The organism is Aestuarium sp. (assembly GCF_023253315.1).
Lineage (GTDB): Bacteria > Pseudomonadota > Alphaproteobacteria > Rhodobacterales > Rhodobacteraceae > Marivivens > Marivivens donghaensis.
Map to the genome: position 1 here is coordinate 1 of NZ_JALRGW010000018.1, position 56,755 is coordinate 56,755.

At 58.7% G+C, this 56,755-nt stretch carries 50 protein-coding genes; 28 read left to right on the forward strand and 22 right to left on the reverse strand.

Going from position 1 to position 56,755, the window contains the following annotated elements; all coding sequences use genetic code 11:
- Both AC1QQ2_RS09950 and rsgA read left to right on the forward strand, forming a co-directional pair.
- Window positions 1-2,236: aldehyde dehydrogenase family protein (locus AC1QQ2_RS09950; RefSeq protein ID WP_479713000.1), on the forward strand; the 2,236-nt coding region annotated here is incomplete at its 5' end.
- A gap of 78 nt (window positions 2,237-2,314) precedes the next feature.
- The gene (gene rsgA, locus AC1QQ2_RS09955) at window positions 2,315-3,349 is read left to right on the forward strand and encodes a ribosome small subunit-dependent GTPase A (protein ID WP_479713001.1); all 1,035 of its coding nucleotides are present in this window, start codon (window positions 2,315-2,317) and stop codon (window positions 3,347-3,349) included.
- A 62-nt stretch (window positions 3,350-3,411) separates the two neighbouring features.
- On the opposite strand, the gene AC1QQ2_RS09960 is transcribed toward rsgA, so the two are convergent.
- Window positions 3,412-5,694: an adenosylcobalamin-dependent ribonucleoside-diphosphate reductase gene (locus AC1QQ2_RS09960; protein WP_249947040.1), complete on the reverse strand. Its 2,283-nt coding sequence runs from the start codon at window positions 5,692-5,694 to the stop codon at window positions 3,412-3,414.
- 137 nt (window positions 5,695-5,831) lie between these two features.
- Between AC1QQ2_RS09960 and AC1QQ2_RS09965 the strand changes: the two genes are divergently transcribed.
- Window positions 5,832-6,263 carry a DUF1489 family protein gene (locus tag AC1QQ2_RS09965; RefSeq protein WP_105234358.1) on the forward strand — a complete coding sequence of 144 codons (432 nt, stop codon included), beginning with the start codon at window positions 5,832-5,834 and terminating at the stop codon, window positions 6,261-6,263.
- Between the two features lie 6 nt (window positions 6,264-6,269).
- Here the strand turns inward: AC1QQ2_RS09965 and hisG are convergent, their stop codons facing one another.
- Genes hisG through hisS form a run of 3 tightly spaced genes read right to left on the reverse strand, consistent with a single transcriptional unit; the run spans window position 6,270 to window position 9,537 of the window.
- On the reverse strand, window positions 6,270-6,962 hold the full coding sequence (gene hisG / locus AC1QQ2_RS09970) for an ATP phosphoribosyltransferase (RefSeq protein WP_249947039.1): 693 nt from the start codon (window positions 6,960-6,962) through the stop codon (window positions 6,270-6,272).
- Window positions 6,959-8,044: an ATP phosphoribosyltransferase regulatory subunit gene (locus AC1QQ2_RS09975; protein WP_479713002.1), complete on the reverse strand. Its 1,086-nt coding sequence runs from the start codon at window positions 8,042-8,044 to the stop codon at window positions 6,959-6,961. Before AC1QQ2_RS09975 ends, hisG begins: the two co-directional genes overlap by 4 nt.
- Complete coding sequence (gene hisS / locus AC1QQ2_RS09980) at window positions 8,041-9,537, reverse strand: histidine--tRNA ligase (RefSeq protein ID WP_479713003.1); 1,497 nt, start codon at window positions 9,535-9,537, stop codon at window positions 8,041-8,043. Before hisS ends, AC1QQ2_RS09975 begins: the two co-directional genes overlap by 4 nt.
- Window positions 9,538-9,651: 114 nt before the next feature.
- Here hisS and AC1QQ2_RS09985 point away from each other — a divergent pair, with 114 nt between their 5' ends.
- On the forward strand, window positions 9,652-9,855 hold the full coding sequence (locus AC1QQ2_RS09985; protein WP_105234354.1) for a SlyX family protein: 204 nt from the start codon (window positions 9,652-9,654) through the stop codon (window positions 9,853-9,855).
- Here the strand turns inward: AC1QQ2_RS09985 and AC1QQ2_RS09990 are convergent, their stop codons facing one another.
- Together AC1QQ2_RS09990 and dnaE are read right to left on the reverse strand one after the other, a co-directional pair.
- Entirely contained in the window at window positions 9,856-10,710 is an 855-nt protein-coding gene (locus tag AC1QQ2_RS09990) for a hypothetical protein (RefSeq protein ID WP_479713004.1), read from the reverse strand.
- Between the two features lie 85 nt (window positions 10,711-10,795).
- Window positions 10,796-14,296 carry a DNA polymerase III subunit alpha gene (gene dnaE, locus AC1QQ2_RS09995; RefSeq protein WP_479713005.1) on the reverse strand — a complete coding sequence of 1,167 codons (3,501 nt, stop codon included), beginning with the start codon at window positions 14,294-14,296 and terminating at the stop codon, window positions 10,796-10,798.
- A 229-nt stretch (window positions 14,297-14,525) separates the two neighbouring features.
- Between dnaE and xdhA the strand changes: the two genes are divergently transcribed.
- The 8 genes from xdhA to AC1QQ2_RS10035 all read left to right on the forward strand — a co-directional run bounded on the left by xdhA (window position 14,526) and on the right by AC1QQ2_RS10035 (window position 24,938).
- Complete coding sequence (gene xdhA / locus AC1QQ2_RS10000) at window positions 14,526-15,884, forward strand: xanthine dehydrogenase small subunit (protein ID WP_479713038.1); 1,359 nt, start codon at window positions 14,526-14,528, stop codon at window positions 15,882-15,884.
- Entirely contained in the window at window positions 15,881-18,217 is a 2,337-nt protein-coding gene (gene xdhB / locus AC1QQ2_RS10005) for a xanthine dehydrogenase molybdopterin binding subunit (protein ID WP_479713006.1), read from the forward strand. Before xdhA ends, xdhB begins: the two co-directional genes overlap by 4 nt.
- The gene (xdhC, locus tag AC1QQ2_RS10010) at window positions 18,214-19,140 is read left to right on the forward strand and encodes a xanthine dehydrogenase accessory protein XdhC (protein ID WP_479713007.1); all 927 of its coding nucleotides are present in this window, start codon (window positions 18,214-18,216) and stop codon (window positions 19,138-19,140) included. Before xdhB ends, xdhC begins: the two co-directional genes overlap by 4 nt.
- Complete coding sequence (locus AC1QQ2_RS10015) at window positions 19,137-20,654, forward strand: ABC transporter ATP-binding protein (RefSeq protein WP_479713008.1); 1,518 nt, start codon at window positions 19,137-19,139, stop codon at window positions 20,652-20,654. Before xdhC ends, AC1QQ2_RS10015 begins: the two co-directional genes overlap by 4 nt.
- Window positions 20,641-21,726 (forward strand): ABC transporter permease, encoded by a 1,086-nt coding sequence (locus AC1QQ2_RS10020; protein WP_479713009.1) that lies wholly within the window; start codon window positions 20,641-20,643, stop codon window positions 21,724-21,726. The genes AC1QQ2_RS10015 and AC1QQ2_RS10020 overlap by 14 nt, the downstream gene beginning before the upstream one ends.
- Window positions 21,726-22,631: an ABC transporter permease gene (locus AC1QQ2_RS10025; protein WP_105234347.1), complete on the forward strand. Its 906-nt coding sequence runs from the start codon at window positions 21,726-21,728 to the stop codon at window positions 22,629-22,631. The genes AC1QQ2_RS10020 and AC1QQ2_RS10025 overlap by 1 nt, the downstream gene beginning before the upstream one ends.
- Window positions 22,632-22,686: 55 nt before the next feature.
- Entirely contained in the window at window positions 22,687-23,769 is a 1,083-nt protein-coding gene (locus tag AC1QQ2_RS10030; protein ID WP_479713010.1) for a BMP family ABC transporter substrate-binding protein, read from the forward strand.
- Window positions 23,770-23,867: 98 nt separating this feature from the next.
- Window positions 23,868-24,938, forward strand: a complete 1,071-nt coding sequence (locus AC1QQ2_RS10035) for an NAD(P)/FAD-dependent oxidoreductase (RefSeq protein WP_479713011.1) — start codon at window positions 23,868-23,870, stop codon at window positions 24,936-24,938.
- 57 nt (window positions 24,939-24,995) lie between these two features.
- Here the strand turns inward: AC1QQ2_RS10035 and AC1QQ2_RS10040 are convergent, their stop codons facing one another.
- Entirely contained in the window at window positions 24,996-27,500 is a 2,505-nt protein-coding gene (locus AC1QQ2_RS10040) for a GcvT family protein (protein WP_479713012.1), read from the reverse strand.
- 158 nt (window positions 27,501-27,658) lie between these two features.
- Complete coding sequence (locus AC1QQ2_RS10045) at window positions 27,659-28,111, reverse strand: EF-hand domain-containing protein (RefSeq protein ID WP_479713013.1); 453 nt, start codon at window positions 28,109-28,111, stop codon at window positions 27,659-27,661.
- Window positions 28,112-28,312: 201 nt separating this feature from the next.
- On the opposite strand from AC1QQ2_RS10045, the gene panC reads away from it, so the two are divergent.
- Window positions 28,313-29,170, forward strand: coding sequence for a pantoate--beta-alanine ligase (gene panC, locus AC1QQ2_RS10050; RefSeq protein WP_479713014.1), 858 nt, complete (start codon window positions 28,313-28,315; stop codon window positions 29,168-29,170).
- Window positions 29,167-29,979, forward strand: a complete 813-nt coding sequence (panB, locus tag AC1QQ2_RS10055; protein ID WP_479713015.1) for a 3-methyl-2-oxobutanoate hydroxymethyltransferase — start codon at window positions 29,167-29,169, stop codon at window positions 29,977-29,979. The genes panC and panB overlap by 4 nt, the downstream gene beginning before the upstream one ends.
- Here panB and AC1QQ2_RS10060 read toward each other — a convergent pair.
- Window positions 29,976-30,437, reverse strand: coding sequence for a pyridoxamine 5'-phosphate oxidase family protein (locus tag AC1QQ2_RS10060; protein ID WP_479713016.1), 462 nt, complete (start codon window positions 30,435-30,437; stop codon window positions 29,976-29,978). The genes panB and AC1QQ2_RS10060 overlap by 4 nt on opposite strands.
- Window positions 30,438-30,504: 67 nt before the next feature.
- Window positions 30,505-31,491: a 2-hydroxyacid dehydrogenase gene (locus AC1QQ2_RS10065; RefSeq protein WP_479713017.1), complete on the reverse strand. Its 987-nt coding sequence runs from the start codon at window positions 31,489-31,491 to the stop codon at window positions 30,505-30,507.
- Window positions 31,492-31,607: 116 nt separating this feature from the next.
- Between AC1QQ2_RS10065 and AC1QQ2_RS10070 the strand changes: the two genes are divergently transcribed.
- Both AC1QQ2_RS10070 and AC1QQ2_RS10075 read left to right on the forward strand, forming a co-directional pair.
- The gene (locus tag AC1QQ2_RS10070) at window positions 31,608-32,141 is read left to right on the forward strand and encodes an SH3 domain-containing protein (RefSeq protein ID WP_479713018.1); all 534 of its coding nucleotides are present in this window, start codon (window positions 31,608-31,610) and stop codon (window positions 32,139-32,141) included.
- A gap of 29 nt (window positions 32,142-32,170) precedes the next feature.
- Window positions 32,171-33,079: a cation diffusion facilitator family transporter gene (locus AC1QQ2_RS10075; RefSeq protein ID WP_479713019.1), complete on the forward strand. Its 909-nt coding sequence runs from the start codon at window positions 32,171-32,173 to the stop codon at window positions 33,077-33,079.
- Here AC1QQ2_RS10075 and AC1QQ2_RS10080 read toward each other — a convergent pair.
- The 7 genes from AC1QQ2_RS10080 to AC1QQ2_RS10110 form a co-directional block, all read right to left on the reverse strand.
- Window positions 33,076-34,170, reverse strand: a complete 1,095-nt coding sequence (locus AC1QQ2_RS10080; RefSeq protein ID WP_479713020.1) for an alpha/beta hydrolase — start codon at window positions 34,168-34,170, stop codon at window positions 33,076-33,078. The two genes, AC1QQ2_RS10075 and AC1QQ2_RS10080, sit on opposite strands and share 4 nt — an antisense overlap.
- Window positions 34,170-36,191 carry a M3 family metallopeptidase gene (locus tag AC1QQ2_RS10085; RefSeq protein ID WP_479713021.1) on the reverse strand — a complete coding sequence of 674 codons (2,022 nt, stop codon included), beginning with the start codon at window positions 36,189-36,191 and terminating at the stop codon, window positions 34,170-34,172. The genes AC1QQ2_RS10080 and AC1QQ2_RS10085 overlap by 1 nt, the downstream gene beginning before the upstream one ends.
- Window positions 36,192-36,257: 66 nt before the next feature.
- On the reverse strand, window positions 36,258-37,304 hold the full coding sequence (locus tag AC1QQ2_RS10090; RefSeq protein ID WP_479713022.1) for a HesA/MoeB/ThiF family protein: 1,047 nt from the start codon (window positions 37,302-37,304) through the stop codon (window positions 36,258-36,260).
- A complete protein-coding gene (gene dut / locus AC1QQ2_RS10095; RefSeq protein WP_479713039.1) occupies window positions 37,301-37,762 on the reverse strand; it encodes a dUTP diphosphatase in 462 nt (153 codons plus the stop codon). The genes AC1QQ2_RS10090 and dut overlap by 4 nt, the downstream gene beginning before the upstream one ends.
- A gap of 5 nt (window positions 37,763-37,767) precedes the next feature.
- A complete protein-coding gene (gene coaBC / locus AC1QQ2_RS10100) occupies window positions 37,768-38,958 on the reverse strand; it encodes a bifunctional phosphopantothenoylcysteine decarboxylase/phosphopantothenate--cysteine ligase CoaBC (protein ID WP_479713023.1) in 1,191 nt (396 codons plus the stop codon).
- A gap of 56 nt (window positions 38,959-39,014) precedes the next feature.
- Window positions 39,015-39,734: a ChaN family lipoprotein gene (locus tag AC1QQ2_RS10105; protein ID WP_479713024.1), complete on the reverse strand. Its 720-nt coding sequence runs from the start codon at window positions 39,732-39,734 to the stop codon at window positions 39,015-39,017.
- A 26-nt stretch (window positions 39,735-39,760) separates the two neighbouring features.
- A complete protein-coding gene (locus AC1QQ2_RS10110; protein WP_105234331.1) occupies window positions 39,761-40,639 on the reverse strand; it encodes an RNA polymerase factor sigma-32 in 879 nt (292 codons plus the stop codon).
- An 83-nt stretch (window positions 40,640-40,722) separates the two neighbouring features.
- Between AC1QQ2_RS10110 and cobU the strand changes: the two genes are divergently transcribed.
- Genes cobU through AC1QQ2_RS10130 form a run of 4 tightly spaced genes read left to right on the forward strand, consistent with a single transcriptional unit; the run spans window position 40,723 to window position 44,104 of the window.
- Window positions 40,723-41,247 (forward strand): bifunctional adenosylcobinamide kinase/adenosylcobinamide-phosphate guanylyltransferase, encoded by a 525-nt coding sequence (cobU, locus tag AC1QQ2_RS10115; protein WP_249947014.1) that lies wholly within the window; start codon window positions 40,723-40,725, stop codon window positions 41,245-41,247.
- Entirely contained in the window at window positions 41,244-41,795 is a 552-nt protein-coding gene (locus tag AC1QQ2_RS10120; protein WP_479713025.1) for a histidine phosphatase family protein, read from the forward strand. The genes cobU and AC1QQ2_RS10120 overlap by 4 nt, the downstream gene beginning before the upstream one ends.
- Before the next feature lie 58 nt (window positions 41,796-41,853).
- Window positions 41,854-42,534 carry a glutathione S-transferase gene (locus tag AC1QQ2_RS10125; RefSeq protein ID WP_479713026.1) on the forward strand — a complete coding sequence of 227 codons (681 nt, stop codon included), beginning with the start codon at window positions 41,854-41,856 and terminating at the stop codon, window positions 42,532-42,534.
- A 55-nt stretch (window positions 42,535-42,589) separates the two neighbouring features.
- On the forward strand, window positions 42,590-44,104 hold the full coding sequence (locus tag AC1QQ2_RS10130; protein WP_479713040.1) for a YifB family Mg chelatase-like AAA ATPase: 1,515 nt from the start codon (window positions 42,590-42,592) through the stop codon (window positions 44,102-44,104).
- Here the strand turns inward: AC1QQ2_RS10130 and AC1QQ2_RS10135 are convergent.
- The 4 genes from AC1QQ2_RS10135 to rsmI are packed head-to-tail and all read right to left on the reverse strand — an operon-like array spanning window position 44,074 to window position 47,226.
- Entirely contained in the window at window positions 44,074-44,982 is a 909-nt protein-coding gene (locus tag AC1QQ2_RS10135) for an alpha/beta hydrolase (RefSeq protein WP_479713027.1), read from the reverse strand. The genes AC1QQ2_RS10130 and AC1QQ2_RS10135 overlap by 31 nt on opposite strands.
- Window position 44,983: 1 nt before the next feature.
- Complete coding sequence (gene gshB, locus AC1QQ2_RS10140) at window positions 44,984-45,925, reverse strand: glutathione synthase (protein ID WP_479713028.1); 942 nt, start codon at window positions 45,923-45,925, stop codon at window positions 44,984-44,986.
- A gap of 60 nt (window positions 45,926-45,985) precedes the next feature.
- On the reverse strand, window positions 45,986-46,366 hold the full coding sequence (locus AC1QQ2_RS10145; protein WP_105234324.1) for a YraN family protein: 381 nt from the start codon (window positions 46,364-46,366) through the stop codon (window positions 45,986-45,988).
- Window positions 46,366-47,226 carry a 16S rRNA (cytidine(1402)-2'-O)-methyltransferase gene (rsmI, locus tag AC1QQ2_RS10150; RefSeq protein ID WP_479713029.1) on the reverse strand — a complete coding sequence of 287 codons (861 nt, stop codon included), beginning with the start codon at window positions 47,224-47,226 and terminating at the stop codon, window positions 46,366-46,368. The genes AC1QQ2_RS10145 and rsmI overlap by 1 nt, the downstream gene beginning before the upstream one ends.
- A 100-nt stretch (window positions 47,227-47,326) precedes the next feature.
- On the opposite strand from rsmI, the gene AC1QQ2_RS10155 reads away from it, so the two are divergent.
- From AC1QQ2_RS10155 to murJ, 4 genes are all read left to right on the forward strand, one after another.
- Complete coding sequence (locus AC1QQ2_RS10155; protein ID WP_479713030.1) at window positions 47,327-48,511, forward strand: penicillin-binding protein activator; 1,185 nt, start codon at window positions 47,327-47,329, stop codon at window positions 48,509-48,511.
- Window positions 48,471-51,296: a [protein-PII] uridylyltransferase gene (locus AC1QQ2_RS10160; protein WP_479713031.1), complete on the forward strand. Its 2,826-nt coding sequence runs from the start codon at window positions 48,471-48,473 to the stop codon at window positions 51,294-51,296. The genes AC1QQ2_RS10155 and AC1QQ2_RS10160 overlap by 41 nt, the downstream gene beginning before the upstream one ends.
- Window positions 51,296-51,826: a hypothetical protein gene (locus tag AC1QQ2_RS10165; RefSeq protein WP_479713032.1), complete on the forward strand. Its 531-nt coding sequence runs from the start codon at window positions 51,296-51,298 to the stop codon at window positions 51,824-51,826. Before AC1QQ2_RS10160 ends, AC1QQ2_RS10165 begins: the two co-directional genes overlap by 1 nt.
- Window positions 51,827-51,892: 66 nt before the next feature.
- Window positions 51,893-53,434 (forward strand): murein biosynthesis integral membrane protein MurJ, encoded by a 1,542-nt coding sequence (gene murJ, locus AC1QQ2_RS10170; protein ID WP_479713033.1) that lies wholly within the window; start codon window positions 51,893-51,895, stop codon window positions 53,432-53,434.
- On the opposite strand, the gene AC1QQ2_RS10175 is transcribed toward murJ, so the two are convergent.
- On the reverse strand, window positions 53,431-54,156 hold the full coding sequence (locus tag AC1QQ2_RS10175; protein ID WP_479713034.1) for a rhomboid family intramembrane serine protease: 726 nt from the start codon (window positions 54,154-54,156) through the stop codon (window positions 53,431-53,433). The two genes, murJ and AC1QQ2_RS10175, sit on opposite strands and share 4 nt — an antisense overlap.
- A gap of 103 nt (window positions 54,157-54,259) precedes the next feature.
- Here AC1QQ2_RS10175 and trpS point away from each other — a divergent pair, with 103 nt between their 5' ends.
- From trpS to AC1QQ2_RS10195, 4 genes are all read left to right on the forward strand, one after another.
- Window positions 54,260-55,282 (forward strand): tryptophan--tRNA ligase, encoded by a 1,023-nt coding sequence (gene trpS / locus AC1QQ2_RS10180; RefSeq protein WP_479713035.1) that lies wholly within the window; start codon window positions 54,260-54,262, stop codon window positions 55,280-55,282.
- 249 nt (window positions 55,283-55,531) lie between these two features.
- Window positions 55,532-55,987, forward strand: coding sequence for a universal stress protein (locus tag AC1QQ2_RS10185; protein WP_479713036.1), 456 nt, complete (start codon window positions 55,532-55,534; stop codon window positions 55,985-55,987).
- A gap of 166 nt (window positions 55,988-56,153) precedes the next feature.
- Window positions 56,154-56,498, forward strand: coding sequence for a hypothetical protein (locus AC1QQ2_RS10190; RefSeq protein ID WP_479713037.1), 345 nt, complete (start codon window positions 56,154-56,156; stop codon window positions 56,496-56,498).
- Between the two features lie 142 nt (window positions 56,499-56,640).
- Window positions 56,641-56,755, forward strand: a 115-nt coding sequence (locus tag AC1QQ2_RS10195) for a NifU N-terminal domain-containing protein (protein WP_479713041.1), incomplete at its 3' end; no start/stop codon positions are given.

The window sequence follows — 56,755 nt, forward strand, 5'->3', positions numbered from 1 at the left end:
GTTTACGCCCGCAGGTGAAACCTTTGCCGTGACCGACCCCGCAACGGGCGATGTCATTGCCCACGTGACCCAAGGCACGACCGCCGACGTGGGCAAAGCCGTTGCCGCCGCGAACAAGGCCCAACCAAAGTGGGCGAAACTGTCGGGCCATGAACGCGCCAAACACCTTTACGCCTTGGCACGTCACATCCAGCAACACGCACGGTTCCTCTCCGTCTTGGAAACCATCGACAACGGCAAACCGATCCGCGAAAGCCGCGATATCGACATCCCGCTGGTCGCTCGTCACTTCTACCACCATGCGGGCTGGGCTGAAATTCTGGCAGACGAATTCCCGAACATGGATGCCGTTGGCGTTTGCGGTCAGGTGATCCCGTGGAACTTCCCACTGCTGATGCTCGCATGGAAAATCGCGCCCGCCTTGGCTGCGGGTAACACCGTCGTTCTAAAACCCGCTGAATACACACCGCTGACCGCGCTAGCCTTTGCCCAAATCGCGGCGGAGTGTGGCCTGCCCAAAGGCGTGCTGAACATCGTGACAGGTGATGGCGCAACAGGTGCTGCCATTGTCGGCCATAAGGATATCCAAAAGGTCGCCTTTACGGGATCGACCGAAGTTGGCCGCATCATACGTGACCAGATCGCTGGATCGGGCAAGGCGCTGACACTCGAGCTTGGCGGCAAATCCCCGTTTATCGTCTTTGCCGATGCCGACCTTGATGCTGCCGTCGAAGGCGTCGTCGATGCCATCTGGTTTAACCAAGGTCAGGTCTGCTGTGCAGGCTCCCGCATCCTCGTGGCAGAGGCCGTTGCCCCGCGCTTTACGGCCCTTTTGAAAACCCGCATGGCAAAGCTGCGCGTTGGTGATCCGCTCGACAAAAACACGGATGTCGGCGCGATTGTGCACCCCGTTCAGGCCGACCGCATTCGCGATCTAGTCCAAAAGGGTCAAGACGCAGGTGCTGTTCTACACCAGATCGCCGCACCGCAGGGCTGTTTCTACCCCCCGACCCTCGCGACCGATGTCGAACCCGCGTCGATCCTGTGGGAGGAAGAAATCTTTGGCCCCGTGGTCACGCTCACCACCTTCCGCACGGTGGATGATGCCATAGCACTAGCGAACAACACGCGCTACGGCCTCGCGGCGTCGATCTGGTCAGAGAATATCAACCTTTGCCTCGACATCGCGTCGAAGGTCAAAGCGGGTGTTGTCTGGATCAATGCGACAAACATCTTTGACGCGGCAGCTGGCTTTGGTGGCTACCGAGAAAGCGGGTTTGGTCGCGAAGGTGGGCGCGAGGGGATGCTGTCATACCTCAAACCCACATCCGTCAAATCAGGCAAAGCGGAACCCGCCCCCTCCGCATTGGACGCAGCCGTTGGCCTATCAACGACAGCCGAAGTCGACCGCACAGCCAAGCTCTACATCGGTGGAAAACAAGCACGCCCGGACAGCGGCTATTCCTACACCGTGTCTGGTCCGAAAGGCCCCGTCGGCCTCGCCCCTCTTGGCAGCCGCAAGGACATCCGCAACGCCGTTGAAGCTGCCGCCAAGGCCTCTGGCTGGGGCAAAGCGACAGGCCACAACCGTGCGCAGGTCCTCTATTACATCGGTGAAAACCTCTCGGCCCGCGCGGGTGAATTTGCGGAACGCCTCCAGTCCTTCGGTGCCAACAAAGGCACCGCACAGGCAGAGGTCGAGGCCGCAATTCGCCGTTGTTTCTGGTATGCGGCTCAGGCCGATAAATTCGACGGCGCAGTCCATTCCACCCAGTCGCGCATGGTGACACTCGCTATGAACGAGTCCTTGGGTGTCATCGGGATCGCTTGCCCCGACCGTCATCCACTGCTCGGTTTCATCTCAACCGTGCTGCCAGCTATCGCAACTGGCAACGCCGTGGTCGCCGTGCCATCGCAGACGCACCCACTCGCCGCGACGGATTTCTACCAGATCCTCGAAACCTCTGACGTACCCGCTGGCGTCGTCAACATCGTCACTGGCCCGCGTGAGGAACTCTCCAAAACGCTCGCCCAACACGATGAAGTCGCCGCGATGTGGTATTTCGGAACGGCCGACGGCTGCGCCATGGTCGAAAAAGCCTCGACCGGCAACCTCAAACAAACGTGGACCGAAGTCGCAGGCACCCGTGATTTCGCATCCCCTGCAGGGCAAGGACGCGAATTCCTTGCCCGTGCGACCCAAGTCAAAAACATCTGGGTGCCCTACGGCGAATAATCCCTCAGGTGCAGTCCTTTGATCAGAGGGCTGCACCAAACACTTGCAACACTCGGCAATTCTAGCCATGCAGTGCCTGTGACTATTGCATCTGAATCCCAGTCTGATCGTTTGACCGCCCTTGGGTGGACCTCGTTCTATGTCGACCAAGTGTCCGACGACGAGGCTGGCCTCGTGCCAATGCGCGTCGCGACCGTCCACCGCAGCCGAATGACCGCTACGACAGGGCGGGATTCCACACGTCTGGTTCTGGGCCACAATGTCCGAACGACTGATTTCGCGGTCGGCGATTGGGTCTTGGTCGAACCTGATACCTCGCTTTTGGTGCGCCGCCTTGACCGTCATTCTCTGCTTCAACGCCGCACCGAAGGGGGCCGAGATCACCAGTTGATCGCCGCAAACGTGGATACGCTCTTTATCGTCACTTCCTGCAATGACGATTTTAACCCAGCGCGGTTAGAGCGCTATCTGGCCCTTTCGAACGAAGCAGGTACAACCCCCGTCATCGTTCTGACAAAGGCCGACCAAACCACCGAACTCGACCGATACAAGACCGAGGCCGCAGCCATCCAACGCGACCTGACCGTCGTCACCGTCAACGGTAAATCCCCTGACGCAGCCAAAGTCCTCGCGCCGTGGTGCGGTGCGGGCCAAACAGTTGCCCTGATCGGATCATCTGGCGTTGGCAAATCGACGCTCTTGAACACCCTCGCCGACAAAGCTCCCGATCAGGCCCAAGCCACCGGCGGCATCCGCGAATCCGATGCCAAGGGACGCCATACAACGACCTCGCGGTCGCTCCATTCCATTGAGGGCGGCGGCTGGGTGATCGACACCCCGGGCATGCGCACCCTGCATGTCAGCGATCTGTCTGTCGGCCTCGACGTGCTCTTTGCCGAAATCGTAGAGCAAGCCGACAATTGCCGCTTCCGCAATTGCACCCACGTCCACGAACCAGGTTGCGCCGTCCAAGCCGCCGTCGCACGTGGCGACATCGACGCCGCCCGTTTAGAGCGCTGGCACAAACTCCAAGACGAAAACCGCGCCAACACACCTGTTCAAACGGGTCCGCGCGGGAAGAAGGTCACCAAACCGTCAGGGCGTCGGCGGTAGACAGCACAACGAAAAAGGGCGGCCCGTACAGCCGCCCTTTCGTTATTTCTACATAGCGCAGATCAGCCGCACTTGGAATATCCGCACGACGTGCACGAGGCGCAGCCGCTTTCCATTTTCATGCCGTATTCACCGCAGGATGGGCAGGGTTTACCGCGCGGGGCTTCGCCGACGACCATAACTTCGGCTTGGGGATCGACCTTGAGGTGCTTGCCTTCGCCCTCGATAAAGCCAATCGCCACCATGTGCTGCTCCAGCACACCACCGATCGCCGCAAGGATCGACGGGACGTATTTGCCCTTCATCCATGCCCCACCACGCGGGTCGAACACTGCTTTCAGCTCTTCGACCACAAAGGACACATCACCACCGCGACGGAACACAGCCGACACCATGCGGGTCAGTGCAACGGTCCACGCAAAGTGCTCCATGTTTTTGGAGTTGATGAAGACCTCGAACGGACGGCGGTGGCCTGCGATCACAACGTCATTGACGGTGATATAGATCGCATGCTCGCTATCCGGCCATTTGACCTTGTAGGTGTTACCTTCCAGCGCAGCAGGACGGTCCAGCGGCTCGGACATGTAGATGACTTCCGCATCGGTCGAAGTGGTCTCTGGCGCCTCGGACGGGGTTTTGTCCGACGATTCAGACACCGACAGAACCGAACCCGTCACGTCGTTTGGACGGTAGGTGGTGCAGCCCTTACAGCCGGTCTCGTAAGCTTCCATGTAGACTTCTTTGAACGAGTCAAAGTCGATGTCTTCGGGGCAGTTGATGGTTTTCGAAATCGACGAGTCGATCCATTTCTGCGCAGCCGCCTGCATCCGCACGTGTGCCAGAGGCGCGAGCGTCTGAGCGTTCACAAAGTAGCTCGGCAGTTCTGCGTCTGCGCCGAATTTATCGCGGTAGAGTTTGACCGCGTAATCGACGACTTCTTCTTCGGTGCGCGATCCGTCTTTTTGCAGAACCTTGCGAGTGTAAGCGTAAGCAAACACAGGTTCGATGCCCGACGATACGTTACCAGCATAGAGCGAAATGGTGCCTGTCGGCGCGATTGAGGTCAGCAGCGCGTTGCGGATACCATGCTCTGCGATGGCGTCTTTCACGTCCTGATCCATGATCTTGAGCGAACCAGACGCGAGGTATTTGTCTTTGTCAAAGAGCGGGAACGCACCCTTCTCTTTGGCCAGTTCAACAGATGCGAGGTAGGACGCACGAGCGATCTGTTTCATCCATGCTTCGGTTTGCGCGGCGGCTTCTTCGGTGCCGTATTCCAGACCGACCATCAGCAGCGCGTCAGCCAGACCCGTTACGCCCAGACCGATACGACGCTTTGCCGCCGCTTCTTGGGCCTGCGCCTCAAGTGGGAAGCGCGACGCATCCACAACGTTGTCCATCATGCGCACAGCGGTCGCCACAAGGTCGTCGAGCTGCTCAACATTCAAACGAGCGTCTTTTTCGAACGCGTTCTCAACCAGACGCGCCATGTTGATCGAACCGAGCAGACATGCGCCATACGGCGGCAGCGGCTGTTCACCACAGGGGTTCGTCGCTGCGATGGTTTCGCAGTAGGATAGGTTATTCATCTCATTGATGCGGTCGATAAAGATCACGCCGGGTTCAGCGTAATCGTAGGTCGACTGCATGATGGTGTTCCACAGATCACGCGCGTTGACGGTCTTGTAGACCTTACCGTCGTAGATCAGTTCCCACGATTTATCCGCCTTCACCGCTTCCATGAACGGATCGGTGACGAGCACCGACATGTTGAACATGCGCAGACGTGCAGGGTCGGATTTCGCAGTGATGAACTGTTCGATATCGGGGTGGTCACAGCGCATCGTCGCCATCATCGCACCGCGGCGCGAGCCAGCGGACATGATGGTGCGGCACATCGCATCCCAAACATCCATGAACGACAGCGGGCCAGACGCGTCTGCCGCCACACCTTTGACCAGCGCGCCTTTGGGACGAATCGTCGAGAAGTCGTAGCCGATGCCGCCGCCCTGCTGCATGGTCAGCGCAGCTTCTTTGAGCATGTCAAAAATGCCGCCCATCGAATCTGGCACAGTGCCCATAACAAAGCAGTTGAACAGAGTGACCGAGCGCGCGGTGCCTGCACCAGCGGTGATGCGGCCAGCAGGGAGGTATTTGAAATCTTCCAGAGCGCCGTAGAACTTATCTTCCCATTTTTTGGGGTCTTTTTCGACAGCCGCCAAAGCACGCGCAATTCGACGCCACGAATCCTCAACGGTACCATCCAAAGGTTTGCCGTCGGCATCCTTAAAACGGTACTTCATATCCCAGATTTGTTCGGCAATTGGGGCGGCGAAACGAGTCATTCGGTCAATCCTCTGTCGGCATTCATATGTGGCTGGACCGCATAGATATTGTGATGACACCCGTGAGGCAACACAAAATATTGCCTTGCCCACAGGTTTATTTGCTCTATCTAACTATGCTTCGGAGACCATAAGTTATGACCAAATTTACCCACTTAATCAAGTTATCGGTCGGCACAGAAGGCGTTTCAGACCTTGCTGATTGGCAGAAAACCGTTGCTGCACGGACCTCTGACGGATTGCCGCGCCATGTGACTCGCATGTGGCCGAAACGTGAGGACGAGGTTCTGAACGGCGGATCGATCTATTGGGTGATTAAAGGGGTGATCCTCTGCCGCCAAACGATTCTGCGTTTGGATGAGGTCACTGGGCACGACGGCATCCGCCGCTGCGCGATCGTGCTTGATCCCGAACTGGTCCGCGTTGAACCCACCCAGAAACGTGCGTTCCAAGGCTGGCGCTATCTAAAACCCGAGGACGCCCCCGCCGATCTGGGCCGCGCCAAAGAGGGCGAGGCCGATCTGCCCCCGTCCCTCTCTGCCGCACTGGCCGAAATTGGTGTTCGGTAGGACCGCTTAGATACCCAGTAGGTCTTCGAGCTGCGAAAGAACCAAGCGATCTTCATTCGACCAATCCGCAGAGCGCGATTTGAACAAAGTCGCCTGTGACGAGTGAACTAGCGAATCCGACAGGATCTTTAGGTTATTCGCCCGCAGCGTTTCACCCGTCGACGTGATGTCCGCCACGGCTTCGGCGGTTTCATTGCGAACGGTGCCTTCGGTCGCGCCTTGGCTGTCGACCAACTGATAATCGGCAACGCCGTGTTCACGCAGGAATTCCCGCACGAGGCGGTGATATTTGGTCGCGATCCGCAAACGATACCCATGGGTCCGACGGAACTGAGCCGCCGCAGCATCGAGATCGTCGAGCGTCTCTACATCGACCCACGAGGTCGGAACCGCGATGATCAGATCAGCGCCACCGAATCCCATGCCCGCCAGTTCCGTGACACGGGTTTCCCAGCTCGGCACTTTTTCCCGAACGAGGTCCGATCCTGTGACGCCCAAGTGGATACGCCCAGCGGTCAATTCACGCGGAATTTCGCCCGCTGACAAGAGCACCAGCTCAACGCCGTCGATGCCCTCGACCGCACCAGAATATTCACGTTCCGACCCTGTTTTCTTGAGCGTCAGTCCACGCTCTTCGAACCAGTCAAAGGTCTTATCCATCAACCGCCCTTTGGACGGCACACCGAGCTTGATCGTCATAGCGTATCCCTCAGCGCGAGAACGAGTTCAGGACGGATCACCCCGCCGACCGCAGGCACGGCACGGCCACGACCCAAAACATGGGTCAGCGCATCATACCGCCCACCCGACGCCACAGGTGGCAGATCAGGGCGTTTATCCGCATAAAAGCCAAACACGAACCCGTCGTAATATTCGAGAGTGGTCCGACCAAAGTTGCCTTCGAAATCGAGGGCATCAACGTCGATCCCTGCCTTCGACAGCGCCTCGAGCCGTTGGCTAAACCGCTGAACCGCAGCGCCAATCGACGGCATATCGACCGCGATATCGCGCAGGTGGCTCAGCACATTCGGGGATGTTTCCCGCAGGCTCAGGATTTCGTCCAGCAGAGCAATCTGTTCCGACGCAATCGGAGCCGCCGCCGCATCTTCGCGGAGCGCATCAATGCGGGATTCAACCTCGGCACGGGTCCGAACGCCGTGGCTGGTGTCGATCCCTTTGAACGGATCATCGCTCGCCAACAGCGCAGTGCGCGACGCAGGCACGGGGGTTTTCCCACCAAACCGATCCAATAGCGCACGGAACCGACGCGGACGCCAGATATGACGCAAAAGAGCAGCCTTGCGGGCATCCGTCGTCGAAAGCCCACGCACCGCAGCCATCAAAATTCCCAAATCGCCTGTCGCAGCGCGGACCGGCAAACCTTCAAGAGCTTTGGAAATCAGGGTAAAGACCTCGGCATCCGCATGATTGGGCGCCTTGCCGTCAAAGACCTCATAGCCAACCTGAACATATTCGTTTGGCCGCGACGTGTCGTCTTCCTGCATACGGAACACTTTGCCCGAATAGGTATAACGGGCAGGTTCTGCGTTGGTTTCCATGTGCCACTGCACCACAGGAACCGTAAAGTCAGGGCGCAGCATCATCTCACCGCGCAACCCGTCGTAAGTCACATAGGCGCGGGCACGGATGTCTTCGCCGTAGAGGTCCAACAGCGTCTCAGCGGGCTGGAGGATATCCGTCTCAACGACCTGTGCGCCCTGCGCCTCAAACAGCGCACGAATACGGCGCGCCTCGGCGTTTGCTTGGATCAAGCCTGTCATTTCTTCTGGCTTTCCAAAATCTCACGCACCTTCGCCACCAGATCACCCCGCGGCACTTCGTACTGGCTGGGGCGTTCTTTCCATTCGTCGAGCGTTGCGTTCTGCGCAATCTGCGCACCAAGGATCAGGTCCTTGATCTGCACAACGCCGTTCTCTTTTTCAGAACCACCCTCAATCACAGCGATCGGAGAATTGCGTTTGTCCGCGTATTTCAGCTGGTTGCCAAAGTTCTTGGGGTTGCCCAGATAAACTTCAGACCGAATACCCGCGTTGCGCAGTTCCGCGACCATCGCCTGATAGTCCGCCATGCGGTCCTTATCCATCACGGTCACAACAACGGGACCGATGGCCTCATTGCTCATCCGCCCTTTGGCGCGCAGCGCTGCCAGCAAACGGTCAACACCAATGGAGACACCGGTTGCAGGGACTTCTTGACCCGTGAACCGTTTCACGAGGTCATCGTAACGACCACCGCCAGATACGGACCCGAACTGACGCGGACGCCCTTTTTCGTCGAGGATTTCAAAGGTCAGCTCAGCCTCGAAAACGGGACCAGTGTAGTAGCCAAGGCCACGCACCACCGACGGGTCGATCAGGATACGATCCGATCCATAGCCCTGCGCATCCAAAAGCTCTGCCATATACTCAAGCTCGTTCACACCGTCGTTGCCGACGACGGACGCGCCAACCAACTCGCGCAGACGCGCAGCCGTAGCCGCCCCGCTTTCGCGACGTGCATTCATAAATCCCATGACGATATCGGCCTGTTCGTCCGACAGACCAGCACCCTTGGTAAAGTCGCCAGAGTCGTCCATTCGGCCTTTGCCGATCAGAAGGCGCACGCCCTCCTCGCCGAATTTGTCGAACTTATCGATGGCGCGTAAAACGATGCCACGTTCATCAACGAACTTATCGGGATCGGTCGGGTCCAAAACGCCAGCAACTTCCATCACGCCGTTCAGCACTTTGCGGTTGTTCACGCGCACGATGTAATCACCACGCGGAATACCCACGGTTTCCAGCGTGTCGGACAGCATCGCGCAAATCTCTGCGTCTGCGGCAACGGTCGGCGATCCAACGGTATCCGCATCGCACTGATAAAACTGACGGAACCGACCCGGACCCGGCTTTTCATTGCGCCAAACGGGACCCATCGCATAGCGACGATAAGGCGACGGCAGATCGTTGCGATATTGCGCGGCCACACGCGCCAACGGTGCGGTCAGGTCATAGCGCAGCGCGACCCAGTCCTTTTCATCCTCTTGCCAAGCGAACACACCCTCGTTTGGGCGATCCACGTCAGGCAGGAATTTACCAAGCGCCTCAACGGTCTCAACAGCCGAGGTTTCCAGCGCCTCAAACCCGTAGCGATGATACACTTCGGCAATCTGACCGAGCATATGGCTCCGCTCGGTGACTTCTGCACCGAAGTAATCACGGAAACCTTTGGGCGTTTCTGCCTTGGGGCGGGGCTGTTTCTTTACCTTGGCCATCTTATTCCTCGAGGGTCGGCTATCGGGTCTGCGTTTAACCCGCCAATGGCCTAAGGGCAACGCGAAGGTTGCAGGTTACTGGCGGGGTCACATCAGACGTGCTATCTCGGCGATATGACAAATATTACCGACCTCGAAGAAAAAATCGCTCACCTGACCCGCACCGTCGACGATCTGTCGGATGTTGTGGCCCGTCAGGAACGCGAACTCGCTCTCGTGATGCGCCGCGTTGGCCTGCTGATGGAGCGTGAGGCCGAACGCGAAGCCGCGTCAGGCGACGGCGTCCCACTGGCCGATCAACGCCCGCCGCATTGGTAATCAGTGTTCGTCGATAGCGGCGACATCACCGTTATGCAGCAGGATATTGGTCCATTCGGGATTGGTCCCAAAGGTCTCATACACCGTCATAAACACCGTATTCCGCCCCAGCGCGTCCAGTTGCGCGCCGCAAGGTTCGCCATGCCCCACGCGGCAAACCGATGATTTGATCGCCTCATAAGTGCTGTCGGTGTCCGTATAGGGTAGCGCCGATTCAGGCGTCAGGTAGCGTACCATTTCATGTGTGCCCACGTCGCCGAACATCACAACCGCCGCCGTGACCTGCCGTGCGCAGCCATCCGCGAAACCTGTGATATAATGCGTGCGCGGAACCGACGTGTCACCGCCCGCGTCATAAACCGTGTAACCCGCGACCGATTCCACCTTCTGCCCCATGTCAGAGGTCGAAACCCCACAAACGGGCGCAATCACACCATAGGGAAGGAAAGTCCCAATCGGTACCGCATCGGCTGGCTCTGCTGGTGTTTCAGGTTCATCCGAATTCCGCGCGAACATGCGGCCAAAGAAACCGCCACGAGCCGCAGGAGTTTCGGGATCAAGGTCATCGACTGGCTCAGTTACTTCAACCGCGGCCAATTCGACCTCGGCCTCTGGGGTGTCATCCACCACAACAGCCTCATCAGGTGCATCAGCATTGCCCGCAAATATCCGCCCGAAAAACCCGCGCTTTTCCTCAATATCCTCGGCGACTGTCACATCGGTCTCAGCGGCAATTGCCGCCTCGGGCGCATCGGTGGCCAGTTCGACCTCATCCAGACGACCCACCTTATCCAGCGGGGACATACAGCCCGCCAACAGCCCGACAGAGGCGATAGCAAAAAGGCGGTTTAACATGGCGGGTCCCTTCCGAGTGGTCCCGCGTTTTAACACGATACCCCCGATGGTCCACCCGCGACCTTAGCCGCGGGCAAAAGTGCGCCTAGGCCTCGACCACATCCATGACCCCATCCAAGGACCGCAAGGCGCCTTTGATCTCGGGGTTGATCGGGAAATCTTCGCTCAGATCGATGTCAATTTCGGCAAGGTCGCCAGAGGTCATCAACGTCAGGATCACAGGTCCACGGGCACCACGCAGTTTTTGCGTCTTTGCACCCTCCAGAACCGTGGAAATCGCCGACACCGCCTGAGGTTCGTTCACATAGACCCGCAAGGCCGAGGATGTCAGATCAGAAACCACCGTATCAATCGGCACAATCGACCGCGCCAAAAGCTTTGGCTGGTCAGACTCCATCGTCGCCTCGACCGTCAGAACGACCTTATTGCCCGTCTCCAGATGATCGCGGCACACGTCCAACGTATCCGAGAAAATCGTGACCTCATAAGCCCCCGTCGGATCGGACAATTGCGCAAAGGCAAAACGATTGCCCCGCGCGGATTTGCGTTCCTGACGCCCTGCCACGTGGCCTGCCATTTTGACAACGCAGGCACCGTGTTCAGCCTTCGCCATCACTTCGTCGAGCGACAGAACCTGATTGCGTTTCAGCGCCGTCATGTAGTCATCCAGCGGGTGACCTGACAGATAAAAACCAATCGCCTTATATTCCTCGGCCAGTCGCACCGCAGGCAGCCAGTCGGGCGTATTCGCCAATCGTGGCTCTGGCAGGTCGTCGCCCGCCTCACCAAAGAGCGAAACTTGGTTCGATGTCTTTTGATCCTGAATAGCGGCCGAATAACCGACCAAGGCCTCTAGGCTGTCAAAGACCCGCTTGCGGTTGCTGTCTAACTGATCAAACGCCCCTGCCCGTGCGAGCATCTCGAGCGGACGTTTCCCGATCCGTTTCAGGTCACACCGCCGCGCGAAATCAAACAGCGTCGCAAAGGGTTTATCACCGCGTCCCTCGACCACCAGCCGCATTGCATCCGCGCCCACGTTTTTCAACGCGCCCAGCGCATAGACGAGTTTTTGATCGACCACGTCAAACGTCGCGAGACTGCGGTTCACGCAGGGCGGGATATAGTCGATCCCAAGCCCCTTTTTCACCTCTTGGAAATAGATCGACAGCTTGTCGGTCAGGTGAATATCGCAGTTCATCACGCCGGCCATAAACTCGACCGGATGGTTCGCCTTGAGCCATGCTGTCTGATACGACACCACCGCATAGGCCGCCGCGTGGGATTTGTTAAAGCCGTAGTTCGCGAATTTTTCGAGAAGGTCGAAAACTTCCGATGCCTTCTTTTTATCGACACCGTTCTTTGCCGCGCCCTCTTCGAATTTCGGACGTTCGGCGTCCATCGCCTCTTTGATCTTTTTACCCATCGCACGGCGAAGCAAGTCCGCGCCGCCAAGCGAGTAACCCGCCATGACCTGCGCGATCTGCATCACCTGTTCCTGATAAACGATGATGCCCTGCGTTTCGGCGAGGATGTGGTCAATGGTCGGGTGGATCGACTCGAGTTCTTTGCGACCGTGTTTCACATCACAATAAACGGGAATGTTCTCCATCGGACCCGGACGATAGAGCGCCACAAGCGCCACGATGTCCTCGATACAGGTCGGCTTCATCCGTTTTAGGGCGTCCATCATACCCGTGGATTCCACCTGGAACACCGCGACCGTTTTCGCAGCCGAATAGAGCTTGTAGGTCTTTTCATCCTCAAGCGGGATGGCGTTGATCTCGTTCTCTGCCCCTTCGGCAGGTTCATAAAGCTGCGTGCCATCCGCCGCGACATGCAGCGGGCGACCCGATTTAAAGATCAAATCCATCGCAGACTGAATGACGGTCAGGGTCTTTAGGCCCAAGAAGTCGAACTTTACGAGCCCCGCCTGTTCAACCCATTTCATGTTGAACTGGGTCGCAGGCATGTCAGAGCGCGGATCCTGATAGAGCGGCACCAAGGCATCCAACGGACGGTCCCCGATCACGACACCCGCCGCGTGGGTCGATGCGTTCCGCAACAGGCCTTCGATCTTGGTCCCGTAGGTCAAAAGCCGATCAACGACTTCTTCGTTGCGGGCCTCTTCGCGCAGGCGTTCTTCTTGGATCAGGGCCTGTTCGATGCTGACAGGTTTCACACCCTCGACAGGGATCATCTTGGACAGACGATCCACCTGCCCGTAGGGCATTTGCAACACCCGCCCAACGTCGCGCACCGCAGCCTTAGACAACAGCGCACCAAAGGTGATGATCTGCCCGACTTTGTCACGGCCATATTTCTGCTGCACGTAGCGGATCGTTTCTTCGCGACGATCCATGCAGAAGTCGATGTCGAAGTCAGGCATCGACACACGTTCGGGATTAAGGAAGCGTTCGAACAGAAGGCTATAGCGCAGCGGATCAAGGTCGGTGATCGTCAGCGCATAAGCCACAAGCGAACCCGCACCCGAACCACGGCCCGGACCGACCGGGATGCCGTTATCCTTGGACCACTTGATAAAGTCAGCAACGATCAGGAAGTAGCCAGGGAATCCCATCCCCTCGATGATATCCAACTCAAAATCGAGCCGTGCCTGATACTCCTCAACCGTCACCGCATGAGGAATAACCGCCAGTCGTGCCTTCAAACCCTCATTGGCCTGACGACGCAGTTCAACAACCTCATCATCGGCAAACTTCGGCAAAATCGGGTTGCGTTTGTAGGCCTTGAACGCACAGCGTTTCGCGATCTCGACCGTGTTTTCCAGCGCCTCGGGAAGATCGGCAAAGAGGGTCGCCATCTCTTCGGGCGATTTGAAATAGTGCTGAGGGGTCAGCCGCCGACGCGGTTCGGCCTGATCGACATACGCCCCCTGCGCGATACAGATCAGCGCATCGTGTGCCTCATAAATGTCAGGCTTCGGAAAATAGACATCGTTGGTCGCGACGAGCGGCAATTCCATAGCATAGGCCATTTCAATATGACCGCGCTCTGACAATTGCTCTGCTTCGGGCAGACCGTCTTCTTGGGGGTGGCGCTGAAGTTCGACATAGAGGCGATCAGGGTAAATCCCTTTCATTTGCGACAGCAACGCCTCAGCCTTACCACGCTGACCTGCCCGCAAAAGACGCCCAATCGGACCATCAGGTCCACCAGACAAACAAATCAACCCTTCGGAATACCTTTCAAGGTCCGCGACCTCGACCTGCGGCAACCGCCCACCAGCGTCCACATAAAGAACGCTGTTCAGTTTCATCAGGTTTTCATACCCGCGCTCTGACTGGGCCAGCAGCACAATCGGCGCTGGATCATCGGGACGCTTTCCCGGTTCGGGCGTGGTATAAGCCAGATCGACCTGACAGCCGATAATCGGCTGGATACCTGCCCCGCTCGCGTATTCGGAAAACTCCAACGCGCAGAACATGTTATTCGTATCGGTCACAGCGACCGCGGGCATGTTCATATCCGCCGCCATGCCTGACAACTTTTTCACCCGCACCGCCCCTTCAAGGAGCGAATATTCCGTGTGAACGCGAAGATGGATGAATCGTGGCTGGCTGGTCATGTGGCTAGGATATGGCCAGCGTTGGGGATGTAAAAGCATCAAATGCACGCAATTTCACCGCGCAAATTTTGGGCAACTGACGCAAAGGACGGCAGGTTACAACACAAAATTCTTGCCAACTGAGGAAAGCATCGCTTTGATCAGAGGGATAAAGAGAGTGGGCCTCTACGCCGCATCGATGCCCAATGACATTCTCTGGACCTTTGGTAAGGCGGCAGGTCAAGACCCTATGGAGGTATCGTTTCTTCTCAACGGAGAGACAGTCCTTGTCTCGCAACCCGCGACACGGACCCTACTCGATTGGCTGCGCGAAGATCGCAGCCTCACAGGAACCAAGGAAGGCTGTAACGAAGGCGATTGTGGTGCCTGCACGGTCGTCGTGCAAGATGGCACTTCTGTGCGTGCCCTGAACGCCTGCATCCTGTTCCTGCCCCAACTGAACGGCAAAGCTGTCCGCACGGTCGAGGGCATCGGCAAAGACGGACTACACGCCGTTCAGCAGGCTTTGGTTGATCAACACGGCAGCCAATGCGGGTTCTGCACACCGGGGTTTGTGGCCTCTATGGTCGCGGGTCACGCCCAAGGCCGCACCGATCACGACACCGTCCTTGCGGGCAACCTCTGCCGCTGCACGGGCTACGCCCCGATCATCCGCGCCGCCCGTTCCGCCGAGGGCGCCGCCCTGCCAGAGTGGTTGAAACGGGACGCCGAATGGGTCGCAGCACAACAGCCGACAGGCCCTGCGCCGAAAACCAGCGACGACCTCGCCGCGCTTTACCTCGCCAATCCTGACGCGACGCTCGTGGCAGGGGCAACGGATGTGGGGCTTTGGGTGACCAAACAGCTCCGCGATCTGGATCAGGTGATTTTCCTCAACCAATGCGACGACCTGAAAACCGTTGAGGTCACGGACACCGCGATCCGCGTCGGTGCGGGTGTCTCAATGACAGATGTTCGCACCCTTATGGCCGAACACCACCCCAGCTACGCCGAAATGATCCGCCGCTATGGGTCCGAACAGGTCCGCAACGCTGCCACAATCGGCGGCAACATCGCAAACGGATCGCCCATTGGTGACAACCCGCCTGCCCTTATCGCGCTGGGCGCAACGCTGCACCTGCGCAAAGGCGACACCCGCCGCGACCTCCCGATCGAAGACTTCTTTATCGAATACGGCAAACAGGACCGCGCAGCTGGCGAATTCGTCGAGGCCGTAACGATCCCGAAGTCCGCCCCAGACCTGCGGTGTTACAAGCTCTCCAAACGGTTCGACCAAGACATCTCTGCCGTTTGCGGATGCTTTAACATCACAGTAAGCGATGGAAACGTCACAGCCGCACGCATCGCCTTTGGCGGGATGGCGGGAACGCCGAAACTGGCCAGCGCTACGATGTCCGCACTGATCGGGCAACCTTGGACCGAGGCCACATTGGATGCCGCCTGCGATGCGCTCGGCACCGATTACAGCCCAATGTCCGATATGCGCGCCTCCGCCGCCTACCGACTAGAGGCCGCCAGAGGCATGTTGCGCCGCTATTTCGCGCAGTCCTTTGGCCTGCCGACCAACGTGTTGGAGGTCGAGGTATGACCGTTCGCCAACCCCTCCCCCACGATAGCGGCCCGCTCCATGTCACTGGCTCTGCGCGGTATATCGACGACATCCCCACGCCGCGCGATTGCTTGCACATCGCATTTGGTCAGTCGCCCAAAGCGCGCGGAACGATCACCTCGCTCGACCTTTCAGCCGTTAAATCAGCCACAGGCGTCGTCGCCGTCCTCACCGCCGATGACCTGCCGTTTTCAAACGATGTTAGCCCGTCGATCCACGACGAACCCTTGCTCGCTGTTGGTCAGGTTCACTACGTCGGCCAACCGATTTTCATGGTCGTCGCCGATAGCCACCTGAACGCCCGCAAAGCGGCCCGTCTGGCTAAAATCGAGATCGCAGAAGAAAAACCGATTCTCTCGGTCGAGGACGCGATGGCGGCTGGTAGCTTCTTTGAAGGTGGGCCGCGCACGTGGTCCAAAGGCGATGCGAAGGCCGCGATTGAAACTGCCCCCCGCCGCCTGACTGGTCAGTTCGACATGGGTGGGCAGGAACATTTCTACCTTGAGGGTCAAGCAGCCCTCTCCCTCCCCCAAGATAACGGGGACATGGTCGTTCACAGTTCGACCCAGCACCCGACCGAAATCCAACACAAGGTCGCCGACGCGCTGGGCGTGCCGATGCATGCGGTCCGCGTCGAATGCCGTCGGATGGGCGGCGGCTTTGGCGGCAAAGAAAGCCAAGGCAACGCGCTCGCCGTTGCCACAGCCGTTGCAGCCCGTCTAACCGGCCGCGCTTGTAAAATGCGCTACGACCGCGACGACGATATGGTGATCACAGGCAAACGCCATGATTTTCGGATCGGCTATGAGGTCGGCTTTGACGACAAGGGTCGGATCAAGGGGATCGCCTTTACCCAAATCACCCGCGGTGGCTGGGCGCAGGATTTAACGGGGCCGGTCGCGGACCGTGCGATGCTGCATTCAGACAACGCCTATCTTCTGCCACACGCAACCATCACGTCCTATCGCCTGAAAACCAACATGCAGTCCGCCACCGCATTCCGTGGCTTTGGTGGTCCGCAGGGTGTTCTGGGCATTGAACGGGTGATGGACCACATCGCGCATGACCTCGACATGGACCCCGTTGAGGTGCGCCGCCTGAATTACTACGCCCCAGCCAAAGGCGCCGAAGCCAAAGCGATCGGCACAGGCAAACCCTTTGGGGCCGAGTTTTCACCCAAAACCCATCGGCCAGAACCGAACACCACGCCCTATGGGATGGAGGTCAAAGATTTCCTCCTCCACTCCATGACGGAACGGCTGCTCGAAACGTCTGACTATAAAAACCGCAAGGCGCAGATCGCGGCGTGGAATGCGAACTCTCCGGTCCTGAAACGGGGCATCGCATTTAGCCCTGTAAAGTTCGGCATCTCCTTCACCCTCACCCACCTGAACCAAGCAGGCGCTCTGGTCCACGTTTACCAAGACGGCTCCATCATGCTGAACCACGGCGGGACAGAGATGGGTCAGGGCCTGTTCCAGAAAATTGCCCAAGTCGCCGCCGCGCGGTTTGGCGTCTCAACGGAAACCGTCAAAATCACCGCGACCGACACGGCGAAGGTTCCGAACACTTCGGCCACCGCTGCCTCCTCTGGGTCCGACCTCAACGGCATGGCGGTCCTCGCCGCCTGCGATGCCATCCGCACCCGCATGGCAGAGTTCTTGGGCCAAGGCGCGTCCGTCGCATTCGCGGACGGTATGGTCACGTGGGACGGCCAATCCATCACCTTCGCCGAGGCTGCGATGCGGTGCTATCAGGCCCGCGTTGGGCTATCCGCCACAGGGTTCTATAAAACCCCAGACCTCTCGTGGGACCGCGAGGCTGGCAAAGGGCGACCGTTCTTTTACTTTGCCCACGGTGCATCCGTCACCGAAGTCGTCATCGATACGCTCACAGGTGAAAACCGTATCCTGCGGGCGGACGTTCTGCACGATGTCGGCGCATCGCTGAACCCCGCGCTGGACAAGGGCCAAGTCGAAGGCGGCTACGTTCAAGGCGCAGGCTGGCTCACCACCGAAGAACTGGTTTGGGATGACCACGGTCGGCTGCGCACACACGCGCCCTCGACCTACAAAATCCCTGCCTGTTCCGACCGACCGCCCATATTCAACGTAGACCTCGTCGACGGCGAAAACCCCGAAGCCACGATTTACAGGTCCAAAGCCGTGGGCGAGCCGCCGTTCATGCTGGGCATCTCGGCCTTCCTTGCGCTCTCGGATGCTGTCGCCGCTTGCGGGGATCGCTATCCTGACCTCGACGCTCCCGCCACACCAGAGCGTATCCTAATGGCTGTGAAACGGGTGCAGGCGTGACGTTCGACCTGACATACTTGCGCCACTGCGCAGCGCGTGGCCCCTTTGCCCGCGTGCTTGTGACGCGCACGGCGGGTTCGGTGCCGCGTGAGGCGGGAACCTCGATGGTCGTTTGGCAAGACGGGCAAGACGGCACCATCGGCGGTGGTCGGCTAGAGTGGGACGCGGTGCGCGATGCCCGCGCTATGATTGGGCGCGGCGGGATCAGCGAACGGACTTACCCGCTTGGCCCTGAACTGGGGCAATGCTGCGGGGGTTCCGTGACCTTGGTGATTGAGGTCTTTGACGCGCAGTCGCTGCCCAGCGAATTGCCCTACGCGCGGCCCCTTCGCCCCGCATCGACGTTACCCGCGAAAATGGCCAATCGGCTGGCCACCATGCCACCGCAACTGGTGCCCCTGATCGTCGAGGGTTGGCTGATCGAAACCGCCCCTGTCCAAACTCGTGACCTCTGGGTCTGGGGCGCTGGCCATGTTGGACGAGCGCTGGTCAATGTCCTCGCGCCGCTGCCCGACCTTTCGATCACATGGGTCGACATCGCCCGCGATCGGTTCCCCAAAACGATCCCCGCAGACGTGACAAAGGTCATCGCCGCCGATCCGCCCCTCTTGGCCGCCCATGCGCCGAAATCGGCAGAGCACATCATCCTGACCCATAGTCACCAAATCGACCTCGACCTATGCCATGCGCTTTTGTCGCGCGGATTTTCTGCGCTTGGGCTCATCGGGTCGGCCACAAAATGGGCACGCTTCCGTAACAGACTGACATCATTGGGTCATTCACCTGCACAATTTTCGCGCATTGCCTGCCCAATAGGCGATCCGACGTTAGGAAAACACCCACAGGCGATTGCCTTGGGGGTTGCCACACGCCTGCTTGCGCGGGCAGATAGCGACCAAGACAAAGAAACGGGGACAACGTGACGCTTCTCGACCTACAGGGATTGACCAAAGCCTATCCGGGCGTCGTCGCCAACAGCGACATCAGTTTTGCCATTGGCAAAGGCCAAATCCACGCGCTCCTCGGTGAGAATGGCGCGGGCAAATCGACGCTCGTCAAAACGATCTACGGCCTCGTTCGCCCCGATGCTGGCACCATGACGCTAGAGGGTTCGCCCTTTACCCCAACTGATCCCCGCGCCGCACGCGCCGCTGGTATCGCTATGGTTTTCCAGCATTTTTCCCTGTTTGATGCCCTGACCGTCGCGGAAAACATCGCCCTCGGTATGGAGAATCCGCCGAAACAACGCGAGCTCGCTCAGCGCATCCGCGAGGTATCAGAAAACTACGGCCTGCCACTGTCGCCCGACCGCATCGTCGGTGATCTGTCGGCGGGTGAACGTCAGCGGGTCGAGATCATTCGCTGCCTACTCCAAGACCCGAAACTCCTGATCATGGACGAACCGACCAGTGTTCTGACCCCTCAGGAGGTAGAGATTCTCTTTGGCACCCTCCGCCTTTTGGCGTCCGAGGGAACGTCGATCCTCTACATCTCGCACAAGCTCGAAGAAATCCGTGCGCTCTGCGAACACGCAACCGTTCTGCGTCTGGGCAAGGTCGTCGGCACCTGTGATCCCCGCGAAACCACCAGCCGCGATATGGCGGAACTGATGGTGGGCACCACGCTGATGACGCCGAAACGCGATGGCGAAGCACTGGGCGACGATGTTCTGGTGATCGAGGGCCTTACCGCCCCCGCCCCGCATCAATTCGGCACCGCCCTGAAAAACATCTGCGTTTCTGTGAAATCAGGTGAAGTCCTCGGCATCGGCGGTGTTGCAGGCAACGGTCAGGACGAACTCGTCGCGGCGCTCTCTGGTGAAATGCCGGTCGACGCTGCGATGGTGGCGCTCGACGGTCAGGCCATTGGCGACCTCGACCCGAACACACGCCGCAAAATCGGCCTCTGCGCCGCGCCCGAGGAACGCAACGGTCACGCCGCCGCCCCCGATATGACGCTCACAGAAAACGCGCTCATGACGGCAAAGACGCGGTTGGGCCTTTCGAAAAACGGCTTCCTTGATTGGCCGAGCGCCCGCGACTTTGCCCTCTCTGTGATCGAAGGTTTTGACGTGCGGACCCCTGGTCCAGAGACCGCGGCCCGTGCGCTTTCTGGCGGCAATCTCCAGAAATTCGTGATCGGGCGGGAAATCCTACAAAAGCCGCGCGTTCTGGTCGTGAACCAGCCGACATGGGGCGTTGATGCCTCTGCCGCCGCTGCGATCCGTCAGGCGCTCTTGGACCTCGCGGGCGAAGGCTCTGCCGTTGTTGTTATCTCCCAAGACCTCGACGAGATTTTGGAAATCGCCGACCGTTTTGCTGCCCTGAACGAAGGCACCCTGTCCCCCGCCGTGCCTACCGCTGGCCTCACGATGGAGAGGATCGGTCTAATGCTCGGTGGCGCACATGATATGGAGGCCGCTCATGTTGAGGCTTGAGAAACGGCCACAGCCGTCGAAAAACTGGTCCTATGGCGCACCACTCCTCGCTGTGGTGCTGACCATCATCCTCGGGATGGGGCTCTTCGCGATCTTGGGCAAAGACCCCGTCATCGCAATCAAAACCATCTTCTGGGACCCAGTCTTTGGCCAGTTCGCGCATTTCTACCGCCCAGAGGTGGTGAAAAAGGCGGCCCCCCTTGTGCTGATCGCCGTGGGCCTGTCGTTCGGATTCCGTGCAGGCATCTGGAACATCGGTGCCGAAGGACAATACATCATCGGTGCGATCTGCGGCGCTGGCGTAGCACTGGCGGTCTACCCTTATGACACCCGCTGGGTTCTGTTCCCGCTGATGATTATCGCGGGGGCCTTGGGTGGGTTCCTCTGGGCGATGATCCCCGCGCTCCTTCGTGTGTTCTTTAAGACCAACGAAATCCTTGTGTCGCTCATGCTGGTCTATGTGGCCGAAGTGTTGATCAAGGCCTTCTCAATCGGCCTATTGCGCAACCCCGAAGGCTACGGCATGCCGGGCAGCCGCAACCTGCGCCAATATCCCGCCGCCGCAAACCTCGACCTGATCAGCGGGACGGGTTTCCACTGGGGCGCATTGACCGCCGTCTTTGCCGTGGTCGTGGCCTATGTCATGTTCACCCGTCACCAGTTCGGCTTTAACGTCCGCCTCGCAGGGCAAAGCCCCCGTGCAGCTGGCTTTGCTGGCGTGAACGCGAACAAGCTGATCATTGTCTGCCTCGGCCTTTCTGGCGCGATGGCTGGCCTTGCAGGTTTGTTCGAGGTCGCTGGCCCCTCAGGTCAAATCCTCGGGTCGTTCCCGTCCTACTATGGCTTTACCGCGATCATCGTGGCCTTCCTCGGACGCCTAAACCCCATCGGCATCCTGCTCGCGGGGCTGTTGATGGCGCTGACCTATATCGGGGGTCAAGCCGCCGAAGCCCAACTGAACCTCCCCTCAGCCGCGATCCTGACGTTCCAAGGGATGCTGCTGTTCTGCCTCTTGGCCGTGGACGTTCTGACCAACTACCGTTTCAAAATCGGCAAGGCAGAGGTGCGCTAATGGATATCAACCCGATCCTCCTACTTGCGGCGCTTATGGTTGCGTCGACCCCGATCCTCTTGGCTGCGATTGGCGAATTGGTCGTCGAACGCTCTGGCGTCCTGAACCTCGGCGTTGAGGGGATGATGATCGTTGGCGCGGTCTGCGGCTATATAGCTGGCCATTCCAGCGGGAACCCCTACCTCGGGTTTGTCGGCGCTGCAGCGGCGGGCGCGGCTTTGTCGCTGATCTTTGCCGTGTTGACCCAGTTCCTGCTGACCAATCAGGTTGCAACGGGACTTGGCCTGACGATGTTCGGTCTAGGCCTGTCATCGCTGATCGGTCAAGGCGCGAAAGGGTCGCCAGATCTGACCGTTTCCAAGCTTCACATCCCGCTGCTCGCTGATATTCCTGTCATCGGCCCGATCCTGTTCCAGCACGATGTGATGGTCTACCTCAGCGTCGCCATCGTCGCGGGCGTCTGGGCCTTCCTCAAATACTCGCGCGCAGGCCTGATCCTTCGGGCAGTTGGCGAAAACCACGATGCCGCCCACGCGCTGGGATATAACGTCCGCGCCGTCCGCGTCCTTGCCATCATGTTCGGTGGAGCCTGTGCGGGCCTCGCGGGTGCCTACATCAGCCTCGTGCGTGTGCCCCAGTGGATCGACGGTATCACCGCTGGCGCTGGCTGGATCGCGCTCGCCATCGTCGTCTTTGCCAGCTGGAAGCCGTGGCGTTTGATCGCAGGTGCCTATCTTTTTGGCGGGGTTACTGTCCTTCAGCTTAACTTGCAGGCTGAGGGCTTGAAAATTCCTGTAGAATATTTGTCGATGGCACCATACCTCGCGACTATCGTCGTCCTCGTGATGATCCGCGCAGGACGTGCGCCCGCATCGCTGGGCAAATCTTTCCACCCCTCGACCTGAGGGACGAAAACTAACCGCCAGAGTCTGCTCTCTGGTCCAATTGGGAGAATACAATATGAAACGCAGAACGCTCCTTGCTACTGGTGCTGGCGCAGCAATGGCTGCAGCACTCGGCCTTCCGGCTCGCGCTCAGGACAAAACCAAAGTTGGCTTTATCTACGTCGGCCCGATCAATGACGGCGGCTGGACACAGCACCACCACCACTCCGCTATGGAAATGGTTCACCACTTCGGCGACGCGGTAGACTTCGTTTACCAAGAGAACGTCCCAGAAGGCCCTGACGCAGAGCGCGCTATCACGCAGATGGCTCTCGGCGGTGCGGACATCATCTTTACCACCTCGTTCGGCTTCATGGACCCGACCATCAACGTCGCTGCGAACTTCCCTGATGTGAAATTCGAACACGCAACTGGCTACAAGCAGGCTGACAACGTATCCGTTTACTCGGCTCGTTTCTACGAAGGCCGCGCGATCCAAGGCACCCTCGCTGGTCGCGTCACCAAGTCGAACAAAATCGGCTACATCGCGTCGGTTCCGATTCCAGAAGTTATCCGCGGTATCAACTCGGCTTACCTGCACGCGAAAAAGGTTAACCCTGACGTCGAATTCAAAGTCATCTGGATCTTCGAATGGCTGAACCCTGCGAAAGAAGCAGACGCTGCAAAAGCTCTGATCGAACAGGGCTGTGACGTTGTTCTTCAGCACACCGACTCCACCGCACCGCATCAGGCTGCAAAAGAAGCTGGCGGCGTTTACACCTTCGGTCAGGCTGCTGACATGGCAGAATACGGCCCGATGCCACGCATCTCGTCGATCATCGACAACTGGTCGCCCTACTACATCGAACGCGTTCAGGCAGTCATCGACGGCACTTGGGGCTCCGTGAACACTTGGGACGGTATCGGCGCTGGCATGGTCGGCATCGGTGAGATCTCTGACGCTGTTCCGGCAGAAGCCAAAGCAGAAGCAGAAGCCATGCGCGACGCGATCGCTGCGGGCACCTACCACCCGTTCACTGGCCCGATCAACAAACAAGACGGTTCGGCTTGGCTCGCTGAAGGCGAGATTGCCAATGACGGCGATTTGGCTGGCATGTTCTTCTTCGTCGAAGGAATCGAAGGCGATATCCCGTCCTAATCAGGCGATTTTCCTGAATTTGAGGGGGCGCTCAGGCGCCCCCTTTTTCGTTCCCGCACTCCGTGGCAGGGTCGCACCCGACACTGAAGGAGGGTGAAATGATCGACTATCTGGTTATTGGCGGCGGCATTGCAGGACTATCTGCGGGCGCAGGTTTAGCGCCTCACGGATCGGTCGTTCTGCTCGAGGCCGAAGACACATTGGGCCACCACACCTCTGGCCGCTCTGCCGCGCTGTATGAACCGAGCTACGGTAAACCCGCCGTTCAAGCCTTGGGCCGTGCGTCGTATGATGGGCTAAAGGACGCGGGCACCTTGTTCCCCCGTGGCGTGATGGTCGTCGGTCTCGCAAGGCAAGAATCCGCCTTCGAAGAGGACGTCGCCCACATGGGCCTCACTGAGGTCACTTTGGTGGAGGCCAAGGCCCTCTGTCCAATCCTCGACACCGATGCGATCACGCGGGCTGCCTACCTCGAGGCCGTCTATGACATCGACACCGATCTGTTGATGCAAACCTACGCAAAGGACATCCGCGCCCACGGTGGCCAAGTCCTCACCCGCCACCCTGTCACCGCAATCACCCGCACCGCTGACGGCTGGACCGTAACCGCAGGCGGGACCGAGTTCGCCGCGAAACACATCGTCAACGCTGCTGGCGCTTGGGTCGATAAAGTTGCGGAAATGGCGGGGATTGCACAGATTGGATTTACACCCCTGCGCCGTTCGATGGCCCGCATCCCTGCCCCAGACGGCATGGACCCAGCGACATGGCCGATGGTCTTTGGCGCAGGCGAAGAATGGTATATGAAACCCGACGCGGGTGCCCTGATCGTGTCACCTGCCGAAGAAGACCCGACCGAACCCCATGACGCATGGGCTGACGATATGGTCCTCGCCGAAGGGCTCGCGCGGTTCGAAGAAAACGTCACGATGGAGGTCACACGCCTGATTGCAAACTGGGCGGGTCTGCGGACATTTTCGCCCGACCGCGTTTTGGTCGTGGGGCCAGACCCTCTGGACGAGACGTTCTTTTGGTGCGGCGGGCAAGGCGGCTATGGGTTTATCACCGCCCCTGCCGTCCGTGATCTGGTCGAAGCCCTCGTGACAGGCCGCGACCCAATCATCGGGGCGGAACACATCCCTGCTCTATCGCCAGTAAGATTCCGTTAACTAGTTGACAACTGTTAACAAATTGAAAGGGCGGCCACTTGGACCGCCCTTTTTTCGTTATCCGTCGATGCGGATATTTGCGTTTGTCGGATCGTAGGGGCTGTCCTCGACGATTGTCGCATCCCACAGCTCGCCCATGATCTTAACCTTGAGCTTCGTGCCAACTTCGGCCAGCGCAGGCTTCACATAACCCATGCCGATTTGTTTGCCGAAGGCGACCGAATAACCGCCCGAGGTCAGACGACCAGCGTAGTTACCGTCCAGATCGCGCAGCGCTTCTTTGCCCCACGGGTCCGCATCAGCCGGACCGTCGATCAGCAGAGTGACGCACTTCGAGCGAACGCCGATTTTCTCCATCGCAGCTTTGCCGTTGAACTCTTTGCCGAGGTCAACAAAGCGCGGCAGGTCAGCTTCGATCGGGGTCGCGTCACGGCCCAGTTCGGTGCCGAATGCGCGGTAGGATTTCTCCTGACGGAGCCAGTTCTGTGCACGGGCACCAACCAATTTACCGCCATGCTTCTCCATTGCAGGCATCAGAAGATCCCACAGATAGTTCTGCATTTCGATCGGGTGGTGAAGTTCCCAACCCAGCTCACCCGTGTAAGCCACGCGGATCGCGTTCACAGGGCACATGCCCAGTTCGATCTGACGAGCCGACAGCCATGGGAAACGTTTGTTCGACAGCGCGGTATCTGGATCGACGTCTTTGATGACCTCTTTCAGAATGTCGCGCGACTTCGGACCTGCGATTGCGAACACGCCCCACTGAGTGGTCACGTTCTGCATTTCGATACGGCCAAACTCGGCTTCTTTGTCTTCGATGCATTTCTTCAGGTAGTCCGCATCGTAGTCGGTCCATGCACCTGCGGACACCAAATAGTATTCGTCCTCAGACAGACGAACGATGGTGTATTCGGTGCGGGTGGTGCCAGCTTCGGTCAGTGCGTAGGTCAGGTTGATACGACCAACCTTCGGCAGTTTGTTGGTGGTGAACCAATCGAGGAACGCCGTCGCACCTGGGCCTTTGACGATGTGTTTGGTGAAGGCGGTTGCGTCGATCAGACCAGCGGTTTCGCGAACGGCCTTGGCTTCGGCAACTGCGTATTCCCACCATGCGCCACGGCGGAAGCTGCGGCTGTCGTGGTCAAACGACGACGGTGCATCAACAGGGCCGTAGTAGTTCGGGCGTTCCCAGCCGTTGACTTGGCCGAATTGTGCGCCGAGCTTTTTCTGGCGGTCGTAGACAGGCGAGGTGCGCAGCGGACGTGCAGCTTCGCGCTCTTCGTCGGGGTGGTGGAGAATAAAGACGTGCTCGTAGCATTCTTCGTTCTTTTTCACCGCGTAATCGGTGGTCATCCACGAGCCGTAGCGTTTCGGGTCGAGCGACGCCATGTCGATCTCGGCTTCGCCGTTTACCATCATCTGAGCAAGGTAATAGCCAGTGCCGCCTGCAGCGGTAATACCGAAGGAGAAACCTTCAGCCAGCCACATGTTGCGCAGACCCGGAGCCGGACCAACGAGCGGGTTGCCATCCGGCGTGTAGCAGATCGGGCCGTTGAAGTCGTCCTTGAGACCAACAGTCTCGGAGGTCGGAATACGGTGGATCATCGCCATGTATTCTTCTTCGATCCGCTCGAGGTCGAGCGGGAAGAGGTCCGCACGGAAGCTATCTGGAACGCCGTATTGGAAACGTGCAGGTGCGCCGCGCTCGTACGGGCCAAGGATCCAGCCGCCGCGCTCTTCGCGGACATACCATTTCGCATCGGCGTCACGCAGAACCGGGTGCTCTGCACCACCGTTTGCGCGGTATTCAACCAGCGCCGGATCGGGCTCGGTCACGATGAACTGGTGCTCAACAGGGATCGCAGGGATTTTGATGCCCAAGAGTTTCGCAGTGCGCTGTGCGTGGTTACCCGTTGCGGTCACAACGTGGTCTGCGTGGATCACTGTGGATTCTTCGGTCGCAACGAGGTTGCCGCCGCGCTCACCCATTTTGGTGACGGTGACTTCCCAGTGGTCGCCGGTCCATTTGTAGCCGTCAACCTGCCACTTACGTTCGATGATCACACCGCGCTGACGCGCACCCTTTGCCATCGCCATGGTGACGTCAGCAGGGTTGATGTAACCGTCTTGCGGGTGGAACAGCGCGCCCTTGAGGTCGTCAGTGCGGACAAGCGGCCAACGCTCTTTGATCTCGTTCGGGGTAAGGAATTCGTGGTAAACGTCTGCGGTTTCCGCAACAGACGAATAGAGCATATATTCGTCCATGCGCTCTTGGGTCTGGGCCATACGCAGGTTGCCGCAGATCGAGAAGCCAGCGTTCAGGCCAGTTTCCGCCTCAAGCGATTTATAGAAATCGACCGAGTATTTGTGGATGTGAGTCGTCGCAAACGACATGTTGAACAGCGGCAGCAGACCGGCAGCGTGCCATGTCGAGCCTGAGGTCAGTTCGTCACGCTCCAAGAGCATGACATCTTCCCAGCCAGCTTTGGCAAGGTGGTAAGCAATCGAGGTACCGACGGCACCACCGCCGACGACTAGGGCACGAACATGGGTTTTCATTTGGCGACTCCATTTGGACTTGGCGTCACTTTTGCCCGAAACTCGCAGGCCATAACGGAACCAGACGACATACGACTGTCCAAAACCGACAGCCCGAAAACAAAGCGCCGCCCCTGATCACAGGAACGGCGCGTCGATCACTGACAAAGGGAAGTAACTCAGTGACCAAAATCTGCGGGTGAAAGTTCGCCGTCACCCGTGGTGTCCAACTCTGCAAAGAGGCGTTCCGTTGCGGCTGTCCACTCATCTGCGCTGATCGCGCCATCGCCGTTGGTATCGGCATATTCGGTTGTCATCGTTGCGTGAATTTTCGCACCCGGACCACCCGCACCATGACCACCACCGTTGCCATTACCATCACCGTGATTTGCTTCCATCGCAGAGGCGACGGTTGCGTCCATGTTGGCTTGTTCTTCGGCGTCGATGCTGCCGTCTTCGTTCAGGTCGAACATATAGAACTGATCACCGCGACGGGCATGGAAATCTTCGATGGTGACAGCGCCAGATGCATCCACATCCCATTCGTTCATGAACTCTGCCATCGGCCCTTGGGCGAATGCGACGGTTGCTGTTCCAGCGAAAAGGACAAATCCAAGGGTTGCGGCTTTCATATTATCATATCCTAATTTTTTTATATTTTATATTTGGAGTTTTTAATTCAGGATTGCTAGCCCCCAAACACGGACAGGTTGTCGCAGGTACAATGAATAACCGTCCGACCTTAGGTCACCGTTAGCGTTATTCCCCCTCTCCGCCGCTTGCCGCAGTTCGGCAGGGGGGCTACACATTCGCAGCACACCTTGGGAGGGGACATGATTATCTGTCGAACCATTGCAGAGGTCCGCGCTGTCGTTCGTGATTTGCGCCTATCTGGGCAGACCGTTGGCTTTGTTCCGACGATGGGTGCGCTGCACGCTGGACACATGTCATTGGTCGCTGCAGCGAAGGCCGAAAACGACGCCGTGATTACGTCGATTTTCGTGAACCCGACGCAGTTTGGACAGCAGGCCGACCTCGACAAATACCCCCGTACCGAAGCGGCCGATTGCGCGATGCTAGAGGCTGCGGGCGTGATCGCGGTCTTTATGCCCTCGGTTGATATTATGTATCCCGACGGGGCCGAAACCATCGTTGAAACAACGAAACTCGCCAATATGCTGCACGGGCTGGTGCGCCCTGGCCACTATCGCGGGGTCTGCACTGTGGTGACGAAACTGTTCAACCAGGTTTCGCCGGACGCCGCCTTCTTTGGCGAAAAGGACTACCAGCAATTGCAGGTGATCCGCCGCATGGCGCGTGATCTGGATGTCCCGACAGAGGTCTGCGGTGTTCCCACCGTGCGCGAGGCAGATGGGCTGGCCATGTCGTCCCGCAACATGCGCCTCACGCCAGAGGATCGCAGCGCCGCCGTTATCCTGAACCGTTCGCTGATCGCCGCAGAAACCGCCGCCCGAACTGGCGCGACGGTAGAGGCGATTGCCCAGACGATCCGTGATACCATCGAAACCGAACCTCGGGCTCGCGATCCGCATGTGGACATCGTGCAGGCCCTCACGCTCGCCCCCGTTTCCGGTCGCCCATCGGGCACCATCGGGATCATGATTTCGGCCGCTTTTGGCCCCGTAGACGACCCTGTCCTGCTTATTGACCAGAGGGAGATCACCCTATGAGCACCCAAACCGAAACCATCCGCCGTATCACCGTGCCGCAAATCGCACGTCGCAAAGGCGGTGAGCCGATTGTGTCGCTAACCTCGTATCACGCGCATACCGCGGCGATCGTCGATAAGTTCGCGGATTTCATTCTGGTGGGCGATAGCCTTGGCATGGTTATGCATGGGATGGAATCGACGGTGGGCGTGCCTCTTGATCTGATGATCATGCACGGCAAGGCTGTTGTGCGCGGCACCAAGCGGGCGCTGATCGTTGTGGATATGCCCTTTGGCACCTATGAGGAAAGCCCGAACATGGCCTTCCGCAATGCGGCCAAAATCATGAAAGAGACGGGCTGTGGCGCGGTGAAACTTGAGGGCGGCAAACGGATGGCAGAGACCATTCGGTTCCTCGTTGAGCGCGGCATTCCCGTGATGGCTCATATCGGCCTCACACCACAGTCTTCGCATGTCATGGGCGGTTTCAAAACCCAAGGCCGTGATGAAGATAGCTGGCCGCTCCACGAAGAGGACGCCCGCGCTGTGACCGAGGCTGGTGCATTTGCCGTCGTACTGGAAGGCATGGTCGAGCCGCTCGCCGCGAAGATCACCAAACAAATCGACATTCCGACCATCGGGATTGGCGCTTCGGCGGATTGTGACGGGCAGATCCTAGTGCTCGAAGATATGCTGGGTCTGAACCCTTGGACACCAAAGTTCGTTAAGGTCTACGGCCAGCTCGGCCCGATGATCGAAGATTCGGTGCGTCGCTATGCAGAGGACGTGAAATCCCGTGCCTTCCCGACCGAGGACGAGGTTTACCGTTAATCCACGGCCCTCACGCCATAGGTCTTGAACGCCTGCCGCACCTGCTCTGCCTCAGTTCTATCGGGGTAGTGCTGGTAGCTGGGCGCTACGATGGGTGACACGCGGACGGCATCCACACGGATCAACCCGCGTAAGGGGAACGCGGTTCCGATCATCGCTTTGATCGGGCCGCCGATGGCGTCGAACTCTGGCTCATCAGGCAGGATCAACCGCGCGTCCCCGACGACCTTGTAGCCTTTTTGGCGGAACACATCGATAAAGCTGACGCAGACCTTTGAATTTTTGGCGATATTTCGGCGTGATATCGGACTTGCGATCTCTGCGATCAGCAGGGTCACGTCATCGATGGCGCAGAATATTTCTTTGGGGCTGACGTTGGGCTGGCCGTTCGCATCGACGCTGGCGAGCCAACATAGGACCGACCGATCAACGGCCTGACGCACTTCTCCGGTGAACATCGTGCTCCTCCTCCCAAAGGACCATGTTCAACGAAGCTAATCCAAATTCACGGTAGGTAAAGGGAGGTTACACCATCCACGGAAGAACCTGATCCGGCGGACGGTGCCCGTCAGCAAAGGTATGTGCGTTAAGGATCACCCGCTCGCCCATCTCGATCCGTCCCTCAACCGTGGCCGACCCCATATGCGGCAAGAGAACGACATTGGGCAGTGCACGCAATCGCGGGTTCACTTCGGTCCCGTGTTCAAACACATCGAGGCCAGCGCCTGCGATTTCGCCCGTGCGCAGCATCCGTGTCAGCGCGTTTTCGTCGATCACTTCACCGCGAGAGGTGTTCACGATCACCGCTGACGGCTTCATCAGTTTCAGACGGCGGGCGTTCATCAAATGGAACGTCCCCGGCGTATGCGGGCAGTTGATCGAGATGATGTCCATTCGCGCGACCATCTGGTCGAGGCTGTCCCACCACGTCGCATTCAGCGCCTGTTCCGTTTCCGGCCGCAGACGGCGACGGTTATGGTAATGAACCGACATACCAAAAGCCGCAGCCCGGCGGGCCACCGCCTGACCGATCCGCCCCATTCCGAGGATACCGAGCTTCCGTCCCGCAATCCGACCGCCAAGCATGGCCGTAGGCGACCAGCCCGTCCAATCCCCTTCTTGCATTTTGGTCATGCCTTCGGGGATGCGGCGCACGACCGAGAGGATCAGCGCCATCGTCATATCGGCCGTATCTTCGGTCATCACGCCCGGCGTGTTCGTGACCATAATCCCGCGGTCACGGGCCGCCTCAACATCGATATGATCGACCCCCGCCCCGTAGTTCGCAATCAAACGCAGCCGACCGTTGGCGGCATCCATGACGTCTGCGTCGATCTTATCGGTCAATGTGGGGACCAGAACATCCGCCTGAGGGACCAAGGCCAAGAGCTCTTCGCGGGTCATGCGGGTATCGTCATCCCGCAGACGCGCATCGAATAGCTCTTTCATGCGGGTCTCAACGACATCAGGCAACCGTCGCGTGACGACAACACTCAGTTGTTTACCGGCCATTTGCCCCCTCCGTGACTTTCCTTCAGGCATTCTTAGTGGCAGATTGCCCGTATGATCGACGCGATACAAGAGTGGCCAAACGCCCATTGCGTCTAAACAGGCAAACAGGTGGTAAGATGCGTTCTTTTCTGCGGTCCCTTACGGTGGTTATCGCACTCATCGGTGGTATTTTGCCTGCCATCGCAGAAGAAAACGAAACCGCAGAGGATCAGACAGAGCTTCGCACGGGTCCTGTTACGGGTTTGCCGCTGCCCCGTTTTGTGTCGCTCAAGGCGAATGAGGCCAACGTGCGTCGTGGGCCATCAACCTCTCACCGCATCGATTGGGTCTTTGCGCGCCGCGACATGCCGCTGCAGGTGACTGCCGAATACGAAAACTGGCGCCGTGTGGTGGATCGTGACGGATTGGGCGGTTGGGTCCACTATATCATGCTGTCTGGCGTGCGGACGGTGATCATCGACACCGACATGCAGCCGCTCTACGCACGCCAAGACGAATCCAGCCCCCAAGAAGCGATCCTCGAAGCGGGCGTCGTCGCGCGGATCGAAGAATGCACCCTGAACTGGTGCCAGTTGAGCACCGCTGGTTATAAAGGTTGGGCACCGAAATCGGCGATTTGGGGTGTTGGCGCGGACGAAGTGCTCGACTAAACAGAACGGCCTAACGCAAGGGGGCCCGCATGACGACTTCTGGTAACAAGCTGAACCTCTCTGCGGGTGTGTTTTCAGTCATCGTCGCGATTACGCTGGTGCTGGCAAAGATGTGGGCGCTCTGGGCAACGGGCGCTTTGTCCATTGCGGCAACGCTGGCGGACAGTGCGCTGGATTTGCTGATGTCGATGGGCGGATTGGCGGCTATCGCCTATGCAGCAAAGCCCGCAGACGACGATCACACCTTTGGGCATACCTCTGCCGAAGACCTCGCTGCGCTGGGTCAGTCCCTTTTCATCATCGTCTCTGCCGCCGCCATTTTGGGCACTGCGGTGTTGCGATTGTCACAACCTGAATCGGCTCATATCAGCTCGGAGTCAGCGGGCGTTTCGGTGATGGCACTGTCGATTGTGCTGACCCTGATGCTGGTCGCATGGCAGCGGTACGTCGCCCGCAAAACAGGGAGCCGCGTGGTCGCCGCCGATAGTCTCCATTACATTGGCGACTTGATCCCTGGGATCGGCGCGATTGTGGCACTTTGGCTCAATGCGAATTTCGGTTGGGGCTGGGTGGATAGCGCGGTGGCGATCGTCGCGGCGCTGATCATGTTCCACGGCGCGCTCAAGATCGGCAAAGGCGCGTGGGACGCCCTAATGGACCGTGCAGCAGATGACGAAATCATCGCCTCTATCGCAGACATCGCGGGTAACTTCGACGGGGTTCACGGGTTTCACGACCTCAAAACCCGCCAAGCAGGGAGCCGCGTTTTCGTGAACCTTCATATCGAGTTGGACGGATCGCAGACGCTGGAAGAGGCGCATAGCATCGGTGCCGCGCTTCGTCGTGCCATTGTTGCAAAGCACACCAATGCAGACGTTCTGATCCACAAGGATCCCGTCGGGGTCGAACCCCACCCCGACGACGCGCGCTATTCCTAATTCCGCGTCAGCACGTTTACGGGCAGCAAAAGCCCTTGACCAATCGCATCGAACACGAATGTCCCTGCCGTCGCGAGGTCGGTGCGTCCGCTCGCCTGCCCTTCGAGGGCGGTATAGAGCGTGGCGAGGTTGATATAGCGGCTATGGCGCAGCGGATCAGATTCCACGGAACTCACGTCGATAATCCGAATGTTAAAATCCTCAGCGACCGAGGCCACCTCTGGATCGCTCACGTCCAATGCCCCGAGCCGAGGCCGACCGCCGCCAACGCGTGACGACAGCAATAAGGCGCGATCATCGGGCGACACGAGGACTGACAAGGGTTCGCGCATTTCGCCGATGACCTCCATCTGGCGACGGAAGAGGAACAGATCGACATCGGGCGCAGCGAGAACCACCGACAACTTATCCAATGTCGATTGCTTGCCTTCGAGTTTCAACGTCCGCATCGCCTCCATCGTGAGGAAGCCACCCATGGAGTGCGCAAAGATCAACGTTTTACCGTTGCGCTTAACGATATCGTCCATCAGTTCAGCCAATGGCTCGCGCGAGAAAATCGCGGCCTGACGGTCGCCGATATATTCGAGCGGTCGCCCGTTCGACGGCCATGCAAAGAGGATCGGTGCGTTGCTGCCACCCGCATCCGCCGTCAATTGGGCTAGTCGAAACAGCGCCTCTTGATACCGCTGGTTAAAGCCGTGAACAAAAATACCGACCTCACCAGACCCATTGGATCGGTTGCGGGCGATGACCTCGCTCATGAAATCGGGCCGCTCCATAATTCCACTGCCGACGACAACGAATTGCTTGGACGGATCGGGGGTGCGGCTGGGCCATGTCACCTGCCCTGCCCGACGGTGCGGCGGCACCGAAATATCGTAATAGCGATAGGCCAGTTCAAAGCTCGGCGTGTTGTCGAACCCTAACAGCGGCGCCTCGTCCGCCGTGCGTGTGGTGACCGCGTAAATACGGATCACCTTCGCCCCGTCCGCAACGTCGGGGATCGGGGTCAGCACCTCTGGTCCCGGGCGACCTGAACAGGCCGCGACGAGGCAGAGCATTACAAAACTGAGCCAAATCCGGCGCAGCATCACGCGACGTCGAGCAAACCACGGCCTTGAAGCAGCGCTTCAACACCCGGAAGCCGTCCACGGAAGCGGGTGTAGAGTTCTGCCGCATCCACAGTGCCCCCGACCGAGAGGATATGCGCCTCAAGCGCTTTAGCGGTTTCAGGGTCAAAGGCATCGCCTTTTTCCTCGAACGCGGCAAAGGCATCGGCATCCATGACCTCGGACCACATGTAGCTGTAGTAGCCGCTGGAATAGCCGTCGCCGCTGAACACATGGGCGAAATGCGGGGTGGCGTGGCGCATACGGATCGCGCGGGGCATGCCGATAGCCTCTAGCACTTCCGCCTGTTTCTGCATCGGATCAGCGGGCGGTGTGCCGAGGTGGAATTCGAGGTCCACAATGGCCGAGGCCACATATTCGACCGTCTGGAATCCCATGTCATAGGTCGCAGCGCCCAGCACCTTTTGCAGAAGTTCCGCAGGCATCGACTCTCCTGCCGCGTTGACGGCAAATTCGGCCAACACTTCAGGCACGTCGAGCCAGTGTTCATAGAGCTGGCTCGGCAGTTCGACGAAATCGCGGGCAACGGATGTGCCCGACATGGAATCGTAGGTCACATTCGACAGCATTTGGTGCAGCGCGTGGCCGAATTCGTGGAACAGGGTGCGGGCATCGTCATAGGACAACAGCGCAGGCTGCCCCTCGGCTGGTTTGGCAAAGTTGCAGACGTTGATCACAATCGGGCGCACGTCGCCATCCAGCTTATTCTGGCTGCGCATCGCAGAACACCATGCGCCAGAGCGTTTGGACCCACGGGCAAAGTAGTCGCCCATAAAGAGCGCGATATGTTCGCCATTGCGTGTCACCTCGAACAGACGCACGTCGGGATGATATTGCGGCCCTTCGGTCGGTTTGAACTCTAGCCCGAACAGGCGATTGGCGCAGGCAAAGGCGGCATCAATCATGCGGTCGAGTTGGAAATACGGTTTGACCTCGGCTTCATCCAGATCATGCTCGGCCTTGCGGCGGATGGCGGAATAATAGTGCCAGTCCCATGCCTCGAGCGGGCCTTGGTGACCGTCATTGTGGAGCATGTTTTCGAGAATTTGCGCATCCGCTTCGGCGCGGGATTTCGCGGGGCCCCAGACATCCATCAACAAACCGCGCACCGCGTCAGGCGTGCCCGCCATTTCGGTTTCGAGTTTATAATGGGCGAAGTCTTCGTAGCCGAGCAGTTTGGCGCGTTCAGCCCGCAGGGCCAGAATTTCCGCCGCAATCGCGCGGTTATCCGTTTCGCCGCCATTTGCGCCACGGGCGGTCCATGCCTCATAGGATTTGCGGCGCAGATCGCGGTTCGGGCAGGTTTGCAGGAACGGCACGATGACAGAGCGGGACAGGGTAACAACGGGGCCGTTCTGGCCCTTGTCTTTTCCTGCCGCGCGCAGAGCTGAGACCACATAGTCCGGCAGTCCGTTCAGGTCGGTTTCAGCCAGCGGCATGAACCATGACCGTTCGTCGGCCAAAAGGTTCTGGGTGAACTGTGTGCCCAAGACAGAGAGACGCGATTTCACTTCGGTCTGACGGTCGGCCTCTGCGCCCTTGAGCTTTGATCCCGCGCGAACGAAGCCACGGTAGGACAGGTAGAGCAGACGCGACTGTTCGGCGTTCAGACCCAAATCATCCCGCTGCTCCCACAGGGTTTCCACGCGGGCAAAGAGCGCCTCGTTGGTGGTGACTTCAGACCAGAAGGCCGACATTTTCGGCGCAAATTCCCGCATCAATGCCTCGCGCGCGGGGTTCGCATCGGCACCAGCGAGCGCATAAAACGCCCCCATCACACGGTCGAGCGTTGCTGTCGTGCGCTCCATCGCCTCAACCGTATTGGCAAAAGTGATCTCTGGCTCAGCAACAATCGCTGCATAATTCGCCCGCGCCTCGGCCAAGGCTGCATCGACCGCTGGTGCGAAATCATCGTCAGAAATCGCATCAAAGGGTGGCAAGCCAAAGGGGGTGGACCAATCGTTCAGCAGCGGGTTTGTCATCGGGTTCTCCTATACTTGGGCAGAGTCTAGGTCCGTCCAAGGGGAACCGCCAGAGCCATTCACACGCTAGTCGTGGGATGTTCCGCAAACGGGACAATCTGCCCGCGATTTGGTCTTCATCATGCGGCTATCCGCGTAGAGTGCATCATATATCATCAACCGACCGCGCAGAGTTTCGCCCGCGCCTGTGATCAGCTTGACCGCCTCCGCTGCCATCAACGACCCTATCACCCCAGGGAGAGGGCCGAGGACACCCGCCTCTGCGCAAGACGGGACCAACCCTGCGGCTGGCGCCTCTGGAAAGACGCATTGGAAACAGGGGCCACCATTGGCTGGGTCATAGACCGAGATCTGGCCTTCCCATTGCGTCATCGCGGCGGCAATCAGCGGTTTCCCCAGTTTCACCCCTATGCGGTTCACCATATAGCGCGTGGCAAAGTTGTCGGTTCCGTCGAGGATCAGATCATAGTCGGCGAAAAGAGCCTCTGCCGTGTCCTCGTCCAACCGCCGCGCATAGGGACGCACTTCGATCCACGGGTTCAGTGCTTTGATCGCCGTTGCGGCAGAATGCACCTTCGGCTGGCCGATACGGGCATCGGTGTGGATCACTTGGCGTTGGAGGTTGGAGTTATCGACGGTGTCATCATCCACGACACCGATTGTGCCGACCCCCGCCGCAGCGAGATACATCAACGCGGGCGACCCGAGGCCCCCTGCGCCGATCACCAGCACCTTCGCTTGCTTCAACCGTTTCTGCCCCGTCCCACCGATTTCACGAAGCATCATGTGGCGGGCGTAGCGATCGAGTTCGCTGTCCGAAAATGTCTTGGTCGGGGTGGTGACAACTGGTTCCTTAGCGGCGACCTTGGTTTTAATCCAACCGAGGCCGAGGCGGTAAATATAGATCACAACACCCGCGCCGATGATCAGCGCCCAAAGACGCGCATCGCCACCAGTCGCTTGGCGCAATGGATTGCCAGCGGGCAAAACGATATTCGCCAAAAGCACCGCCGCCATCAGAACACCCGTCATGCCCCAACGCACACGGTGGGGAACTTTCATCGCCCAACCAATGCCCCACATGACCGAAATCATCGCAAAAACGGTGATCATTTACGCCCCGTCGAGCCAAAGCCGCCTTCGCCACGTGCGGTTGTGGACAAACCAGAGCCGAGCGTGAACTGCCCCTGAACCACAGGTGCGACCACAAACTGGGCGATGCGGTCGCCGTGGGCGATGTGGAATGGTTCGGACCCCGTGTTGAGGATGATCACCCCAACAGGCCCGCGATAATCGCTGTCGATAGTGCCCGGCGTATTCGGCAAGGTGATGCCGTGTTTGAGCGCGAGGCCAGAACGTGGACGGACCTGCACCTCATAGCCAGCGGGGATTTCCATCCGAAACCCGCAAGGGATCAGCGCACGTGCGCCCGCCTCGATGGTGACACCCTCCCGACCGGTGGGGGCAAAGTTGGCCCGCACATCCGCACCAGCCGCCCCCGCCGTTTCGTAGGATGGCAACGCGATGTCGGTATCAGCCCCGTCGAGCCATTCGATCACAATATTCGGCATGGTGGTCATAGCGCCTCCGCGATCCGCTGAGCGAGCCGTTGCGCAACGGCGTCCTTGCCCATGCGCGGCCAATCTTCGGCGGAAGTTTCAGTGATTAGCGTCACGGCGTTCTCGGTGCCCCCCATGATCCCCGTCTCAGGAGACACATCATTGGCCACGATCCAATCGCACCCTTTGCGGGCCCGCTTGGCCGTTGCGTGGGCGATCACGTCGTCTGTTTCAGCGGCAAACCCAACGACCAAAGGCGGGCGGCCATCGGTCATCTGGCTCACGGTTGCGAGGATATCGGGGTTCTCTGCGAACTCCAAAACGGGCAGTGCGCCGTTCACTTTTTTGATCTTCGACCCAGAGGCTGAGGCAACCCGCCAATCCGCCACAGCCGCCGCAAACACCGCCACATCGACGGGCAAAGCGGCCAGAACAGCCTCTAGCATCTGCGCGGCGGTTTGCACTTTCACGACATTTACGCCCGCAGGCGGCGGCACATCGGCTGGACCTGTCACAAATACAACATCTGCACCTAATTGCGCCAATGCGCGCGCCACAGCCGTGCCTTGGGCACCTGACGACCGATTGGCGATGTAGCGCACGGGGTCGATGGGTTCGTGCGTGGGGCCTGAGGTCACGAGGATATGCTTACCCTTGAGCGGTCCGTCAGAGAGAGCCGCGTCAATGGCGGCGATGATCTCTGGCACTTCAGCCAAGCGACCAAAGCCAAACTCGCCACATGCCATGTTGCCTTCGGTCGGGCCAACGAACAGCATGCCATCGCCCTTGAGCGTCGCGACATTGCGCTGGGTGGCGGCGTGTTCCCACATCCGCACGTTCATTGAGGGGGCGACCAGCACAGGTTTGTCGGTCGCCATCAACAGCGTCGACGCCAGATCATTGGCGTGACCGCCCGCCATTTTCGCCAAGAGGTCGGCCGTTGCAGGGGCCACAACAACGAGGTCCGCAGCGCGGGACAATTCGATATGACCCATCTCGGCCTCATCGGTCAGATCGAACAAATCCTGATAGACTTTGCGAGCGGCAAGGCCAGATACGGAGAGCGGGGTCACGAACTCTGCCCCTGCTTTGGTCAGCACGGGCGTGACCTCTGCCCCTTGTTCGCGCAGACGCCGGATCAGATCGAGCGACTTAAAGGCTGCAATACCGCCGCCGATGATCAGTAGGATATGTTTGCCAGCCAGCATCACGGCCCCCTTTGAACGATTGGTGGAACCCTAACCAGCGGCAACGAAAAGAACAATCACTGGAACGCCGCACATGGGTCGTCACGTTCTGCGGGGGCAGTGACGATCACGGTGTCAAAGGGCGCGTCATCCTCGGCTTCTTCCAACAAACCCAGCGCATGAACCGACAACTCTGGTCGAACGCGGGCGATGTAGGATGGCACCGCGCGGTCGGTACGCGCGTGGCCGTTGCCCGTGATCAGAACCACAGGTCCACCAGTTTCGCCATAGGCCGTTAAGGTCACACGGGCAAAATGGGCGTCGCGCAAACGCTGCGCCTCTACCATCCCAGGAAGCATTTCCGCGGGGAGAGCATCGCAATGGGCCTGTGCCTGTTCGGCCTCCATCACGGCACGCAGATCGTCGGACAGCATGGTAAGGCCATAGCGTTCCGCGCCCTCGCCAAAGACCTCAGCGGCTGACGAAGTTATCGCCGCGATCACCGTGTCCCGAGGGAGCGCCGCGCCATAAACAGGCGCATCGCTCGCCGCAAAGATCGGCGCGTAGATCGCGAAGTCGGGCCAGCCCGCCGCTTCCCAACCGATGATCGCGCCTAGGTTGGGATCGTGGCGATCGCTGGAGTTTGCCAAGGCCGCCTGATCAGGGGTCAGCATTTCGAACACGATCGCAGAGGGCGCGATAGCTGCGATTTGTTTGGCTTGTTCGATGTGGTGCAGGGGATTGTCATGCACCTCGCCCAAGATATGGATGTCTTGCGCCATGGCAGGCGCAGCCATCCATAACATCAGGGCAAGGGCAGTTCTCATGCGAGGAAGTTCAACACTTCCTTCGACTGACCTTCAAGGCTCTTGCGCATTTTGTTGAACGCCGCGGCCTCTAGCTGGCGAATACGCTCTTTGGACAGGCCAAGTTCGTCACCGAGGCTCTCCAACGTGCGCGGCTCGTCCCGCAGTTTGCGTTCGCGCACGATGAAGCGTTCACGATCGTTCAGTGCCATCAGCGCAGTCGTCAGCCATTGACGCAGGGTTTCCTGATCGTGCGAGGCCTCGACCCGTTCCGCCGCCTGCTCGCTGTCATCGACGAGCGTATCAACCCATGACCGCCCCTCATCTTCGGACGATTGCGTCGCATCGAGCGAGAAGTCAGATCCCGAAAGACGGCCATCCATCATCTCGACGTCATGCACCGGCACGCCAAGCTCGGTCGCAATCGCGAGGTGCAGATCGCCCTTGCTGAGGGTGATCCCTTCGGCGGTGGCTTCGCGTTCGAGACGGGCCTGAACGCGGCGCATGTTAAAGAACAGGGATTTCTGGCTGCTGGTCGATCCTGTGCGAACCATCGACCAGTTGCGCATCACAAAATCTTGGATCGACGCTTTGATCCACCAAACAGCATAAGTCGAAAAACGAACGCCACGGTCCGGATCGAACTTTTCAGCGGCTTTCATCAGACCAAGGCTGGCCTCTTGGATCAGGTCGGGCATCGGGGCACCGTAACGACGGAATTTCCCCGCCATCGAGATCGCCAACCGCATGTAGGCGGTGGTCAAACGATGGAGCGCTTCTTCATCGCGGTGATCGCGCCACGCGTAGGCCAGTTGAGCTTCGGTTTCAGCATCCAAAAGCTCCGCCTTCATCGCGCGGCGTGTCATGTTAAAGTTAGACGTGGTATCCAGAGCCATAATCTCATCTCCCGCCGGCTGTTGTGTGTGACTTCTGTCATCGTTACCAATGCTTACGCACAACACTGCGAAATGGATCACAGATGCCTGCACAACTCACCTTACAAAAACTAACACTTGTGTTCGGTGGCGCGGCCTCGGGTAAGTCCAAATACGCGGAAAAGTTGATTTTTGAATCTGGCTTAGAACGCTTCTACATTGCGACTTCGCAGGTTTATGACGACGAAATGCGCGCCAAGGTGGAGCAGCACAAAGTGCAGCGCGGAGACGGCTGGACGACCATCGAAGAACCAATAAACATGTCAAAGGCTCTCGATAATGTGAGCGCGAGCGGCGTTGTTCTGATCGATTGCGCGACGCTTTGGCTGACGAATCTGATGCTGGGGGAGGCGGATATTGACGCCATGATCCCCGAATTTATCGAAGCCTGCCGCCGTTGCCCTGCCCCTGTTGTGGTGGTGTCAAACGAGCTGGGTCTTGGCATTGTGCCAGAGACGAGCATGGGGCGGCGGTTCCGCAATCTCCACGGCGCAATGAACCAGCAGATCGCTGCGGCGGCGGATCATGTGGTATTTGTGGCGGCTGGTTTGCCGATGGTTCTGAAATGACGCGGCTCTGGCTCGTTCGGCATGGGCCCACCCATGCCAAGGCGATGGTGGGCTGGACAGATCTGCCCGCTGATCTGTCCGATGTTGATGCCATCGCCCGCCTGTCGGATCACCTGCCCGATGCGCCCGTTGTATCGTCTGACTTATCCCGCGCGGTCAGCACCGCGGATGCGATCCAAGCCCGTCGCCCTCGGTTGCCCCATGACGCTGCTTTACGAGAAATTCATTTTGGCGATTGGGAAATGGCGACGTTTTCGGATGATCCGCTGATGCGCGCCTATTGGGAAACGCCAGGTGATATTGCGCCCCCGAATGGGGAAAGCTGGAACGCGGTCGCTGCACGGGTTAGCACAGCCATCGATGGTTATCTCGCGCTCGGCCTGCCTGATCTGATCGTGGTGGGTCATTTCGGGATGATCCTGACCCAAGTCCAACGCGCCCTGTCGATCACCCCATACGAGGCATTTGGCCATCGGATCGACAACCTCTCTGTGACCGAGATCACGACCGCACCGTGGTCAGCAGAACGGATCAATCACAAACCGTGATGATGGCACGCACAAAACAACGATAGCGTTGTCACGCGACCCGACTTAGCATCCACTCATGATGTATGATCTTTATATTGGCGATCGCCTTTTTAGCAGCTGGTCCCTCCGTGGCTGGCTTATGTTTGAAAAATTCGGACTGCCCTATCGTGAACATATGATGGGGCTGTACGCGGGCACATTGGCCCAAGACATGGCCGAACTGGCCCCAGCACGCACGGTGCCTGCCGCGAAAACGCCCGAGGGCTATATCCTGTCCGACAGCCTATCGATGGCAGAGACGCTGGCCGAACGGCACCCCGATGCGGGGCTATGGCCAACCGATCCTGCGGCACGCGCATTGGCCCGCAACTTGGTCTGCGAAATGCATTCGGGATTTGGCGCGTTGCGCGATGTCTGCAACATGCAGATCAGCCACGTCTGGGAGGGCTTTGTCGCGCCCGAACCCGTTCTGAAAAACCTTGAACGCATTGAATACCTTTGGGCCATGGCCCGCGAACGTCATGGGGCAAAGGGGCCTTGGCTGTTCGGTGAATATTCGCTCGCCGATGTGTTCTACGCCCCTGTTGCGATGCGGATCACGGGCTACGGTCTGCCCGTATCGGACGCCGCCAAGGCCTATGTGGACAACCACCTCAACGATCCCGCGTTCCTGCGCTGGCGGGCTGAAGCGTTGAAGGAAAATCACGAAACCTTCCCCTATGAAATGAACCTTCCGCGCAAAGACTGGCCGTTTTAACCAAACTTAAACGCCTGCCCCGTTAACCAGAATGAGTTGGTTAACGGGGTTTTTCATGGTCGCATCGGCCTACACAGTTGCGTTCGAAGGGATTGAGGCCCGCATGGTCGAGGTGCAATGCGCCACCATGGCGGGCTTGCCGTCGTTTTCCATCGTGGGCCTGCCAGACAAGGCCGTGTCAGAGGCCCGCGAACGTATTCGCGCGGCACTTGAGGCCATGTCGATCGCCCTGCCGTCGTGCAAAATCACCGTCAACATGTCCCCTGCCGACATGCCGAAAGAAGGGTCACACTTCGACCTCCCCATCGCGCTGGCATTGCTCGCTGCGCTCGAGATCGTCCCAAAAGACAAGGCTTTAGAGACGGTCGCTCTGGGGGAATTGTCGCTCGACGGGACGCTGGTGCCTGTGATCGGCACCCTGCCCGCCGCACTCGCCGCCGCCGAAGAGGACCGTGTTCTTCTCTGCCCGACTGCATCCGCAGCAGAGGCCGCATGGGTCGGCGCGACACCTGTGTTCGGGGCCAAATCTCTGCTCGATGTGATCCGTCACTACACGGGCAAGGCGGTTTTGCCTCCTGCCCTCCCCGGTGAGGTCAGCCACGCCCCAACCGCCCGCGATTTGCGCGATGTGAAGGGGCAGGAACGCGCCAAGCGGGCATTGGAAATCGCTGCGGCAGGACGGCACCACCTATTTCTTCTCGGCCCTCCGGGGTCAGGAAAATCCATGCTCTCGGCCCGCATTCCAGGGATATTGCCACCCCTCACGGCTGCCGAGGCGTTGGAGACATCGATGATCCATTCGCTCTCTGGCCTCTTGGACGAAGGTGGGATCAGCCGCACGCGACCCTTTCGCGAACCGCACCACACGGCCTCCATGCCCGCGATTGTTGGCGGCGGGAAAGGAGCGAAACCCGGCGAAATCAGCCTCGCCCACAATGGTGTTTTGTTCATGGATGAGTTTCCAGAGTTTAACCGCCAAGTGCTCGAAACGCTCCGCCAGCCCATTGAGACGGGCGAGGTCGTCGTGGCCCGTGCCAACGCCCATATCCGCTATCCCTGTCGGTTCATGCTGGTCGCGGCGGCCAACCCGTGCAAATGCGGGTTTATGTCAGATCCCGCCCGCGCCTGTTCACGGGCACCTGCCTGCGGGGCCGACTACCTCGCCCGAATTTCTGGCCCGCTGATGGATCGGTTCGACCTGCGCGTCGAAGTGCCGCCTGTATCCTTTACCGACCTCGACCTGCCCGCGACGGGCGAAAGTTCGGCCAGCGTCGCGGCACGAGTGCAATCGGCGCGAAACCTACAAACCCAAAGGTATCAAGGGATTGATGGAATACGCACCAACGCTGAGGCCGAAGGCGCGATCCTCGAAGAGGTAGCTACGCCCGATGCAGAGGGGCGCGACCTTCTAACCCGAGTGGCGGAAAAATTCGGACTGACGGCACGAGGCTACCACCGAGTCCTAAGGGTTGCGCGGACGATTGCAGATCTCGACGGATCGTCCTCCGTCCGACACCCGCATATCGCCGAAGCGGTCAGCTATCGGCTCGCCCTCTCGAAAGAGGTCTGAACAAAATTGGCGATATCACGAAGGGCGGCACGCGCCTCTGGCACCCAATATTCACCCAGATGCCAAACATGCGGCGCGTCATGCCATGTCTGAACCTCAACCTCACCGCCCGCAGCCCGTAACACCCCTGCCATCCGATATGTGTCATCGGCGAGAACTTCAGGACTGCCGACTTGGAAGAACGCAGGTGGCGGGGCATCGAAATTCGCGAAAAGCGGCGAAATCCGTGGATCATCGGCGGGCGTTTCGGCGTGATACATACGCGCAGCCTCGCCCATCCAATCGGCTGGAATAATCGCATCAGCCTCTGCGTTTTGGGCCACAGACGCTCCCGAAAGGGTCAAATCCGTCCAAGGCGACATGGTAAAGATCCCCGCAGGGCGTTTGCCTCTCGCGCAGAGCACCGACAAAAGAGCCAAGGCCAGTCCCCCGCCTGCGCTGTCCCCGCCAATGACGATTTTGCTGGGGTCATAGCCACGCGCCACGAGGTCATCCCAAGCGGCAATTGCGTCGTCGAATGCCGCTGGGAACGGCGCCGCAGAGGAAAGTCGGTAATTGGGCATGACAACGGGCACGCCCGCATAGTGTGACAACCGCGCCATGATGGGGCCGTGTGTATCCGCCGATCCCGCGAAATACCCGCCGCCATGAAAATAGAGGATCAGGCGTTCACCGTCGGCACCGCGCCCCGACACCCAATTTGCCGACCGCCCACCAAGGCTGCGCTCTAACCGAAGGGAATATGGCACATATTGCCCTGCCAAAGCGCCCAAACGGTCGAGCTTTGCTGCCTCGCGAATGGGGTCGTCGGATAGACGGAACAGCGGCTTTACGATCCGGCGGCTGATCGCCGTGTAAAGCCACAGTCGAACCGACATATCAGGCTCTCCGCGCCTCGATCGCCTGCCAAACCTTCTCTGCGATGTTCACGCCATCGAACCGTTCAAGCTCTTGAATGCCCGTCGGCGAGGTCACGTTAATTTCTGTCAACCAATCGCCGATCACGTCGATACCGACAAAGACCTGACCCTTTTCCTTGAGAAGCGGACCGATGGCGGCGCAAATCTCGCGATCACGGTCGGTCAGTTCAACCTTCTCAGCGCGTCCGCCGACATGCATGTTCGACCGTGTCTCTCCTTTTTGCGGAACGCGGTTGATTGCGCCGACAGGTTCACCATCGACAAGGATCACGCGCTTATCACCCTTGGACACGGCGGGCAGGAATTTCTGCACGATCAAAGGCTCATTGTTGATGCCCGTGAACATTTCCCAAAGCGACGCAAGGTTGCCGTCACCTGCTGAGAGCTTGAACACGCCCGCACCGCCATTCCCGTAGAGCGGCTTGAGAATGATATCGCCGTGCTTTTCACGGAAATTACGTAGCGTTTGCAGGTCACGCGCAATCGCGGTCGGCGGTGTTAGCTCTGGGAACTGCAGGACCAAGAGCTTCTCTGGATAATTGCGTACCCAGAACGGATCATTCACGACCAGTGTCTTGGGGTGGATCATGTCCAAAAGATGGGTCGTAGTGATGTAGCCCATATCGAACGGAGGGTCCTGACGCAGCCAAACCACGTCGAAGTCCGACAAATCGACCTCTTGCTCTTCGCCCAAGGTAAAGTGATCGCCCTTCACTCGTTGAACCGTCAAAGGCCAACCACGCGCTGTTACCCGCCCCTCTTGCCAAGCGAGTTTGTCGGGCGTGTAGTAAAATAACGAATGGCCCCGCGCCTGTGCCTCTTCTGCGAGACGGAAGGTGCTGTCCCCATCGATATTGATCGCACCAATCGGGTCCATTTGAATGGCAACTTTAAGAGACATGGTTAAGCCTTTCGTATCTGTTGCCACATACATGGCGCAGACCGTCCCGCCCTTCAATGGCTACCACATCATTGATGCATTCTCGATCACCTTTATCGCACCAGTTCCATCTACCAACGCCACATCAATCCGCATTGGCGTCAGCTGCCCCTTGGGTTCGCCTGTCACATAATCCGTGGCGCTGGCGCATATCCGTTGCATTTGCCGACGGGTGATGTGCGACACCGCCTGATCGTGGGATTTGCTCTGTTTAACCTCGACAAAAACGATCCGATCCCCGTCACGACAAATCAGGTCAATTTCACCATACCGACCACGCCAACGTCGTGCTGCAATCGTCTGCCCGCGACGCAAATAGTCCCGTTCGACGATCCCTTCGGCGGCAAGGCCCGCATGATACGCTCGCTGACCACGTTCCGATTTTCGCAGAGCCACGCCCATTAGTCCTCCTTCGAAAGGCCCAGCGCAATTTGGTAAACCTGCCGTTTCGGTAGGCCCAGCGCGCCCGCCACCGCTGTAGCGGCATCTTTAACGCGCATGGTTTCCATTGCCTGACGCAAAGCCGTTTCCACATCCATCTCTTCAACATCGGTGGCACCAGCCCGTCCGACCAGAACCACCAGTTCACCTTTGACGCTGCGCCCTTCGTAGGCGTCGATCACCTCATCAAGCGTGCCGCGCGTCACTTCTTCAAACTTTTTGGTCAGTTCCCGACAGACCGCGACATCCCGCGATCCCCCCAGAATCTCCCTCAAATCTTCTAACATTTCTTGAATCCGTTTCGGACTCTCATAAAAAATCATGGTTAACGGCATGTCCCGCAACGCGGCGATTTCGGTTTGGCGTTGGGCGCGCGCGGCAGGCAAGAACCCCGCGAACATGAACCGATCGGTCGGCAGACCAGAGACAGTCAGCGCTGCCAATACGGCCGAGGCACCGGGGGCTGCGGTCACGGTTAGGCCTTGGGCGATGACTTCGCGGCCCAGTTCGAACCCTGGGTCAGCGACGAGAGGCGTTCCAGCCTCGGACACATAGGCCACCGATTTTCCTTCGGCGATGAGCTTTACGATCCCTTGGACCGAACTATCACCCGAATGATCATGATAGGCGATCATGCGCCGACCGTTCAGCGGCACGCCATGGATATCGAGCAATTTACGGGCGGTTCGAGTATCCTCGGCCACGATCAGGTCACAGGAGGCCAAAATATCGAGCGATCGCAGGGTGATATCGCGGGCAGAGCCGATAGGTGTTGCCACCAGATACAGACCTGCGGTTAACGGCGTGTTGCGGTGATTCATCGCTGGACCCTCTGGTTGTGGGGCCTATGATACGCCCAGGAGATTTGTCCTATCGGTCTGCCGTATCCATGGCGCCCGATGCAAGAGGAGTAAGATATTCATGTTCGCATTTGCTCGCACCGCCAAACAGGTGGCCGCACGGATTTTCGTTTTGTTTTCCATCGCTTGGGTTGCCGCCTGTGAGCCGATCCCCGTCTCGAACGGAGTGGGTGGTGGAATGCGTGTCGATCCGACAAAACCTGTCACAGTGGCGCTTTTGGTGCCCGGTGGGTCAGGCGTCGAATCGGATAGCTTCCTTGCATCGAACCTCGAGAATGCGGCGCGGATGGCCATTGCGGACCTTCAGGGCGTGCAAATTGACCTGCGCGTCTACAACACGGGCGCGTCACCTGAACAGGCGGCAACTGTCGCGACGCAGGCCGTGAATGATGGCGCGAAGATCATCCTCGGGCCCCTTTACGCTGATGCTGCAAACGCGGCAGGTATCGCGGTTGCCAATCGTGGCGTGAACGTTCTGGCGTTTTCGAACAACTCGTCCATCGCAGGCAACAACGTGTTTGTCCTTGGGCCAACCTTTGACAACACCGCAAACCGTCTCGTGTCCTATGCGGGCACAAAAGGTATCCAGAATTTCAGCATCGTGCACGGCGACGACCTTCAAGGCGCCGTTGGCCGTGATGCGATTGCCAATGCGGTTCGCAACGGTGGCAAAACAGTTGGCAGCGTGCAGAGCTACCCGATGACCCAGCAGGGCATTATTTCGGCGGCTGGCCCGATTGCCAATTCGATCCGCAGCTCGGGATCGCAGGCGGTCTTTTTGACAGGCGGCGTCAATGCTGACCTACCGCTGATCGCAACTGCACTGCCAGAACAAGGGATTGATCCAACTGTCACCCAATACATCGGTCTGACCCGTTGGGATGTGACCCCTCAGGCGCTTGCTCTGCCGGGTCTTCAGGGTGGTATTTTCGCGATGCCTGACACGCAGATGATTTCCCTCTTTGAATCGCGATACGCCGCAGCCTATGGGCAAAATCCACATCCGCTTGCTGGTCTGGCCTTTGACGGGATCGCCGCCATCGGCGCGCTCCTTGCCCAAGGCAACCCCGAAGCCCTTTCGGTTGCTGGCCTCACTCAATCGCAAGGGTTCCAAGGCACACAGGGCGTGTTCCGCCTACTGCCCAACGGCACAAACCAGCGTGCGCTTGCGATCGCTCAAATTCAGAATAATCAGGTGGTAATCCTTGAACCTGCCCCAAGAAGCTTTGCGGGACTCGGCTTCTGAGCCGACCCTCCTCACTCAGGCCCCCGATGAAACCTCTGCCATAGGGCTGATTTGCGCTGCGGTAGACATCTTTGACGAACTTGCCGTTCAGGCAGAGATCGACGCGAAATTGGCTGACCTCACGGACGCGATGGCGATCCGTAAGGCGGTGGTTGACGTCCTGATCGCGGCCCGCAAAAAAGGCGTGGCTGCGATTGAGGCTGCATTCGTGGAACGCCCATTTGACGCCCGCCCCGTGACGCGGTCCTACACGATGCTCACCGATTATCTGGTGAAGACCGTCTATGATGTCGCGCGCACTCGGCTGCACAAGCTGAACTCTCCCACCGATGGGGAACGGCTCGCGATTGTGGCTGTGGGGGGCTACGGGCGGGGTGAAATGGCGCCCCACTCGGACGTCGATCTGCTGTTCGTCACGCCCTACAAGATCACCCCTTGGGCGGAGAGCTTGATTGAATCCATGCTCTATATGCTGTGGGATTTGCGGCTCAAGGTCGGCCACGCGAGCCGCACGATCAAGGACTGTCTGAGGCTTGCCCGTGAGGATTACACCATTCGCACCTCGCTGGTGGAGTTTCGTTTCCTCGACGGTGACGAAGATCTGGCAAAGTCGCTCAACGACAAACTTTGGAGCGAACTGTTTTCCACCACGGCCACCGATTTCGTTGAAGCCAAGCTAGAAGAACGCGCTGAACGCCACCGCAAACAGGGTGGGCAGCGATATGTGGTTGAGCCAAACGTCAAAGAGGGCAAAGGCGGCCTTCGCGATTTGCAGTCATTGTTCTGGATCGCGAAATACGTGAACAAGGTGCAGACCACGGCAGAACTAGTGGATCGCGGCGTATTTACTCCTGAGGAATACACAACCTTCCTTCAGGCCGAAGAATTCCTCTGGGCCGTTCGCTGCCACCTGCATTTGATTTCCGCGCGGGCGATGGATCAGTTAACCTTTGACCTACAGGTCGAAGTGGCATCGCGCATGGGATACCACGACAGCGCAGGTCGGCGCGGCGTTGAACACTTTATGCAGGACTATTTCCGCCACGCGACGCGTGTGGGCGAATTGACCCGCATCTTCTTGACCGCGCTAGAGGCCCAGCACGCAAAACCAGAGCCAATGTTGCAGCGGCTGCTGACCCGCCGTCGCAAGGCACGTCCGCCTTATGCGATCAAACAGAACCGCCTGACGGTCGCCGATGAAAAGGCGTTTTTTGCCGATAAGGTGAACATGCTGCGCATCTTTGAAGAAGCGCTCCGCACCGGCACCTTGCTGCACCCAGAGGCCATGCGCCTTTTGGCGGCGAACCTCGATTTGATCGACGACAGCGTGCGCGACGACCAAGAGGCGATCCGCATCTTCCTCGACCTGATGCTGAAACACGGGAACCCCGAACGGGCGCTGCGTCGGATGAACGAATTGGGCGTTTTGGCCGCGTTCCTACCCGAGTTCGCGCCGATCGTGGCGATGATGCAGTTCAACATGTATCACAGCTACACCGTGGACGAGCACATCATCCAATGTATCAGCCACCTCGCACAGATCGAACGCGGTGAACTGGTCGAAGAACTGCCCGTCGCCTCTGGCATCCTGAAGGAAGGCGTGAACCGCAAGATTATCTATGTCGCGCTTCTGCTCCACGACATCGGCAAGGGTCGCCCCGCAGATCACTCGATCCTCGGCGCACAGATGGCCCGCAAGATCTGTCCGCGTCTGGGTCTGACCAAAGAGGAGTCCGAGACGGTCGAATGGCTCGTTCGGTATCACCTCTTGATGTCCGATACCGCGCAAAAGCGTGACCTGTCCGAGCCGCGCACAGTCCGTGATTTCGCAAAAGCGGTGAAGTCGGTTAAACGGCTCGACCTGCTGACCGTTCTGACCGTCTGCGATATTCGCGGCGTTGGTCCGGGCACATGGAACAACTGGAAGGCCATGCTTCTGCGCGACCTGCACCAGTTGACCAAAATCGCGCTGGAAAGCGGGATGGAAGAAATCAACCGCGACGCCCGTGAAAACGAAGCCAAGAAAGCGCTGCGCGAGGCATTGTCTGATTGGGATGCCAAGGATGTTCGCACGGAACTCGGGCGTCATTACGGTCCCTATTGGCAGGGTCTGCCCGCCTCGGCTCAGGTTATCTTTGCGAAACTGCTGCACGACATTTCGGATGTGGAAATCCGCATCGATATGGAGCTGGACCACGATCGTGACGCGACACGCGCTTGTTTCGCAATGGCCGACCATCCGGGTCTGTTCAGCCGCATGACGGGTGCGCTGGCACTTGTTGGGGCGAACGTTGTGGATGCGCGCACCTATACGTCCAAAGACGGCTATGCGACCGCGATTTTCTGGATTCAGGATGCCGAAGGGCACCCCTATGAAAAGGCTCGCATGCCGCGCCTGCGCCAGATGATCGAACGCACGCTCAAAGGTGAGGTTATCACCCGCGAGGCGCTGAAGGACAAAGACAAGATCAAGAAGCGCGAGCAAGCCTTCCGCGTTCAGACCCATATCACGTTTGATAACGAAGGGTCGGACCTCTACACGATCATCGAGGTGGATACCCGTGACCGCGCGGGCCTCTTACACGACCTCACACGCACGCTTGCTGCGAACAACGTCTACATCGCTTCTGCCGTGATCGCGACCTATGGCGAACAGGTTGTCGATACCTTCTACGTCAAAGACATGTTCGGCCTGAAATTCCACCAAGAGAGCCGTAGGCAAGCGCTTGAGAAGAAATTGCGCGAAGCAATCGTTCAGGGCGTGGAGCGGGCGAAGGTAAACTGATGCGATATGCGAAAACCCTCGCGGTAATCGCCGTGGGGCTAGCGATCGGGATGGTGGCGCGATCTGCGTATCAAAGCGCACATCGCGTCGAGGCCATGATCGCGCATTTTGATCGTGTCTGCCGATCCGCATATGATGGGAATTTCGTATCCGAGGCTGCACGAGAGGCGTTCGAAGGTAAAGCACCGCCTGAGATGCTCTGGGACGGCGCGTCGAAAACCTTTGCAGAGGTTCAGCACTCGCGCTGCGCTGTGTTCGAGGGTGAAAACCTTTTGAATGATGAGGACCGAGAACAATTCGAATTGGCAGTTGCGGACTATCTGGCAAAGGCGTTTCCGCAACTCACCTTCGACCCGAAAGCGGAACTAGATAGCTTCGATCTATTCAAATTTTGGGCCCAGTACAGTCTCAACGACCCGAGGCGTTGGGGCATTTCACTAAGCCGTATTCAACGCCCCACCGACCTCACCGCTATTGTCGAAAACTGGTCGCTCGTGCGCACCGAGATTAAGATTGTCATTCCTCACTAAGATTGGCCTGACATTCCAATCGGCATTCATGCTAGAAGGCGGGGAATTTTACTTTTGGACTTCTAAATGAAACCCATTCGCCTTGTTTCTGGCTTTCTGACGGTTGGACTGTGGACCTTACTCTCTCGTGTTTTGGGGTTCGCGCGGGACATTATGATCGCGGCCTATCTTGGCACAGGCCCCGTGGCAGAAGCGTTTCTGATCGCGTTTTCCCTGCCCAACGTGTTCCGTCGGTTCTTTGCCGAAGGGGCGTTCAACATGGCCTTTGTGCCGATGTTTTCCAAAAAGGTCGAAGGCGACGAGGACGCGGCGAAGTTTGCCAATGACGCGTTTACAGGTCTGGCGAGCGTTCTGATCGTCTTTACCGTGATTGCGATGGTCGCGATGCCGTGGCTCGTGCTCGCTATGGCCTCTGGGTTTCAAGGGGACGAGCGGTTTGACCTCGCGGTTCTCTACGGTCGGATCGCATTCCCCTATATCCTGTTCATTTCCCTCGCCGCACTGTTGTCGGGTGTTCTGAACTCTATCGGTCGGTTCACGGCTGCCGCCGCCGCGCCCGTATTCCTGAACATCTTTTTCGTCAGTGCTATGATCCTCGCGACCATTATGGAGTGGCCGATTGGGGACACATTGGCGTGGACCGTTCCCTTTGCTGGGATCGGGCAAATGGCGCTGGTTTGGGTTGCTGCAAAGAAGGCGGGATTTACGCTAACATTCAGCCGCCCAAAGATGACGCCCGACCTAAAGCGGCTCGCGATTATCGCGGCCCCTGCGGCGCTGGCGGGTGGTGTGGTGCAGATCAACCTGCTGGTCGGTCGTCAGGTCGCGAGCTTTTATGACGGCGCTGTAGCGTGGCTGTCCTATGCGGACCGCCTGTATCAGCTGCCCTTGGGCGTTGTCGGCATCGCGATTGGCGTGGTTCTTTTGCCTGACCTGTCCCGTCGTTTGCGCGCTGGTGACACCGAAGGCGGGCGTGATGCGTTCAACCGTGCGTGCGAGATGTCTCTGGCGCTGACGATCCCTGCGGCGGTCGCTCTGATGGTGATCCCGATCCCGTTGGTTCAAGTGCTCTATCAACGCGGCGCATTTGGCACCGATGACACGATGGCGACGGCAATCGCGGTGGCGGTCTATGGCCTCGGCCTGCCTGGGTTTGTGATGCAAAAGGCGCTGCAGCCGTTGTTCTTTGCACGCGAAGACACCCGCCGTCCGTTCTATATCGCGCTGGTGTCCCTGATCGTGAATGCCACCGTCGCCATTGGCCTAATGCCCTACATCGGCTTTATCGCGGCGGCCATTGGCACCACATTGTCTGGCTGGGCGACTGTCGTTTTCCTCTGGGTAAAGTCCCGCAACATGGGCGAAGCCGCCACCTTTGACGATCGGTTCAAGAGCCGTTTTTGGCGGATTTGCACAGCGTCGGTGATGATGGGCGTTGTGCTTTGGGTCGCTGCTGTGGTGCTGACGCCTGCGCTTGGCCTGCCGCTGTGGCGGTATCTCGCGCTCTTTGTACTGATCGGGATCGGCATGGCCGCCTATTTCATCAGCGGCCAAATGATCGGCGCGTTCAAACTGTCAGAGTTCAAACGCGCGATGAAACGCGGTTAATCGCTGCGCTGGCGGATGCGGTTGACGAATGCTGCCCATCCGCCCGGACCAACGAGCGGCGACAACAAAAGCCCCGCAAAGAACCCAGCCATATCGGCGACGCCAACGTAGAACACCATCGGCGTGGCATCCCCACCCATGCCCAAAACGGCAAAAATCTTGAGCATCAGGCCCCACATGACCTGAATGATCAAAAGCATGCCGATCATGGAAAACGCCCGCCAACGGTTTTGCCCCGTTTGACCGAGCCGCATCCACATCATGTAGGAAAACGCGCCAATCAGCCCGTAGATCGGAGGATAGGCGCCATAGAGTGGCCAGTTTTCAGGAGCCACAGCGCCAAAGACCATCGCAGCCACGATGCTGGGAACCACGAACACAGACAGCATCGACGCCCAATGCCAGCGTTCGCCGACAAATTTGCCCAAGGCCAATAAGATCGCCATGGCGAAAAACGCATGGGTAAAGCCGGAATGGATGAAGGGATAGGTCACGTAACGCCAGAGGAACTCAGGAACGAACAGACCACGCGCAAACATCTCGTGTTGAACGGCAGGGAAGAACCCGAAATCGGTGACCGTATCCGCACGCCAACCGATCCCAGCTGCCCCCGCTAAGACCCCCGACCCTGCCAGTTGCATCAGGATTTCAACGCCAGCGATCAACAACGCCAGCACAGCAGCGGTGTTCGGAATGTCGTTCAACAGGCTTTCGCGTTCCATATCTCTGTCTTCCTTGCCTCTATCTGCCCGCTTCGCATTGACGGGACTTGCCCCCCTCGGTAAGCCTTCGCCGACTTTTAATCCAGCCCCGGAAGGTTTGACGATGACCGATACCAAATTCACACCGCGTGTGTTCTCTGGCATCAAACCCTCGGGCGGGTTGACCCTTGGCAACTATCTCGGCGCGATCAAGCGGTTTGTGGATATGCAGGGCGGCCAGTTCGAGACGATCTATTGCGTGGTGGACCTCCACGCGATCACCGTCTGGCAAGACCCCAAAGAATTGGCGAATGCGACACGTGAAGTGGCTGCTGGCTACCTCGCCTCTGGGATCGACCCTGAACAGTCGATCCTCTTCAATCAGGCTCAGGTGTCTGGCCATGCCGAGCTCGGCTGGATTTTCAACTGTGTGGCCCGCGTCGGCTGGATGAACCGCATGACCCAGTTCAAGGACAAGGCGGGTTCGGGCAAAGACGCGGAAAAAGCGTCGCTTGGCCTTTATGCCTATCCATCGCTGATGGCGGCTGACATCCTTCTCTATCACGCGACCCACGTTCCCGTGGGCGAGGACCAAAAGCAGCACGTCGAACTGACCCGCGACATCGCGAAAAAGTTCAACCACGACTTCAAGGTGGACTTCTTCCCCGAAACGATCCCCGTGATCGAAGGCCCAGCGATGCGGGTCATGAACCTGCGCGACGGCACCAAAAAGATGTCCAAATCGGGCGAGTCCGATATGGAACGCATCAATATGACCGACGATGCGGATACGATCTCGAAGAAGTTCAAGAAAGCAAAGACCGACCCCGAGCCGCTTCCCGAAACACTCGAGGGGCTTGCAGAACGTCCCGAAGCCCGCAACCTCGTCAACATTTATGCCGCGTTGAACGATATGACGAACGAACAGGTCATTGCCGAATATGCAGGCGCGGGGTGGGGCAAGTTCAAACCGGCACTTGCCGATCTTGCCGTCGAAAAGCTCGCTCCGATTTCGGGCGAAATGGCGCGTATGATGCAGGACCGTGCCGAGATCGACCGCATCCTCTCACGCGGGGCCGAGCGCGCACGCGAGATCGCGGAACCGATCCTCAAACAGACCTACGATATCGTTGGTCTCTTGCGCTGAACCTATCTGGCGGGGCCTCGCGCCCCGCTTTTCGCTTTGGCTTCGAACGGACCAAGTGCGCAAACCGTCACAATTTTGAATCCGACTCGGCTCAGGCTGGGCTTGCATACCATTCGTGCTGTGCATCCCTGATGATCCGGCTTGTCCCTGCCGATCACACTTGCGCGTTCGGCCTCCCCTGCCGGACGTGCATCTTTGTTGCGCCGTTTGCTTGGATCAGCCAATATCGCCCCGAGCAAGGAGACCAGAATGCGCAAATTCCTCGTCGTATTGGATGATAGCCGTGAATGTCTGAACGCGATGCGCTTCGCCGCAATGCGGGCCAAGAACACCGGCGCCGGTGTTGCGATCCTATCTGTGATCCCTCCCGACGAGTTCAATCACTGGATCGGTGTTGGTGAACTGATGCGTGAAGAGGCTCGAGAGCGTATCCATGCGCATTTCGAAGTCTTCGCAAAATGGATGCGTGACCGCCAGAATATCTCGCCCGAACTGATCATCCGCGAAGGCGAGGCTGTCCAACAGATCCTCGACGTTATTTCGGAGAACCCCGAAATCGGCGTTCTGGTTCTGGGGGCAGGCAACGACAAAAAGGGCCCCGGCCCCTTGGTCAGCCAGCTTTCCCGCCAATCAGGAAGCCTCCCCGTGCCGATCACCATTGTTCCGGGCGATCTGTCCAAGGATCAGCTCGAAGCCATTACCTAAGAGCGGATGGCAACGAGACAGCGCATGGCTTCCGTCGTTCACTTTTCGACACCACAGACAAAATAACGTTACCAATCAGAGCGTTATTTTCACGACGGGAGCGATTTCGATCTTCGTATCAAAAGGGCGAACACACTCGCTGATACAAAATCGAAAGGCTAAAACGATGAAATTCAAAGCTCTCCTCCCCATTGTCGCGGTCATTGCATCCTTGGGCGCGGCTACGGCATCCACCGCAGCCGGTTACAACTACTTCGGCACGCTCGAGACAAATCTTTCGAGCGGAAACGCGGTAGAGGTCGGATTGGTCCGCGCCGAGACTCAAGGTGTCGTCGAAATCTATGACTATTACTACGGCGAACGTGGCGCCCTTCTCGGAACAAAAACCGTCCAAGGTGGCGCAAACGGAGACGTTGTGGTCGACATCGATGCCCAGCATTCGGGCACTGTTCTCGCTGTGCTCAAGGTCGGCGGCAAAGAGGTCGCACAGCAAGTCTTTACCTTTGACTAATCTTTACGGCGAACGCGGGGTTCCGACATGGACCCCGCGCAAGCGCATTGCGTGCGCGGTCTTCTCACTTTAGAATGGTTCCAACATTGACATAGGGGTCAGGTCGCACCATATAGAGCCTGACAAAAAAGGTTGGCTAATCATGTTTATCCAGACAGAATCCACGCCGAACCCGGCGACGCTCAAATTCCTTCCGGGTCAAACTGTGCTCGAAGCCGGCACTGCCGACTTCCCCTCGGCCGAAGCCGCCAAAGCCT

Bases quoted from the DNA above. Each gene is read 5' to 3' on its own strand.
- AC1QQ2_RS09960 (WP_249947040.1), bottom strand. From the start codon at position 5,694: ATGACTCGTTTCGCCGCCCCAATTGCCGAACAAATCTGGGATATGAAG.
- AC1QQ2_RS09965 (WP_105234358.1), top strand. From the start codon at position 5,832: ATGACCAAATTTACCCACTTAATCAAGTTATCGGTCGGCACAGAAGGC.
- hisG (WP_249947039.1), bottom strand. From the start codon at position 6,962: ATGACGATCAAGCTCGGTGTGCCGTCCAAAGGGCGGTTGATGGATAAG.
- AC1QQ2_RS09975 (WP_479713002.1), bottom strand. From the start codon at position 8,044: ATGACAGGCTTGATCCAAGCAAACGCCGAGGCGCGCCGTATTCGTGCG.
- hisS (WP_479713003.1), bottom strand. From the start codon at position 9,537: ATGGCCAAGGTAAAGAAACAGCCCCGCCCCAAGGCAGAAACGCCCAAA.
- AC1QQ2_RS09985 (WP_105234354.1), top strand. From the start codon at position 9,652: ATGACAAATATTACCGACCTCGAAGAAAAAATCGCTCACCTGACCCGC.
- AC1QQ2_RS09990 (WP_479713004.1), bottom strand. From the start codon at position 10,710: ATGTTAAACCGCCTTTTTGCTATCGCCTCTGTCGGGCTGTTGGCGGGC.
- dnaE (WP_479713005.1), bottom strand. From the start codon at position 14,296: ATGACCAGCCAGCCACGATTCATCCATCTTCGCGTTCACACGGAATAT.
- xdhA (WP_479713038.1), top strand. From the start codon at position 14,526: ATGGAGGTATCGTTTCTTCTCAACGGAGAGACAGTCCTTGTCTCGCAA.
- xdhB (WP_479713006.1), top strand. From the start codon at position 15,881: ATGACCGTTCGCCAACCCCTCCCCCACGATAGCGGCCCGCTCCATGTC.
- AC1QQ2_RS10020 (WP_479713009.1), top strand. From the start codon at position 20,641: ATGTTGAGGCTTGAGAAACGGCCACAGCCGTCGAAAAACTGGTCCTAT.
- AC1QQ2_RS10025 (WP_105234347.1), top strand. From the start codon at position 21,726: ATGGATATCAACCCGATCCTCCTACTTGCGGCGCTTATGGTTGCGTCG.
- AC1QQ2_RS10030 (WP_479713010.1), top strand. From the start codon at position 22,687: ATGAAACGCAGAACGCTCCTTGCTACTGGTGCTGGCGCAGCAATGGCT.
- AC1QQ2_RS10035 (WP_479713011.1), top strand. From the start codon at position 23,868: ATGATCGACTATCTGGTTATTGGCGGCGGCATTGCAGGACTATCTGCG.
- AC1QQ2_RS10040 (WP_479713012.1), bottom strand. From the start codon at position 27,500: ATGAAAACCCATGTTCGTGCCCTAGTCGTCGGCGGTGGTGCCGTCGGT.
- AC1QQ2_RS10045 (WP_479713013.1), bottom strand. From the start codon at position 28,111: ATGAAAGCCGCAACCCTTGGATTTGTCCTTTTCGCTGGAACAGCAACC.
- panC (WP_479713014.1), top strand. From the start codon at position 28,313: ATGATTATCTGTCGAACCATTGCAGAGGTCCGCGCTGTCGTTCGTGAT.
- panB (WP_479713015.1), top strand. From the start codon at position 29,167: ATGAGCACCCAAACCGAAACCATCCGCCGTATCACCGTGCCGCAAATC.
- AC1QQ2_RS10060 (WP_479713016.1), bottom strand. From the start codon at position 30,437: ATGTTCACCGGAGAAGTGCGTCAGGCCGTTGATCGGTCGGTCCTATGT.
- AC1QQ2_RS10065 (WP_479713017.1), bottom strand. From the start codon at position 31,491: ATGGCCGGTAAACAACTGAGTGTTGTCGTCACGCGACGGTTGCCTGAT.
- AC1QQ2_RS10070 (WP_479713018.1), top strand. From the start codon at position 31,608: ATGCGTTCTTTTCTGCGGTCCCTTACGGTGGTTATCGCACTCATCGGT.
- AC1QQ2_RS10075 (WP_479713019.1), top strand. From the start codon at position 32,171: ATGACGACTTCTGGTAACAAGCTGAACCTCTCTGCGGGTGTGTTTTCA.
- AC1QQ2_RS10080 (WP_479713020.1), bottom strand. From the start codon at position 34,170: ATGCTGCGCCGGATTTGGCTCAGTTTTGTAATGCTCTGCCTCGTCGCG.
- AC1QQ2_RS10085 (WP_479713021.1), bottom strand. From the start codon at position 36,191: ATGACAAACCCGCTGCTGAACGATTGGTCCACCCCCTTTGGCTTGCCA.
- AC1QQ2_RS10090 (WP_479713022.1), bottom strand. From the start codon at position 37,304: ATGATCACCGTTTTTGCGATGATTTCGGTCATGTGGGGCATTGGTTGG.
- dut (WP_479713039.1), bottom strand. From the start codon at position 37,762: ATGCCGAATATTGTGATCGAATGGCTCGACGGGGCTGATACCGACATC.
- coaBC (WP_479713023.1), bottom strand. From the start codon at position 38,958: ATGCTGGCTGGCAAACATATCCTACTGATCATCGGCGGCGGTATTGCA.
- AC1QQ2_RS10105 (WP_479713024.1), bottom strand. From the start codon at position 39,734: ATGGCTGCGCCTGCCATGGCGCAAGACATCCATATCTTGGGCGAGGTG.
- AC1QQ2_RS10110 (WP_105234331.1), bottom strand. From the start codon at position 40,639: ATGGCTCTGGATACCACGTCTAACTTTAACATGACACGCCGCGCGATG.
- cobU (WP_249947014.1), top strand. From the start codon at position 40,723: ATGCCTGCACAACTCACCTTACAAAAACTAACACTTGTGTTCGGTGGC.
- AC1QQ2_RS10120 (WP_479713025.1), top strand. From the start codon at position 41,244: ATGACGCGGCTCTGGCTCGTTCGGCATGGGCCCACCCATGCCAAGGCG.
- AC1QQ2_RS10125 (WP_479713026.1), top strand. From the start codon at position 41,854: ATGATGTATGATCTTTATATTGGCGATCGCCTTTTTAGCAGCTGGTCC.
- AC1QQ2_RS10130 (WP_479713040.1), top strand. From the start codon at position 42,590: ATGGTCGCATCGGCCTACACAGTTGCGTTCGAAGGGATTGAGGCCCGC.
- AC1QQ2_RS10135 (WP_479713027.1), bottom strand. From the start codon at position 44,982: ATGTCGGTTCGACTGTGGCTTTACACGGCGATCAGCCGCCGGATCGTA.
- gshB (WP_479713028.1), bottom strand. From the start codon at position 45,925: ATGTCTCTTAAAGTTGCCATTCAAATGGACCCGATTGGTGCGATCAAT.
- AC1QQ2_RS10145 (WP_105234324.1), bottom strand. From the start codon at position 46,366: ATGGGCGTGGCTCTGCGAAAATCGGAACGTGGTCAGCGAGCGTATCAT.
- rsmI (WP_479713029.1), bottom strand. From the start codon at position 47,226: ATGAATCACCGCAACACGCCGTTAACCGCAGGTCTGTATCTGGTGGCA.
- AC1QQ2_RS10155 (WP_479713030.1), top strand. From the start codon at position 47,327: ATGTTCGCATTTGCTCGCACCGCCAAACAGGTGGCCGCACGGATTTTC.
- AC1QQ2_RS10165 (WP_479713032.1), top strand. From the start codon at position 51,296: ATGCGATATGCGAAAACCCTCGCGGTAATCGCCGTGGGGCTAGCGATC.
- murJ (WP_479713033.1), top strand. From the start codon at position 51,893: ATGAAACCCATTCGCCTTGTTTCTGGCTTTCTGACGGTTGGACTGTGG.
- AC1QQ2_RS10175 (WP_479713034.1), bottom strand. From the start codon at position 54,156: ATGGAACGCGAAAGCCTGTTGAACGACATTCCGAACACCGCTGCTGTG.
- trpS (WP_479713035.1), top strand. From the start codon at position 54,260: ATGACCGATACCAAATTCACACCGCGTGTGTTCTCTGGCATCAAACCC.
- AC1QQ2_RS10185 (WP_479713036.1), top strand. From the start codon at position 55,532: ATGCGCAAATTCCTCGTCGTATTGGATGATAGCCGTGAATGTCTGAAC.
- AC1QQ2_RS10190 (WP_479713037.1), top strand. From the start codon at position 56,154: ATGAAATTCAAAGCTCTCCTCCCCATTGTCGCGGTCATTGCATCCTTG.